The organism is Pseudomonas sp. WS 5410 (genome assembly GCF_012985645.1).
GTDB lineage: Bacteria > Pseudomonadota > Gammaproteobacteria > Pseudomonadales > Pseudomonadaceae > Aquipseudomonas > Aquipseudomonas shahriarae.
In genome coordinates this window covers 1-53,632 of the sequence record NZ_JAAQWS010000007.1, presented here as the reverse complement: position 1 = coordinate 53,632, position 53,632 = coordinate 1, and the positions used below count along the sequence as shown (strand labels likewise).

Sequence of the window (53,632 nt, the reverse complement as noted above, 5' to 3'; positions counted from 1 at the left end):
GCGGAGTTTACCGTATTGGCTCAGGATTTGGCTTGAAGCTACTTTCTTAAGTGCAACACAAGACCTCTATGGGAGCAGGCACGCCAGCTCCCATAGAGGATCGGGTTACCACTTCAAAAAGGCGCAGGGCACTCGAAGCGCAGGCGCTCGCCGCTTTGCGGGTGGGTAAAGCTCAACATGCTCGCGTGCAGGCACAGGCGCGGCCAGGCGGCCAGGGCCTGTTCATGGGCATACAGGCCATCACCGAGCAGCGGGTGCCCGATGGACAGCATGTGTACCCGCAGTTGGTGCGAACGCCCGGTAATCGGCGTCAGCTCGACCCGGCACCAATCCCCGCAACGCTCCAGGACTTTCCAGAAGGTCAGCGCATGCTTGCCGAACTCATGGTCCACCACATGCCGCGGCTTGGTCGGCGGGTCATAGCGCAGCGGCAGGTCGATGCTGCCGCTGTCCAGTTCCGGCTGGCCCCAGCACAAGGCGGTGTAGGCCTTTTCTGTTTCGCGGTCGTGAAACTGGCGGGACAGTTCGCGGTGGGTGTCGGCATCCCTGGCCAGCAGGATGATTCCCGACGTTTCCCAGTCCAGGCGATGGACGATACGCGCCTCTGGGTAACCGTTTTCCTGCAGGCGGGTGATCAGGCAGTCCTTGTTGTCGTCGGCGCGGCCTGGCACCGACAGCAGCAGGGTAGGCTTGTTCACCACCAGGACAGCGTCATCCTGGTGAAGGATATGGATATTGGACAACGGCATTAAACAGCCTCGTAACAAACGCCAACGGCGGCTCGGCCACCCGGTTCCCCAAAGGGGATCAAGGTGACGGAGCCGCCGTGGCGACCGCCTGTTCGATCAACGATCAGGCAGGGTGATATTGAGTTCCAGAATCGAGCAGCTGCCGTCGTTTTCCAGGGCGACATGCACGTCATCGTTGCCGATATTGACGTACTTGCGGATCACCTCGACCAGTTCCTTCTGCAAGGCTGGCAGGTAGTCCGGCGTGCTGCGTTGGCCGCGTTCGTGCGCCACGATGATCTGTAGACGCTCTTTCGCTACCGATGCGGTGCTTGGCTTTTTGTTGGCGCGAAAGAAGTCGAGAAATTTCATTGTTTAGTTGCCTCCAAACAGGCGCTCGAAGAATCCCTTCTTCGCGACATCGAGGAAGCGGTGTTCCACGGTTTTTCCCAACAGGCGGTCAACGGCATCGCTGTACGCCTGGCCGGCGTCGCTCTGGTCGTCGAGGATGACCGGTACGCCCTGGTTGGATGCTTTCAGCACCGCCTGGGATTCCGGGATCACACCCAGCAGAGCCACGGCCAGGATTTCTTTGACGTCTTCAACGCCGAGCATTTCGCCCTTGCTGACACGGTCAGGGTTGTAGCGGGTCAGCAGCAGGTGTTCCTTGATCGGGTCTTCGCCCTTCTCGGCGCGCCGGGATTTGCTGGCCAGCAGGCCCAGCATACGGTCCGAGTCACGTACCGAGGACACTTCCGGGTTGGTCACGACGATGGCTTCATCGGCGAAATACATCGCCAGGTGAGCACCGGTCTCGATACCAGCCGGGGAGTCGCAGACCACGTACTCAAAGGTTTCCTTGAGTTCCATCAGGACTTTTTCCACGCCTTCTTTGGTCAGCGCGTCTTTGTCGCGGGTCTGGCTGGCGGCCAGTACATACAGGTTCTCAAGGCGCTTGTCCTTGATCAGGGCCTGTTGCAGGTTGGCTTCGCCGTTGACCACGTTGACGAAGTCATACACCACGCGGCGTTCGCAGCCCATGATCAGGTCGAGGTTACGCAAACCGACGTCGAAGTCGACGATGACTGTCTTGTGGCCGCGCAGAGCGAGACCGGTACCGATAGCGGCGCTGGTGGTGGTCTTACCCACACCACCCTTGCCGGATGTAACCACGAGAATCTTGGCCAAGGTGTTTCACCCCTAAGGAAAAAGGACCTCTCAGTCCCTGAAAAACATCTCTTGAAACTCGCTGCAGGCGGACAGCCTTCGTAGGAAAAAGTTGTGCCTCCCGTAAGGGAAACGCCAGCTTTCAATTATTCCTACACAAGTCTTGCCGGTTTCGCTGTGCTATCAGAGTCCAGAGATGCTTGGAAAATGCGGCAGTATCCGTTAAAGACGGATGATGTTCAACACATCGCCCGACAGGCTGACTTGGACCCCGGCCCCCCACAGCGGATCACGGCGCAAATCTTCCGAAACCTTGTACTGGCCGGCGATCGACACCAGCTCAGCGCTCAATTGCTGGCAGAAAATCCGTGCCTTGGTATCGCCCTTGACCCCAGCCAGTGCCCGACCGCGCATTGGGCCGTATACATGGATGTTGCCATCGGCGAGAAGTTCCGCGCCGGGACTGACCGGAGCGACCACCACCAGGTCGCCGCCCTGGGCGTAAATCTGCTGCCCACCGCGTACGGGAGAGGTGATAATCCTTGTAGGCTTGACCGTCGGCTCTGCCGGTTTTTCCGGTTTTTTCTTCACTTCAGCTTCTACCGGGTCGAGCACGCGCTCGCGGGCACCGGATGGTGGCAATACTGGCAATTCAATAGCGATGGCCGCCGCGATGTCTTCAATACGGTTGGCACGGATGGCCAGGGTGCGCAGGCCATGTTGGCGGCAAACGCGCATCAGCCCGGGCAGGTCAACCGCGCCCTGGCCGGCCGGCAATTTATCCAGGGCCAGCACCAGCGGCGCATTGTTGAAGAAATTCGGCGCCAGGGCGACCTTGGCGGCGAGCTGGCGGTCCAGGGCGTCAAGGTCGTTACGGGCCAGTTCCAGCACAGTAATGGCGAGCATGCTGCCCTTGAGCTGGAATACGGGATCTTGGTCTAGCGATTCAGTTTGGCTCATGGTCGGCAAAGCGGCTTGTCACGAAAAGTGTCGAGACTTATAACGAGAACAACCGCTAGCCGCAAGCCGGGTCGAACCGTTGTAGAATGCGCGGCCCTGTCTTTACCGGAATCTGTAATGGATCGCCCGCGTTTTCGAGCTGTATTTTTTCACCCGCGTTTCTGGCTGCTATGGCTGGGGCTCGGCCTGTTGTGGCTGATTACCCAACTGCCATACCGGGCGCTGCTGGGCATTGGTCGTGTATTGGGTGCGTTTATGTACCGGGTGGCCGGCGAACGTCGGCGCATTGCCGCGCGAAACCTGGAACTGTGCTTCCCGCAGATGTCCGCGCAAGAGCGTAAACATTTGCTCAAGGAAAACTTTGCCTCCACCGGCATCGCCTTTTTCGAGATGGCCATGAGCTGGTGGTGGTCCAAACAGCGTCTGGCGCGCCTGGCCCATGTTGAAGGGCTGGAGCACCTCAAGCAGGCACAACTGGAAGGCAAGGGCGTGATCCTCATGGCCCTGCATTTCACCACCCTGGAGATCGGCGCGGCTTTGCTCGGCCAGAAGCACACCATCGACGGCATGTACCGCGAGCACGGCAACCCGTTGTTCGATTTTATCCAGCGCCGTGGCCGCGAGCGCCACAACCTCGACTCCCTGGCGGTAGAGCGTGAAGACGTGCGCGGCATGCTCAAGCTGCTGCGCGCCGGCCGGGCGATCTGGTACGCGCCGGACCAGGACTATGGCGCCAAGCAAAGCATTTTCGTGCCGTTGTTCGGCATCCAGGCCGCCACTGTCACCGCTACCAGCAAGTTTGCGCGCCTGGGCAAGGCGTTGGTGGTGCCCTTTACCCAGCAGCGCCTGGCCGATGGTAGCGGCTACCGCATGGTGATTCATCCGCCGTTGCGCGACTTCCCCGGTGAATCCGACGAAGTCGATTGCCTGCGCATCAACCAATGGGTGGAAACTGCGGTGCGCGAGTGCCCCGAGCAATACCTGTGGGCCCATCGCCGCTTCAAGAGCCGGCCACCGGGCGAACCCAAGTTGTACGAAAAGCGCCGCTGAACAAACGGATTGTCCCTCGCCCATGGAGTTATGCAATGCGCCCCACTGAACCGGTCACAGGCTTGATTCTTTCCGGCGGCGGGGCGCGTGCGGCGTATCAGGTCGGGGTGCTGGCGGCGATTGCCGAGTTGTTGCCTCCGGGGGCCGCCAATCCCTTCCCGGTGATTGTCGGCACCTCGGCCGGGGCGATCAACGCGGTGAGCCTGGCCAGTGGCGCCATGGACTTTACTGCCGCCATCGCGCGCCTCACCGCATTCTGGCAGGGCTTTCGCAGCCATCTGGTGCTGCGCAGCGACTGGCCGGGGGTGATTCACCAGGCCAGCCGTTTCCTCTCCCGCAGCCTGCTGGGCCTGGGCTCGCCGGTGCCAGTGGCGCTGCTCGACAGCTCGCCGTTGCGGGAGTTGCTGCAAGACAAGCTGCATTTTGAAGGTATCAATGAGGCGATCCGCCACAAGCACCTGCATGCCGTAGCGGTGACGGCGTTCGGCTATGAGTCGGGGCAGGCGGTGACGTTCTATCAGGGCGGCGGCACCATCGACGCCTGGCTGCGCCACCGGCGCATCGGCCTGCCCACGCAGTTGACGGTGGAGCACCTGCTGGCCAGTTCGGCGATCCCATTGCTGTTTGCGCCGGTCAAACTGGACCAGGAATATTTTGGCGATGGTGCCGTCCGGCAATCAGCGCCCATCAGTCCTGCGCTGCACCTGGGGGGCACCCGGGTGCTGGTAGTGGGGGTCAGTGGCAACCCGCGTTCCCCTGAACCTTCGGCGCCGCAGGAGCGCAGCTACACCGGCCAGCAGCCCACCCTGGCGCAGATTGGTGGGCATATGCTCAACAGTACTTTTATTGACAGCCTTGAGAGTGACATCGAGTTGCTGGAGCGTCTTAACCAGTTCAGCCATCTGCAACCGGCCAACAGCGCCGCGCGGGGGCTTTCACCGGTCGATGTGTTGGTGATTGCGCCCAGCCAGCCGATCGACGAGATAGCGGCCCGCCATCGCCAGGAACTGCCGGCGGCATTGCGGTTGTTCTTGCGTGGGCCAGGGGCGACCAAGACCAGCGGGGCAGGGGTGCTCAGCTATCTGTTGTTCGAGGCAGGGTATTGCAGCGAGTTGATCGAGTTGGGGCGCCGCGATGCATTGGCCAAGCGCGAGGAGTTGCAGCGGTTCCTGGGCCTGACCCCGAACTGAATCGGGGCGCGGGCTTGTGTGGGAGCGGGCTTGCCCGCGATGGCGGTGAATCAGCCAATACTTGGGCTGGCTGACACTCCGCTATCGCGGGCAAGCCCGCTCCCACAGGGGAGGCCTTAGAAGTGGTACTTGACCAACAGGCTGGCCGTGTCCTGGTTGGTCTCGAACGAGCCGCTGTCCTGGATCCCGTACTTGTTCTTCCAGTAGTCGTATTCAAAACCGACATACAACTGCTTGGCGCCCCAGTTCATGGCTTTGCCCAGGTCATACTTGACCTGCGGGTTGAAGTGCAAGTTGGCGTGGTAAGTACCACGGGCGTTCTTGTCGTTATCCACCACCCAGTCCATGAAGCCGTCGATCAGCACGTCGGAGTTGCCCACGGGAATGGTGTAAGACCATACCGGCGTGATCTGCCATACACCATCACCCGGGCGATTGCCTTCGGTCTGGCGCTGGTAGAAGTTCAACTGGAAGTAGTCGAAGCCGGGGATGTTCAGGTCGAATGCCGGGCCTACCAGGTAGGACTCGTTGTCGCCTTCGCCGAACTCGTAAGTGAACGCCAGCAATACATCTTTGATCGGGCCGAAGGACAAGTCCTTATCCAGGATCTTGCCAAACGACAGCCGTGGGCTGAACTCGCCGTAGTAAGTATTGGGGCCGACGTTGCCGTCTTCCTTGCCGTTGTAAAAGATACGGTCGAGGAAGAAGAAGTTGTCGCCGTACTTCCACGCATCGGCGTGTTCAAAGGTGACGGTTTGCTGGATCTCTGGGTTGACCTTGAAGTTCTTGCCCCACAGGTAAGTCAGGCTGTTGTTCTGCCACTGCAGTAAGTCACCCGCCATTGCCTGGCCCCCGGCCAGCAGGGATCCGGCCAACATCAGGCTGTTCACGGTACGTTTCATTCGGTTGCTCCCGAGCTAAAGTTTTGTGGTTTTTCTTCTACGCAGGCGCTCTGGTGTGGCGCCTTTTGGTTCGCTGCAAAAATCGTCTGTTCGGTCAGCTTTAATGCTTTTAGCAAGAGCTGCGCCAAAGTGTTTGAAAAGCCAAAAAATCCCCGCCGGCTACATGGGATGCAGTCGGATACAGAGGACTTTTGCGCACTTTGGCAGCCAACATAAGGCCGGGATAAGTTGGCCTTTAAGTCAGCTTTTACATTCGCTGTTTTTTTTTGAGTCGATTCGAGCGGGCGCGGAGAATACTGGCTCCAGAGCCTGTGCTCAAGTGCGCTGTAAAAGAGCGCGGGGGGCGAGAATGGGGCACGGCGTGTGGCCGGCCCCAGGTCTAGGGTGTGCATGTGGATGTTCCCTGTTCGTTGTTATTTTTGTCGTAACGAAGGAATCAATGCGTATGGGCAACTGCGGGGCGTTCTGAGCCGCCCAGGATGTTGAACAGCACGTTCAGCGACAACGCGCTAAGCGTGGCCATGGCAATGCCGCTATGGGTAATCGGGCTCATCCACAACGGTAACTGGGCAAAGAACTCCGGGCGTACCACCGGGATCAGGCCCATGCCGATGCTGACCGCCACCAGCAACTGGTTGCGCCGGTCGGCAATGTCGGCTTCCTGGAGGATCTTGATCCCGGTTGCGGCCACCATGCCGAACATCGCGATGGCCGCGCCGCCCAGCACCGCAGGAGGAATCGAAGCCACCAAAAACGCCGCCTTGGGCAGCAGGCTGAGGACAATCAAAAAGGCCCCGGCCATGATCGTCACCGAGCGGCAACGCACCCCGGTCATCTGCACCAGGCCGATGTTCTGGGCGAAAGAAGAATGGGTGAAGGTATTGAAGAACCCGGCAAAGAACGATGCGCCGGCATCGCACAGCAGGCCGCGTCGCAGCATTTTCGGGGTGACTTCCTGGCCGGTGATCTTGCCCAGCGCGAGGAACATGCCGGTGGATTCGACGAAGATAATCACCACCACCAGGCACATCGACAGGATCGGTGCCAATTCGAATGTGGGCATGCCGAAGTGCAAGGGCGTGACCACTTGCACCCACGGCGCCTGCTCCAGGCCGCCGAGGTCGACCATGCCGAGCAGTCCGCACAAGGCGTAGCCCAGGGCCATGCCGATCAGTACCGAGATATTGACCCAGAAGCCACGCATGAAACGGTTGATCAACAGAATGGTGGCCAGCACCAGGCCTGCGATGGCCAGGTAGATCGGCGAGCCGAACTGCACGGCGGTAGCACCACCGCCAGCCCAGTTCACCGCCACTGGAAACAACGAAAGACCGATGGCCGTGATCACCGTGCCGGTCACCAGCGGTGGGAAGAAGCGCACCACCTTGGACATGAATGGCGCGATGAGCATGCCAAAGAACCCGGCGGCGATGGTTGCGCCGAAGATCCCTTGCAGGCCGATGCCCGGCATGCCCGCCATGGCGACCATGCTGCCGACAGCGGCGAAACTGGCGCCCATCATCACCGGCATACGGATGCCCAGCGGGCCGATCCCGAAGGATTGGACCATGGTCGCGATCCCCGCCACCAGCAGGTCGGCGTTGATCAAAAAGGCGATTTCTTCACGACTCAAGCCCGCGGCTTGTCCGATGATCAGCGGCACGGCCACTGCGCCGCCGTACATCAGCAGTACATGTTGCAGGCCTACCAGGATCAGTTGCAAAAGGGGCAGCCGCACCATGGCGGGTGCGGCAGGAATCTGCGGCTCGGCTAACTCGGACATGCAACACCTCGGATCTTTTTTATTTTTGTGTTGTTTGGCAGTCAATTGCCAGGTGAAACCCAATCTTCAAAACACAGCACCTCTCAACTGTAGGAGCGGGCTTGCCAGCTCCTACAGTGTGATCTGCGCTAATCAGTTAATTGGTGCGCGCTCCTTGATTGATCCAACTACCAATCAACTCCCGCTCCTGCTGGGTCATCTGGGTGATGTTGCCCAGTGGCATGATCTGGCTGGCAACCGCCTGCGCCTGGATGCGCGCCGCCTGCTGCTGGATCTGCGCCGGGGTATCGAACATCACCCCGGCCGGCGCGGCACTGAACAGCGGGCTGGTGGGCTTGGCCGAATGGCACACGGTGCAGCGTTGTTCAATCACGCTGTGGACCTTGCCAAAGTCCGTCGAAGCCTGCGCCGGAGCCGGTTCGGCGGCCGGGGCTGGAGCGGCAGGGGCGGCTGGCTTGAGACCACCGCCCACTGCGGTTTCCGGCAACGGCTGATACTCGATGGCCGCTGGCGCCTTGGCCACATCCGGTGCAGTCGCCACAGGTTTTGGCCCGGTGACATAGGCTAGGCAGATCATCGCCAGGGCGCCGACCGGCAGGGTCCATGCGTATTTCTGGCTGTCATGACGGGTGTTGAAGTAGTGGCGCACCAACACCGCCGCCACCGCGATCCCGGCCAGGATCAACCAGTTGTACTGGCTGCCGTAGGTGCTCGGGAAGTGGTTGCTGATCATGATGAACAGCACGGGCAGGGTGAAGTAGTTGTTGTGTCGCGAACGCAGCAGGCCCTTGGCCGGCAGTGCCGGGTCTGGCGTGCGGTTTTCTGCAATCGCTGCCACCAGCGCACGCTGGGCCGGCATGATGATGCGGAACACGTTGCCGACCATGATGGTGCCGATGATCGCACCCACATGCAGGTATGCACCGCGACCGCTGAACACCTTGCTGAAGCCGTAGGCCGCGCCGATCAACAGGACGAACAGGATAAAACCGAGCAGGGCAGGGCGTTTGCCCAGGGCCGAGTCGCAAAGAAAGGAGTATATGAACCAGCCAGCGAACAGTGAGCCAATGCCCAGCAACACGCCTTCGGTACCACTGAGGCTGCTGCCGGGGGCGAGCAGGTACAGCGTCGGGTTGAGGTAGAACACCACGCACAGCAGCGCGACGCCCGACATCCAGGTGAAATAGGCTTCCCATTTAAACCAGTGCAGGTTGTCCGGCATGGTCGGTGGGGCCAGTTTGTATTTTTCCAGGTGGTAGATACCGCCACCGTGGATCGCCCATAAATCGCCAGCCAGGCCGCTTTTTGGGTTGACGCGGTTAAGGTTGTTTTCCAGCCATACAAAATAGAAAGACGCACCGATCCAGGCCACGCCAGTGATCATATGAACCCAGCGCACGCTCAGGTTCAACCATTCCAACAGATGTGCTTCCACAGTCTTTACCTCTCGCCCGTCACCCTTGTTGTCGGGTGATCGGACCTTCTCTTATTGGTGGGGGGCAAGGATCAACCGCTCATCCTCTTTGAAAAAATGCTCATCGCAGTTATTGCCTGTGCCACTGCGATCAACCACCAGGAAGTCATCCCGCTTTTCGATCGTCAGCACCGGGTGGTGCCAGACGCCGCGATGGTAATTAATGCCCTGCCTGCCGTTGGTGACGAAGGCGCGGACCAAGCCTGATACAGGTGCATCGCCAATGGGCGCGACCACGATCAGAAAGGGGTTGCCGAGCAGCGGAATAAAGGCCTGGCTGCCCAGCGGGTGTCTTTCCAGCATGCACACGGTCAGCGGCATGTCCTGCGCGTCGGCGCGGAAGATGCTGATGATGGCGTGATCTTCTGGCGTGGCGGTTTCAACCGTCGCCAGTTTATGAAAGCGCATGGTCGAGCCGTTGTTGATCATGAAGTGATCGCTGCCATCGGTTTCGATAACGTCTCCGAAAGGGGCGAAGGCTTCTTTGGTCAAGGGTTCGATCATCAGTGTGCGCATGGCTGTCTTCTTATCCGAATGCTGTGTTGGATCGTTCCCACGCTCTGCGTGGGAACGCTGCCATGGACGCTCTGCGTCCGTTGTTTGTGACGCGTAGCGTCACGGGATGCATTCCCACGCGGAGCGTGGGAACGATCATCGGGTGTTACTTAGCGACCTTGCCGAACACCCGCAGGCGGCTTACACCACCGTCCGGGAACACGTTGAGGCGGATGTGGGTGATCGGGCCCAGTGCCTTGATCTGCTCGGCGAAGGTGTGTTCGGCGTGCATTTCCAGCTTCTGTGCTGGCAGCAGTTCACGCCAGAACAGCGATTGGGTTTCGATCTGGCTGTCGGTACCGCCCTTGACGAACGCGCCCTGGATCGAGCACGTGTCCGGGTAGTTGCCCTTGAAGTGCAGGGTGTCGACCACTACTTTGTCGATCTCGCCGGCATGCCCCAGCGCGACGATTACCCAGTCATTGCCTGGCGTGCGACGGCGCGCGGTTTCCCAGCCATCGCCCATGTTGATGCCACGGCCCGGGTTGAGGATGTTGCCCATGCGCCCGAAGTGCTCGTCGGAACACGCCAGGGCACGCCCGCCATTGAGGGAGGAGGCCAGGTCCACTTGTTCGTTGTCGCCCACGGCCGACCAGTCGCGGAACGGAATGCCGTACACGCGCAGACGGGCCACGCCACCATCCGGGTAGATGTTGAAGCGCAGGTGGCTGAACGCCTGGTCGTTGTTGATCTCGTGGAAGTGATGGCTGTTGCCCTGCAACTCCACGGCAGACAGCACTTCGACCCACTGGGTGTTGTCATCGGGCTCGCCGGTAGCCAGGAAGCAGCCTTCCAGGGACGCCGATGGCGGGAAGTTGCCGGTGAAGAATGAAGTGTCGATGTCCACGCCCTTGATCGAACCCGGTACGCCCAGGCGGATCACTGCGCTGTCGAAGCCTTCGAAGCGCTTGCGGCGTGACTCCCAGCCGTCCATCCACTTGCCGTTATCATCGAAAACGCCCTCCTTCCATACGGCCGGGGTCGGCTGGAACAGTCGGTTGGCGTCGGCGAACCAGTCATCGGTCACCGAGATGATCTTGGTGCCCAGGCGGGCGTCGGCCAGGTTGACGAACTTTTCGAAAGGTACGGCGTAAGCTTTCATTCTTCTTGTCTGCCTTAGATAGAGTGGCTGGGGATGGTCGTTTAGAGGGTCAATAAACGGAACAACGCGATCTTGTTGATCTCTGCCAGCGCGCACTTGAACTCGGTGTCGACCGGGTTGTGGATGCGCGTTTCAAACGCGGCGAGGATCTGATGCCGGTTGCTGCCTTTTACCGCCATGATGAAGGGAAACTTGAACTTGGCCTTGTAGGCGTCGTTCAGCTCGGTGAAGCGAGAAAACTCTTCGGCCGTGCATTGGTGGATACCGGCGCCAGCTTGTTCATTCGTGCTGGCTTCGGTCAGTTGGCCCTGGACGGCAGCTTTGCCCGCCAGGTCCGGGTGAGCGTTGATCAGGGCCAGTTGCCTGGTGTGATCGGCGCTCAATAGGATATCGCTCATGCGCTGGTGCAGGGTTTCGATCTCGTCGATCGAGGCGTCCTGGCCCAGGTCGAAGGCCTTTTCGGCCACCCATGGCGAGTGTTCGTAGATATCGGCAAAGGCTGCGACGAATGCGTCGCGGCCGAGGGTCGATGGTTTCAAGGTCTGGAAAGCAGTCATTTGGCGGCTCCCTGGAAAGGGTGGACGTCATGCCAGTGGCGGGCAATATCGACGCGGCGGGCGAACCACACCTGGTCATGGCCCTTGGCGTATTCGATAAAGCGCTTGAGTGCAGCCAGGCGCGCCGGGCGGCCGATCAGGCGGCAATGCAGGCCGATGGACAGCATCTTCGGCGCCTCTGCCCCTTCGGCATACAGCACGTCGAACGCGTCTTTGAGGTACTCGAAAAAGTCATCGCCCTTGTTGAACCCCTGGACCTGGGTAAAGCGCATGTCGTTGGTGTCCAGGGTGTAGGGGATCACCAGGTGCGGCTTGCCGGTGGGGTTGTTGGGTTCCCAGTAGGGCAGGTCGTCGTCATAGGTGTCGCAGTCATACAGAAAGCCACCTTCCTCCATCACCAGCCGCCGCGTATTGGGGCCAGTGCGCCCGGTGTACCAGCCCAGCGGGCGCTCGCCGGTCAGCTCGGTGAGGATGCGGATGGCCTCGAGCATGTGCTCACGCTCCTGGGCCTCGTCCATGTACTGGTAGTCGATCCAGCGGTAGCCGTGGCTGCAGATCTCGTGGCCGGCGGCGACCATCGCGCGGATCACCTCGGGGTGGCGCTGGGCGGCCATGGCCACGGCGAAGATGGTCAGCGGAATGTCGAATTCCTTGAACAGCTTGAGGATGCGCCACACGCCGGCACGGCTGCCGTATTCGTACAGCGACTCCATGCTCATGTTGCGCGCGCCTTGCAGCGGTTGGGCCGAGACCATTTCCGAGAGGAAGGCTTCGGACTCTTTGTCGCCATGCAGGATATTGCGCTCACCGCCTTCTTCGTAATTGAGTACGAACGACAGGGCGATACGCGCCTTGCCAGGCCAGTGTGGGTGCGCAGGGTTACTGCCGTAACCGATCAGGTCGCGTGGGTAGTCAGCGCTCACTGCAGTCTTCCTTCTTGTTCGTGATCAAGGGTGTGGCGGCTGTTGCGTCACAGCGATGGACTGATTGTATACAACTTAATGCTCACTTTGTAAGCCTGTATTTTTGCATTTTTTCCAGGCGGTCGCCTCGACCTATCCTTGCAAGAAACTTGCCCGACTGGTCAACTAAAATATGCAAACCTACGACGCAGCTTTACTGTAGGCCCTGGCTTGCCGACGATGGCCAACGTCGAGTGACGGCATTGCTGAGGGATACACCGGCACGGTCGACAAGCCTGCTGCTGCAGGGGGGAAGGGGGTTTGTTGAATTTATTGTGTACAATTTTTTTGAAAAGTGTCTTAATCAGCCATCGCCGGCTTTTCAGTGCCCCGCAAAGGTGCGGCCGCTTATTAACTGATGACTTGGGAGCTCCGATCCATGGGACGACTGACCACACACGTACTGGACGCCGCGCACGGCTGCCCAGGCAGCGCCATCAAGGTTGAACTGTATCGCGTCGAAGGCGCCCAGCTGGAACTGGTCGCCAGCACCCTGACCAACAGCGATGGCCGTTGCGACGCCCCGCTGCTGCAAGGTGATGACTACCGCAGTGGTGTCTACCAGTTGCAGTTCAGTGCCGGGGATTACTACCGCGCCCGTGGTGTGCAATTACCCCAGCCGGCGTTTCTCGATGTGGTGGTGCTGCGCTTTGGCATCAGCGCCGAACAGGATCACTACCATGTGCCCCTGCTGATTTCGCCCTACAGCTACTCCACCTATCGCGGTAGCTGAGTCGTCACCTGGCTTCACACCCCCAAATGCTCTTCGTTGGTTTCGCCCGCGCACACTGCGGGCTTTTTTTTGCCCGCAAAAAGGCGGGTCATGAGCCAATGCCAGCGAACCAGAGGGACCCTTGTGGGAGCTGTCGAGCCCCACAGGGTTGTGTGTTAGCCCCTGAGCAGCGACGCCGCCCCAGCGCTGCCAAACAGCCCGGCACTGAAGCGATTGAACCAGCTCTGGCCCTTGCCGGTGCGCAGGTAGCGCGCGGCGCCGTGGGCACCCAGGCCATAGGCCAGTTTGCACAGCAGGTCCAGCACGGTCCAGGTGGCGATCATGATCAGCAGTTGTGGCAGGAACGGTTGCTGGCTGCTGAGAAACTGCGGCAGGAAGGCGGCGAAAAACAGAATGTCCTTGGGGTTGCTGGCGCCCAGCACAAACGCCCGGCCAAACAGTGCACGAAAACGCGGCACAGGCGCTGCGTCCGGTACCACGGCGCCCTTGGACGGCAGGCGCGATTGCTGCCAGCTCTGCCAGGCGAGGTAGAACAAGTACAGCGCACCGACGATCTTCAGGGCGCTGAACAACTGCTCCGACGCCAGCAACAGCGCGCCCAGGCCCAGGGCCGAGGCGCTCAACAGGCAGATCGAGGCGAACACCCCGCCCAGAAACGCCGGATACGAACGGCGCAGGCCGTAGTTCAGGCTGTTGCTGATCATCAGCAGCGACAGCGGCCCCGGAATCAGGATCACGATCAAAGCAGCGCCGCTGAACAGCAGCCAGGTTTCCACGCTCATTACATTCCTCCATACATGCAAAAGCCCCACCCGGAGGTGAGGCGGTTTTCGCCAGCTTTCGCGTTACAGGAACACAAACTTGGCGATGAAAATCGCGCACAGCACCCACAGGCTGATGGAAATCTGTTTGTACTTGCCCGTGCCGGCCTTGAGCGCCACGTAGGTGATAAAGCCCAGAGCGATGCCGTCGGCAACCGAGAAGGTCAGGGGCATCATGATTGCCGTGACAATCGCCGGAATGCTGTCGGTGGCGTCGTCCCATTCGATATGGGCCATGCCGCTCATCATCAGCATCGCTACATAAATCAGCGCACCGGCCGTGGCATACGCAGGAATCATGCCTGCCAGCGGGGCGAAAAACATCGCCGCCACAAACAGCACACCCACGGTCACGGCCGTCAGCCCGGTGCGCCCACCGGCCGCCACACCCGCAGCGCTTTCCACGTAACTGGTGACCGGCGGCACACCGACCACCGCGCCAAACACGCTGGAGGCACTGTCGGCTTTCAAGGCCCGCGAGAGGTTTTCGATCTTGCCATCGGCCTTCACCAGGCCTGCACGCTGGGCGACGCCCATCAAGGTGCCAGCGGTGTCGAACATGTGTACAAACAGGAAGGCGAATACCACGCTGATCATGCTCACGTTGAACACGCCCATCACGTCCATCGCCATCCAGGTGGGCGCCAGGCTCGGCGGTGCGGCAACGATACCCTGGTACTGCACCAGGCCCAGGCCCCAGCCGGCGAGGGTGACGGCGATGATGCTGATCAGGATCGCGCCGAACACCCGGTGATAGCTGAGGATCGCGATCAGCAGGAAGCACACGGCCGCCAGCAGCGGCGCCGGCTCATGCAGGGAACCGAGCTTGATCAGGGTGGCGGGGCTGGCCACGATGATGCCGGCGGTTTTCAGGCCGGTCACCCCCAGGAACAGACCCACCCCGGCGCCCATGGCGTGGCGCAGGCTCACCGGGATGCTGTTGAGCAGCCATTCGCGGATGCGCGACAGCGTCAGGATCATGAACAGCACGCCGGAGATAAACACCGCACCCAGCGCGGTCTCCCAGGTGTAGCCCATGGTGCCGACCACGGTGTAGGTAAAAAACGCATTCAAGCCCATGCCCGGCGCCAGGCCGACCGGCCAGTTGGCGTACAGGCCCATCAACAGGCAACCGAGCGCGGCGGCGATACAGGTCGCGACAAAGGCGGCGCCGTGGTCGATGCCGGCGTCGGCCATGATGTTGGGGTTGACGAAAATGATGTAGGCCATGGTGATAAACGTGGTGAGGCCGGCGATCAGTTCGGTCTTCACTGTGGTGCCATGCAGGCTGAGTTTGAACAGGCGTTCCAGCCAACCCTGCTTTGTGGTCGCAAGATGCGGCGGACTGAGGTCCAGGGTCGGGGCGTCGGATTTATGGCTTTCCACAGCAAGTACTCCTCAAGAGTTTTATTGTTATTTCCAGCGCCGGACACATGAGTGGGGCAGCGGCGCTTTGAGGTACCAGCGGGCTTTGTTGACCAGTAGGTCAGGAACTCGCACGAAGCGAATTATGCTTTTGTATACAAATAAAGCAAATAATGTTTGCGATTATGTGTGCAAAAAAGATGAAAGGCCAATTTCAAGGCAGGGTCAGCGCCTTGTTCACCGCCAGCCAACCATTCACCGCGTCCTCGCCGGCTTCGGCAAAGGCGCGCTGCAGCAACTTGACTTGCTCGCGGCGCAGGGCGTGTTCGAAGCGCTGGCCTTCCTCGGTCAAGTGCAGCAGGCGCTTACGTTTGTCGGTGTCCGAGGCCACGCTGTCGACCAGGTGCATTTCCTGCAATTGGCGCAACGGCATATTCAGCGCCTGCTTGCTCACCCCCAGCAGTTCCAGCAGTTGTTTGACGCTCAAGGCCGGGTAGCGGGCGATAAAAAACACAATGCGCTGATGCACCCGGCTCAAGCCTCGGCGCTCCAGCATTTCATCGGCCTTGGCGGTAAAGGCCTGGTAGCCGAAGAAGAACGCTTCCATGGCGGCTTGCTGCGAGGTCTGGTTTTTAAGGTCAAGCATATTGACGTATCTACCTGGGTCGTCGTAATTTTGGTCAACCAGTTTGACGTATTTTCCCCAGGCTTTGCTACCGGTGACCCCATGGCTTTCTCAGAACGTGTTTCGCGCCTTAAAAGCTCCTTGATCCGTGAAATCCTCGCGGCGGCCCAGCGCCCGCAGGTCATGTCATTTGCCGGTGGCCTGCCAGCCGAAGCCATGCTGCCGGCGCTGGATTGGCAAGCTATGCCACCGGCCATGGGCCAGTACGGCATGAGTGAAGGCGAGCCGCAATTGCGCGAGTTGCTGGCGGCCGAAGCGCGGGCGCTGGGGGTGGCCTGCGATGCCAGCCAGGTCCTGGTGGTCAGCGGCTCGCAGCAAACCCTGGACCTGGCGGCCAAGCTGTATATCGACCAAGGCACGCAGATCCTGCTGGAGGGCCCGACCTACCTGGCGGCCCTGCAGATCTTCCAACTGTTCGGCGCCGATTGCCTGACCGTGGAACTGGAAGCCGATGGCCCGGACCTGACGGCACTGCGCAGCCGCCTGGAACGCCATCGCCCGGCGTTCATCTACCTGATCCCGACCTTCCAGAACCCCTCGGCGGTGCGCTACAGCGAAGCCAAGCGCGATGCGGTAGCGGCGCTGCTGGATGAGTTCGGCGTGACCCTGATCGAAGACGAGCCCTACCGCGAGCTGACCTTCGACGGCGGCAGTGCGCGGCCGATTGTCAGCCGGTTACGCAAGGCCAGTTGGATCTACACTAGCACCGTATCCAAGACCTTGCTCCCCGGTTTACGGGTCGGCTACCTGATCGCCAGCCCCGACCTGTTTCCCCACCTGCTCAAGCTCAAGCAGTCGGCGGACCTGCACACCAACCGCGTCGGCCAGTGGCAGGCCATGCAGTGGATCGGCACCGAGCGCTACCAGCAACACCTCGGGCAATTGCGCAGTTTCTACCGTGAGCGGCGCGATGGATTCCAGCTGGCACTGACGCGACATTTCGAGGAACTGGCGGACTGGCAAGTGCCCCAGGGTGGATTATTCTTCTGGCTGACCTTGAAACAGCCCCTCGATACCCGCACTTTATTGGCACCAGCGCTCGACCAGGACGTGGCGTTCATGCCGGGTGAACCGTTCTTTTCCGAGCCGGACCAGCACCACGGGCACCTGCGGCTCAATTTCAGCCACATCGACCCGACGCGCCTGGACGAAGGTCTCAAGCGTCTCGCGGCGGTGATCCGTCAAGCACAGCTCGCGCAAGCGGCATAAGGGGAGCTTCATGTACAAGGTTTATGGCGATTACCGCTCGGGCAACTGCTACAAGGTCAAGTTGATGCTCAACCTGCTCGGCATCGCATACGAGTGGGTGAATGTCGATATTTTGAACGGCGACACCCAGACCGCCGAGTTCCTGGCGAAGAACCCCAACGGCAAGATCCCGGTCCTGGAGCTCGAAGACGGCACCTGCCTGTGGGAATCCAACGCCATCCTCAACTTCCTCGCCGACGGCAGCGAGTTCCTGCCCAGCGAACCGCGCCTGCGCACCCAGGTGTTGCAGTGGCAGTTTTTCGAGCAGTACAGCCATGAACCGTACATTGCCGTGGCGCGGTTTATCCAGCTTTACCTGGGGCTGCCGGAGGATCGGCTGGAGGAGTACAAGACCACCCATAAAGGCGGCTACAAGGCGCTGAGGGTCATGGAAAAACAGCTGCAAGCCACGCCATACCTGGTGGGCGACCAGTACTCGATCGCTGACATTGCGCTGTATGCCTACACCCATGTGGCCCATGAGGGTGGTTTTGACCTGAGCCCTTATCCGGCCGTACAAGCCTGGCTTGCGCGCGTGGCCAGCCATCCCCGGCATGTGCCGATGCTCGACTGATAGGCGTGACCTAAATGTGGGAGCGGGCTTGCTCGCGATGGCGGAGGGTCAGTTGTCGAATATTGACTGACACACCGCCATCGCGAGCAAGCCCGTTCCCACATTTGCACTGCGTTTTCTGTCAGATCGCGGCGAAGCGCTTGTCCAGGTAGTCGATGATCACCTTGGAGTCATACATCCAGGTGGTCTGGCCATTTTCTTCGATGCGCAGGCATGGCACCTTGATCTTGCCGCCTTGGGTAAGCAAAGCCTGGCGGTCTTGCTCGTTGTTCTTCGCGTCCTTGAGCGCCACCGGCACATTCAGGCGGTGCAGGGTGCGGCGGGTTTTCACGCAGAACGGGCAGGCGTGGAATTGGTACAGGGTCAGGCCCTTGGCCGCTTCATTGACCTGTGCCTGTTGCTCGGCGGGGCGCTGCTTTTTACGCGGGCGGGTAAGTAAGTCGCCCGCGATGATGACGTGGCCGAGGCCCACTCGAAGTGCTTTGACGAACATGGCTGAAACCTCTTGCCCAGGACAGAAGGGGCCGCAGCTTACCTGATTTTTACAGGCGAAAAAAAACCGGCGATGAATGCCGGTTTTTTCTGACGCAGCCTGTTACTTGATCAGGCTGAGGAACTCGCTGCGGGTCGCCGCGTTTTCGCGGAACTCACCCAGCATCACCGAGGTGATCATCGACGAATTCTGTTTCTCCACACCGCGCATCATCATGCACATGTGCTTGGCCTCGATCACCACGGCAACGCCCAGGGCACCGGTCACCTGCTGGACCGCTTCGGCGATCTGGCGGCTGAGGTTTTCCTGGATCTGCAGGCGACGGGCATACATATCGACAATCCGCGCGACCTTCGACAGGCCCAGGACCTTGCCGCTAGGGATATAGGCGACATGGGCCTTGCCGATGAACGGCAGCAGGTGGTGTTCGCACAGCGAGTACAACTCGATGTCCTTGACCAGCACCATTTCGCTGTTATCGGAGCTGAACAGGGCACCGTTGGTGACCTCTTCCAGGGTTTGCTCGTAGCCGCGGCAAAGGTACTGCATGGCCTTGGCGGCACGTTTTGGCGTGTCGAGCAGGCCCTCGCGGGAAACGTCCTCGCCGATTTGGCCGAGGATCGCTGTGTAATTCTGTTCCAAAGTCACAGGGCGGTATTCCGTATGGGTTTCAGAGCGGTACGGTTTCTGCCTGTACCAATTTTGTACCATTCAGGCTTTGTTCAAGCTTCCCGAGCTCGCTCCAATCTTCGCTGGAGTTTATCCATCGGGCGTAAGTGGACAGCAGCATTTGCACGCTGTGACCAAGCTGATTTGCTATGAACCCGAGGTTCATGCCTGCCATTAGGCACATAGTAGCGTACGTGTGCCGACAGTTGTATTGCCGACGGCTTCGGATCTTCAATTCTACCAGAGCCGCCTGGAAGTGTTTGTCGGTCACGCTGGCCTGCTGGATGTACTCAAAGTTCCTGGTCGGCGGGAACACATACGGCGATTTCTTGTGCTGCCGGCGGCTCTGTTTGGCTCGCAGCGCGGCGACTTTCTCCGCTTCTTCTATAGCATTCAGGGCTCGGCTGTTGAGCATCACCCGGCGGGACTCCCGGGTCTTGGTCCGCTCTTCGATCTTGTAGTCAGCAACAATTCTGCAGATATTGGCCACTCTGGCCTCTCTATCTACCTCACCCCAGCGCAACGCCGCTATCTCACCAGGCCGCATGCCGGTGTAAAACGCAAACTCAAAGTAGGCTGCGTACACCCGCATTGAACCGGTCAGCACCTGATACAGGTGCCCAATAACCCGATCTGCTTCCTCGACCGTAAACGGATCCACAGCCTTTTTTGCCTTTGTCGGCAGTTCAATTGAGTTTGCAGGGTTGCGCGTGAGTAGCTCATCCTTCACGGCCGTCTCAAGCAGCGTGGTAAGCCGCTGAATTGCCGATCGCTTGACGGTTGGCGACTTCCATTCTGTTTCGCTTACGATCTTTCTGAGCATCGGCGACGTGATTTGATCCATAGGGATCAGCGCCAGGTGGGGCATCCAGTAGAGGTTCAGCGAAATTCGGTAGTTTTTCCGGGTTCCGGTTACCACTTCCCGTCCATTTAGCCACGCCTGGGCATACTCCCCGAACAGTGGAGTGGCTGAATAAGTGGAGTATGTCGAGTTTGGGAACAGCTCGGCGTAACGCTGCTCGTCCATCACGCCGTGCTTAATCAGGCTGGTTACTGTAGCGCGAAGATCTGCGGCCGCTTTAATGCCCTTTGGCGTTTGGGGATAGGGGAGGGTTTCGCAGCGACGAAACTTCCAGGTGAAGCGAATCCGGACGGACTGTCCGGCAAGCTCAACGCCGGCGGGCATTCCCATTGGCTTTCTAGCCATTTCTCATATCTCCAAAAGCTATAGTAAATCTTCCCGTCATACTCATTCCAAACGCCCCTGGGGATAACTCCCCGCTGACGCTTCCCTTCCAGGGCGCGCTTCGTGGTGCCGACGAGTAAGGCGAATTCCTTTTCCGGGATCTTGTCCGACCTGAGCGGTTCGTCCAGCTGTTCGGCTGCTGCCATGTCTACCTCCCGCCGCCCGCTGTAGGCCGCGCTGTCTTGATGATGTGGATGATGAAACCGAAGGTGAGCAGCATCCAGGCGACGGTGCCGGCGAATGCTGTGATCAGGTGTTGGTCGGTACCGGTGGAGAGCAGCTCCGGCACCTGCCAGAAAAACCAGAAGGTGGACCCCGCCACGTACAGCACGATGGCCGTCAGGAGCAGGGTGAGTTTCGTTGCGTACATGGGGTGTCCTTGCCGCTCTGGGCAGCAGAAGTTGATAGCGAAGTGCCTCGATGGCGAAGGGTGCGAAAAAGAGCTACAAATACTGTTCAACTTGCTCATGTGTCAGGGAGGGCGCGTGTCACACAATCTCGATGTTCCAGTCGTTCACGCCTATCGGGGGCATACGTTGTTTCTCAAGTTCGAATGGAGGCGACCAAACGATGACGTACCCGCATTTGCGAGAATCATCGAGCCGGCCGCCGTTGCTGGGTTGGGCGAAGTCGCCGCCGAGCTGACGGGTCCATGGCCTGACTATCCGGCGGCACTGGGTGACGCGATGGCAGCTGCGGAGCGATGGATCGACAGCCAGTTACCGTGAGTTCGCTCACCGGCAGGCATGTAGGGGGCTTGGGGTTAGTCGCCGCAGAAGCAGTCGATGTCTTCGGAGTAGCCAAACGCATCCATTTGGCCTTTGTAGTTTTCGGCGTACCACGCCAAGTGGGAGTACTTCGGCCGGTCCATGCGGAACACCTGGTTGAATTTCTCTTCCAAGCCGGACCAGAAAATTACGCGTTCTGGCTCGGCCTGGATGGCCTTAAATAGCTTGTCCTCCCCCTTCTTCCAGCAGAGATCACAGTTGCCCAGATCGGAGTCCATTCCCAGGTCGAAGTCTTGGGCTAGCCAGAAATCAGCCACATCCTCTTTGGTGATGCCAGCGGTGTAGGAGGGGCAAACGCTTTCCCAGCGGGCGCCGCCCCTGGCATTGGCTGCCATCATTCTGTGGTAACGGCCGGGCTCATCCTTTCTAATGCCAATTACGCAATCCCACTGGTCGTACCCCAGAGATCGCATGTGCTTTTCGCCTACTTTGATCTTCAAATAGGCAGTGCACGCGTTGTTAGAGAAGTTCGGGAGCCACATCGGGAGGCCTTTTTCCTGCGCTCGGTACGCGGCAAAGTAGTCGAGCATCATGGTGAATGGCTCACCGCTGCGGCTTGCGGTTTCGAAGTCCACCAGCTTGAACCAGGGGGCGTCATCCGGCTGCCCGTATACACGGCACCACTCCATCCAGGTAACGTGCACGCCCCAGCGCTTGGCCATCTGGTCGATGAACAACAATGTTTCCTCGCGCTCCTTGCCGGTGTTCTGGAAGCACAGATGCACGTCCGGCGGAAGCACACCGCCGTGGGCCTCAAGGATCTTGCTGACCATATGTCCGCTAGTTCGGCCGCCGCTGATGCCGATCTGGGCCGGCCCCGTTATCAGGTAGGGGTTCATGGCCTCGGCCCCTTGTAGATGAAGACGTAGGCGAACCATAGGGGGGCGATCATCAATAGTCCTCCCAGTTCAAGCCTTGGATGTATTCGTTCGGGATGGTGACGGCCGCATCTGGTATCGCGCTTTCGACTTGAGCGTTGCCGAAATACCCGATAGCCGTCTTGGCGCGCTCCAGGGACAACTGGGCATGCTTCATCTGCCAGGACTTGCGAGCCTTGTAGGAGCGCAACGCCAGCGCCTTGTCGGTGTAGGCGAAGCGCCGGCCCCCCTCGGCACCCTCTTTCAGCACGCGCTTACGACGTTTCTTGACTGCATCAGCAGTCCAGCTGTATTGCGGGCCTTTGACCAGGTTGCAGGTGTGGGTGTCGCCGATGTAGTAGCACTGCTCGGTTTCGCCAATCACCTGATAAGTGATGCAGTGGACCTCAAGACCATCCGGGCCGATGGTGTCGATGTAGCGGAAGTGATCCGGCCAGGCTTTTTGAGTTTCTTCAGGCATGACTTCGTCCTTGCCGCTATAGCGGCTGACTTTGAAGGGGGAGGAGTTACAGGTTTTGCGGGTGGAGTACGGATGTACTCCTATCTGGATTTGGCGTTCTGCCGTGATAACTCAAGCGCGTCTTCGCCTTGCTGGGTCATTTCCCAAAGTGCAGGGCTGCGCTGTACCCGATTCAACAGGCCGAGTTGGGTCAGCAGATCAAACCAGTGTCGACCAATATCCGCGCCCTGGCCGTCGTCCGCACACTCCTGAAAGCGTTCCAGCTTACGAACCACCTTTTCTGCAAATGGATGCATCGCCGGCGCTGCGTTCAGTCGAACCTGCAGAGCGTCACGCTCGCGGATTGCCTGAGCATGCTTGGCGCGCCAGTGCAACACTGCATCGAGTTCTTCGGCGGTTACCGGTGGTTGTCCGGTCATGCGGCGCTCGATCATCTGCCAGCCAGGCTCGTATTCGGGCCAATCGCTTTCGATAACTAGGGCGTCGACAAGGCATTCTTGAAAAACCGTGCGCGTCGTGTCGATGAGTAGACCGCGATGAAAAGTTTGTAGCTTGCTCAACTTGATCACGACGTATCGCTCTTCCCGTTCGAAGGGCGTGGTTTTGTTTTCTGTAGGCATGGGGAGTCCTTGCCGGGCCATTCCCGGGCGGTGTGGTGCTACGATGGCCCCTTCCTACAAATGGGCAGGACCATGACCAAGCACGATATTTACGATGAGATCGAAGGCTTTCAGGTTTGGAACTACATGGAGTGCGACAAGGACGAGGAAGGCCGGGAGACCTGGCGAATCAACGTCGAGGTGAAGCGCGATAGTGAAGTGGTGGTGCCGGTTGTTGCTGGTGACCGAACCTATGTTGACCGTGGCCTGGCGCAGGTAGCTGGGCGTGAAGTTGGGGCCAGAATGATCGCTGAGCGAGCTTAAAGCTGCAGCAGTAGGCGCTGGCCGATCCAGCGGACCACGGTGACGGCCTTGCTGTTGCCGATCGCCTTGTAGCGGGGCCCGTCCGGGCATTCACTGGCAGGCTTGCCGCGCCAAGGGGTCTGAGTGTAGTTGTCGGGAAAGCCTTGGCAACGCTCCCACTCGATCACACTGGTTCGGCGGACGCCTCCGGGCTCCAGCACATATGCCTCTCTATCATCGAGAGAGCCTCCCCCTTGTGCCGTGAGAGTAGGGTGAAGTGCAAGCTTCGCCGGCCATCTCGGCGGGCTATCCCGGCGAGCGCCTTCGCGCTCAAAAAGTACCTCGGTGGGATCGAACTCGTCTCTAGCACTTGCGACAACGAACACACGACGGCGTCGTTGGGCCAGGCCGAAATATTGGGCGTCCAGGACCCGCCACGCGATTGTTCTTTTGGGTCCATACACACAACCAGCGTCCTTCCATTTTTTCCCTGGAGGCTGCAGCTCGCAGTCTTCCCCAGCAAGCGCGCCAAGAAAGCATCCGAAGGCGTTCCCTTTGTCGCTGAGGACGCCGGGGACGTTCTCCCAGACGATAACGCTGGCGGGCTTTCGCTGGCCTGCTCGAACATAGTCAACTGCATCTGCAAGCTCCACGTATTTGATGGTGAGGGCGCCGCGAGGGTCGGTGAGGCCTTCCTGGAACGCGGTGTGGATGGTCTGCACCGGTTCTTCTTCACTGTACAGCAGGCCTACAGGCTCGCTGTTTGGGTTGTCGCCATTGCGCGAATTCGCCCAGTTCTCTTCGGTGGTCGGCTTGAAGTGGCGGTACTGCAGCTCCTGCACATCGCGCGCCGGGATCGCCCAGTCGCTGTAACCGCCAATGCTCAGGGCCTGCATCTTCGCTGCAAGCTCGCTGCCCGCCGCCGCCATTGCCTGGGTGTTGGCCAGGCTATCGGTGAAGCTGTCGGCACCTTCGATCTTGACGCCGTACTCGCCCCACTTGCCGACCAGTTCATGTTCGGCGCCGGCGGTGATGTGAAGAGAGCGCTTGCCGGTGGCCGGGTCGCGGGTAATGCCGGTGACGAAGCCGCCGCCGTAGGCCTGACCGATTGCGGGGGTGGTTACTGCTGGTGCTGCTTTCTCAACTGCGGACATGATGCTTCCTCTTTTCGAAGGCAACAAAAAAGGCGCTGTGCGCCCTGGTGTGCCGGATCAAGAACGAATGGATGAAGGATTAAATAAAGAATCTGCGGACGGGGCGGACACGGAGCTCGTGGCTCTTGCCGATGAGGCCCTGATAGCCATCACCGAAGTGCATGAAGAATGCGTGGTTGGCTGAGCGCTGCGAACTCGACCAGTAGGCACCCTTGGCGATCAAGTCGTGAGCCCAAGCCTGATGCAGCTGGGTGGCCGCTGGCAGGTCGAAGTCAGAATGACCGTCAGCGGTGTGCGCCCGCGCCGCTTCGGCTGCTGGGTGACTACCTGCAGCGATCAGTGCGTCAGTGTTGGCCTTGCCGTCCCACTTGCTGGTGGCTGCCGACTCTTCTTGATAGCGACCCCACTTGAATTCGCCCAGGTCTTTGTCGCCGAAGATCAGGTAGTGGGCAGGAACATCGCCACGGGCAGCGACGTAGCCGGCGTTGATGCCGCCTTGGCCGGGCCAGTACTCGCCGATGGCTGGCATATCACCACCTGGCTGCAGAATGTGGATCTGCCCGGCCGCCGCTTCCGCCGCGAAAAAGTTGTAGGTGATGTTTACGTTCTTCGCTTCAAACGCTGGTAGGTTTTTCATTTGAAACCTCTGTATCTGAGATGGGGGGTTGGGCGTGGCTTTCGATTTCGTCGTCCGGCTCTGGCGGATCGTCGGCGAGCGACCTCAATCCTGCCTCCCGGATGAGGCGTGACACCTTTTCAGTAACAACAAAAGGTGTCGTGACACACTTAAGCATCTGCGCCGCCGTTTCGAAGTCGGCGGCGATCACGTTGCGCAGCAGGGTCTGGTGAACCTCCTGCTGGTTGTTGAAGCCGTGCTGCCTCATCAGGCGCTTGAGGTCGGCCTTGAAGATGCCGGCTACCTCAATCGTAAATTTCTCGACACCCAATGCAGCATCCTTCGCTGCTGCCTTCTCGCGCTTGCGGCGCTGCTTCAGGGCTTCCGCCGTCGGCTCTTGCTGTTCCTTGGCCATGGCCTACCTCTTCGATTTCATGTGCTGGCAAATCAAGCCATGCCTGCCGCCGGCGCTGTCGCACCTGGTTGTTGATCCGCTTCACAGGCTGCCGGCGAACTTGAAGCCGTTTTCCTGAGCGATCAGCCTGGCCCGCTTGCTGTCGGTGCCGAACTCTTTGGCGGCCTCGATAGCAGTCAGGCCTGCCTCAGCCAGTTCCTTCAGCCTGGGCGCATCCTTGTCGCGGGCAGCCTTCAGCTTGATGCTGCGGGTGCTTTTGATTGGGCCGCCGACCTCACCGCTGACGCCGCTGGCAATCTGCTCCGCCTTGTTGCCGGGGCCGAAGAATGCGTCCATCTGGCGATGCAGATCGGCGATCACTGCGTCTTTCGGGTTGGCCATTGGGACGCCGATCATTGCGCACCACCAGCAAGGCGATTCGCCTTTTCTTCAAACTGCATGGCGATGTCGTAGGCCTCTTTAAACGTCTCACGGAAGGCGCGAGTCTTACCGCTGCTCAGCTCGACAACGCGGTACATGCCACCGCTTTTGCTCGACACCTGGAAGCGAACCTTCTTGGTAGGCATGACTCGCTCCAGGCGGTCGAAGAAGTCAGCGCGTGCGGCGTAGGTTTTGCGAAGCAGTGCACCGAGCTCATCGATGCGGTCTTGAAATGATGGATGCATGTCTGATCCTCGGTGTGGGTTGCGTGTATTCGTCAGCACCCTGACCGCCTGGCGGGTGCCGGTGGGCCCAGGGGAGGGTGCTGACGGGTAAACGCGAGATGTGAAAAAGCCCGAGGATTCCCCGGGCTTTTTTGGTTGGCATCACGAAGACCTCCCTACGTGACAGCCTCCCAGGCCCGCTACTGGCGACGGCCTGGGTTTGAATCATCAACGGTGTTTTTGAGCTTGGGGTGGCCTACCGATTGTTCGGCCAGTGCGCGGTGACACCGACGGCCCAGATGCCCGCTGCCTGTCAGGTGGTGTGGCGCAGCCTTCAGGCTTTCTGCGCTACCAGGGTGAAGCCGTTAATGCTGCATTGGTGCAAACCCTCCGTGCTGAGTTGTTCGGTCGGCCGGCACCGCCCGGCATGTATCTGGCTTGGTTGCCCGTACCGTGGGCATCCCCTGGATTCGACCGATTGAAGAAAGGGGTTATGCCAGCAGCACTGGCTGCTCGGCCCGGCGCACCATCCGCACCTGGGCGGTACGGCGCTCCGGTGTTCGGCGATCACGGCGCATTGCGTCGTCACCGATCATTGCGTGCATGGCGATCAGGCTGGCCAGGACAAAGCACATCGGCGAGATGATCTGCCGGCGCATGGCCTCGGCCACCATCGCGGTCTGACGAGTCACGCCAAGCTTGAACATGGCGCAGGAAAGGCGCTTGGCCACGGTGCAGGCCGCCACGTCGTACTGCCTGGCAATTTCCTTTGCCGTCTTGCCCTGGGCAGCGGACAGCAAGTACTGAAGTTCTCGCGGCGCAAGACCACGGCCGAGATGACCCTTCCATGCGCCGTTAACGATTGTTGCTTCCATCGTTGTGACTCCCGGTTGTTTTCCCGCTGCACCCGACCGAACTGCAGCTGGGTGCATCAGTGAAAATTTCCGTATTTCCAGCAAACCTTGCGTGCCGAATTACCGTGCACGGAAGCAGGCTGTGTTGCGTAATGTTCCCCGAACTCAAACGCCATCTGGCGTCGGGGTGCGTCTACAGGTTGTTAAAGAGCGGTTCGCATAAGACGTGTGTCGCTGCGTTGAGATAAGTTAACCATCGGTATAATTATACGTCAATACCGATGGTTAATTTATTTTCCGTGGGTGTGGTATATCATTCCCGCATTACTGGATGGATATACAGTTTTTGGGGGCGAGAATGGCGAAGCGGAAGACGTCTGAAGTAAAGGAGCGGCAAGCAATGCCGGCTGTCGAACGCCTAGCGCTGCGCGTGGCCTCGATGATCAACTCACCGCGCGCTCAGGAGCGGTGTTCGGCGCTAATTCATCGACTTGACTCTGATCAGGACGCGGAGTGGGATGAGGTCATGAGTCAGATCGCTGAAACGGACGGTGTAGCAATGATCTTTCAGGATGATGGAGGGGTTTTGATAGAGTGGGACGCACCGAGTGATGATGACCTGGTGCTGGATGTAGGTGAGGTTGCGCCAGTTGAAGACGAAGTTTTTGCCTGATTCATTTATACAAAAAAGCCCGGCTTAGCCTGGCTTTTTAGATCGCGTGCCTGCACCGGATAAACCTCAGGCCTTGCGCGCATTCCAGATCATCAGAACCTTTGCGTGGATTGTTACATCCTCAATCCTAGCTTCCTGGTCCTTATGTTTGGCATTGTCTGAGATCAACCAGAATCGCTCCGCATCCATGACCTGAACGCGCTTGATGTACAGGTGCTCATGCCACGTCAGAACATAGATGCCATCGCCGGCGAACTCATTGACTCCCTTATCGACGATAAGCGGGTCTTTGTCATTAATCGTCCCTTCCATACTTTGACCCCAGCCTGTGATCATCGCCAGGGAGTTGGGAGAAGTGTAGGAGACGCCTTTCTCGCGAAGCACATCCTCGCGGATGATCAGGTTTCTGATGACTTCGTTGTAATCAGCAGGAACTTGGCCGTGGCCCATTGCTGCGCGAACGTCGTATTGCCGAATGACTATTTCCTCGGGTCTCGCCTTCAGCCCCGAAAAGTCAGCATGAATCACCTTTCCTTGAGCTTCTCCGGCCGCAGCCAGCGCCGCTGCAGCAATTTTCTCCTGCGCGTCGGCATCAAGGTTTCTGCCTGCGTGCTTGCGGATCATCGCCATCACTTTCTCTGCAGCGCTTGACCCCGGAACAGCAACATCTTTGGTCGGCATGCTGGTCAGGGCCGCTATCTCATTAGCAAGGCGAGGACTGAACGCCGAAACCGGCTCATCAAGCATACGCGCGAGGACTGCGGCGAACTTGGAGTTCAGGGGATTAATACCCTTGAAGTAAAGGTTCACTGCTGCAGGCGTCATTCCCGCTTCATCTGCGATTTTTTTCTGGCTGAGCTTCAACTCGTTCTTTTTTGAGAGGAATAGGTCGTGCGCGGCCGAGCACTCTGCGAGCAGCTCTGGGGGAAGGATTCGTTTCTTGGTCATCTCGCGAATGTATACCAATGGTTAAATAATAGAAGAAACCATCGGTATTGATTAAAAATTAACAGATGGTTAATATCGGCCTCATCTACAACCGAGGCCAAATCATGAACGAAACCCCCCTCGACGACTTTGTTGCTGAAAAAGGGCAATCCGAGGCAGCGCGGCTTCTTCGCGTCACGGCCCCAGCAATCCATAAGGCACTTACCGCTAAACGGGACATCCGCGTTCTTGAGCTTCCTGATGGAAGTTTTCAAGCGAAAGAGCAGCGTCCGTTTCCATCTCAACGATCAGTAGTTTGATCGTTCGATGGCGCCATTTTCCGCCATGGCGGGAAGGCCGGATAGAGATTTTGGGTTAGCTGTTAATTCATACAGTGCATAGGAAGGGAATAGAGATGGCAGGTGAGAGCGTTGAATTAGTGATTCGAAGCGCAGCTACCAATGAGGCGGGATTGCCACATTGGGAGCTGATCAAGGACGGAAGCTTTCGGATTAATTCCGGGTTTTCGCCTGGTTCAAAAGCATCTGAAGCTCGCTCAGGTCCCTTTTCAAGATTGTCAGCGGCCATTCATAGGCTTGTTTTGCTGCTTCTGAATCGCAGCCGGGGGCAGGGTGAGCAATGAAGTATTCGGCGGCAGCGGTGAGCGCGTCCCCGTCGAATCCTGGCGTTGATCTCAGAGTTGCTACTAGCGAGACAAGAGAGGTGATCACCCCTCGCTCAAACGGTGAAAGGTTTTCCATGTCCGGCCTCCAATGGCCTTTTCGAGTGGAATCAAAAAGCTACCACAGATGCGCCGGACACCCATAACGCCTGAATCGCAGGCATAAAAAAACCGCCTGGCAGGGCGGCTTAGTACAGCGTTTAACGGGGTTAATAATGATCAATCAAGACAGAACAGTCAACACCTCCAGGAACGTCGCGACACCTTCAGCCCATCTTAAATATGTGTCGCGACACCTCACTTCATCCCCTGCGGTCAATCAAATCATCAAAGGGAGCTCGCTGTGAGCGTCCAAGCAATGTCATGGGCGCTTTCTCTGCCCATCCAATCACTAAAAGACTCCAGCGCTCGGCACGTACTGCTGTGCCTGGCCAACTACGCCGGCTCAAATGGTGCTGGCGCGTTCCCGTCGGCAAAAACCCTTACCGATGACACCGGTCTTTCCGAGCGAACAGTACGTATCAAGCTTGATCTGCTGGAAGAGTGCGGACTGATCGTTCGCGGAAATCAGGCATTGGCTGCGGTGTACATCGACCGTCATGACCGCCGCCCGGTTGTGTATGACCTCATGATCAAGCGGGGTGCAGCACCTGCACCCCGTCCAGATGTAACGGGGTGCAGCCTTGGTCAGAACGGGGTGCAGCCTGCGACAGAACGGGGTGCAGCCACTGCACCCAATACATCATCTAACCATCAATTAACCGAAGAGCAGCAGCAGCGCGAGCTTGCGGAATTGATTGCCGAGCAAGATCGTCAGGCCCTGGAGTCGCAAGATGATCGCCAGCGCTTCGCTATGTTCGCCGAATTCGTTCCGCCCGAAGACGCGCTGCAGACTCAACTGAAAATCGCGGGCCTGCCAGTCGACTCGATGACCGACGAACTGCTGGCCGGCTTCAAGGGTTTCTTCGTCGCCAAAACCTCCGTACTCGATACCGCTGCTGGCTGGTGTTTCAAGCTGGTGGGCTGGATCAAGCGAGAGCGCGCCCAGACCGCCGGATCCGCCTCGGTGGAAGAGGGCGCTGCCGGTGAAGACTGGGCATCGAAAGGGGTACGGCTATGAACCGAGCTAACAAACCTGTCGTGGCAAGCCAACTGGTTGCTCGCCGTCAATGCGATCCGGCCTACCAGGGCCCTGATCAGGCTCAGGCCGTTGTTCCTGTCGACCCCTCCACCCAGGCTGTCATCGACGACCTGTTCCTCCGGTTGCGCGGGGCATGTGGTGCCTGGCGACAGTCCTGGCCCACCGAGGCTGTCATGAACGCCTCTAAGCTTGAGTGGCTCGGCGAGTTCATGCGCTCGGGCATCAGCCGTATGGAGCAGATCGACCACGGCATGCGGGTAGTGAGTGCGAGCAAGTCAGCTTTTGTGCCGGCCCCTGGCGTTTTTGTCGGTTGGTGCTTTGCCCCTGAAGGCCTGGGCCTTCCGAGCGTCGAGTCTGCTTACGCACAGGCGCTCCGCAACTGCCATCCAGCCATGCGCAACTGTTCGAAGTGGTATCACCCAGCCGTCTACCACGCAACGGCTGCCGCCGGCTTCCACAGTCTGCCGCTGCTCTCCCGTGAGCTGGGCATGGCGAGCTTCGAAAAGCAGTACCTAAACCAATGCCGTCGAATCTGGCAGGGCGAGAATCTTGAGCCCGTTCCGGTCGCCGAGCTTGCTGCACCTAAACCAAAAATTACCCCCGATGTAGGCAATAGGGCCTTGGCAGAACTGCGCGCATGCCGCGCCGGAGGTTCCCGTGGTTGATCGTCTCCTGGCAACGCCCGACCCTCACCTGTACCCATACGCGGTCTTTTGCTGCTCGTTCAAGTTCGACCTTGGCGATACCCCAGACCACGCCATGGCGCTTTTTGCTGACCGCAACATGGCTGCTCGATACGGCTGCGGGATGTGGCCTGAGACGTACCAAGTGATTGATTTGCGTACCTCCCAGAGGGTTGCCCCATGACCCGCCAGACCAAGCTGACCAAGGCAGCGCGCGGGCGAGATTGCCAGGTCCGCCTGCCGGGTTGTCCTGGCGATACCGAGACCGTGGTGCTGGCCCATTACCGCCTGGCGGGGATTTGCGGAACGGGCATGAAGCCGCCTGACCTGATTGGGGCCTGGGCCTGCGAGTACTGCCACAGCCTGAGCGATGGCCGCACCAACCGAAACACCCTGGGCATGAGTTACGACGAGATCCGCCTCTATCACGCCGAGGCCGTCCTGCGGACTCAGGCCATTTTGATCAAAGAAGGAAAGGTGAGCGCTTGAGCACCAAAATCAAAACCCTGACGGTGAAGCTGTCGGATGCCGAGATCGCCCGCAATGCCAAGCTTGTTCATGTGCGCGACCTGCGGGACGCCGGACACCCGGCGCTGCACTTTCGTTTCGCCAAGAATCGCACGCGCGGCTCCTGGTACCTGCTCAACAAGCGCAAATGGCATCGAATCGGCGGCTTTCCCGACCTGAATACCAAGCAGGTGATCGCCGCACTGCCGGCGGTGCGCCTACGGGTCGCTGCCGACGGCGCGGCCAGCGTTTCGGGCTGGGTGACTGTGGGCGAGCTGCTCGATTGGTTCGGTGATCGCATGGCCAAGTCGCGCTCGCTGTCCGACAAGCGCCGAGCTGCGGGCAAATCGGCTATCAGTTGCCAACTCAAGCCGCGTTTGGACGATCTACTGCTGCGCGACGTGAGTGCCCAGACCCTCGACAAACTGCTGATGTGGCCGGCCCAGGCCGAACTATCGCTGTCCTACGTGCAGCAGCTGTACCGGCTGCTCGCGGTGGCCTTCCGTCAGGCCCGCAAGCTGGACCTGATCCCGGTCAACCCGATGGCGGAAATGAAGTTCGTCAACTTCACCACTGCGCGGATCCTGCCCAAGCCGGCGCGGTTGCGTGACGTGCAGTTGCAGGACCTGGTTACCCTGCTGGCCGAGCGCTTCGACAGTGCACCAGGTGACGCCATGCTGGCCTTGATGATGCTGTGCCACGGCACCCGGATCGGTGAGACCCGTCAGTCCCGCTGGGCTGATATCGCGCTGCCAGAGCGTGAGTGGTTCATCCCGGCAGAACATACGAAGACCAAGACCGAGCTGCGGGTGCCGCTGACCGATCAGGTGTGTTCGCTCCTACAGCTATACCGCATCCGGCAAAACGCCCAGGGTTACGAGGGGCCGCTCCTGTTCCCGTCCCGCCGTGGCAAGGCGCTCAGCGACCACCAAGCGAGCGCGGTGTTCACGCGGCTAGGGCAGGGTGCCTGGACCAGTCACGACTTGCGCAAGGTGGCCCGTACCGCATGGACCGACCTCGGCGTCGACGGCCACATCGGTGAGATGCTGCTCAACCACTCCCTGGGCAAGATCGCCTCCACCTACATCAACACCCAGGCCAAGGAGCAGCGCCGCCTGGCCCTGGTGAAGTGGCACAACTGGTTAGATCAGCGTGGCTTCAAGGCGATCCACATGCAGACAGGCGTTAGATATGAAGATTCGCAAAACCTCGTAGACGCCTTGAACGGCGGGGCCTGCGAGCCAGAACCACAATTTGTTAAGGGCGAGGTTTAAAAATGGCGAATCAAGACCTTTTCAAGCCGAGCATCAGCCTCTGGCAGCACTACGTCACCATCATCAGCGTCGGCGGATCCGCCCTGGCTTACTCGTTTGGTTCGGGCTGGATAGGGCTCGGGGTCGCGGTCACGTTCTTTGTCGGTGCTGCGGTGGAGGGCATTGTCGATGCTCGCCAGACTGGTGAGCGCCCATGAAGAAGTCGCGCGGATCACTCCAAAAGCGAGAGTTGAAGTTCATCGTCGAGTGCAACCTCTGTCTCGGGAAGGGCGAATGGCTCGGGCTTTTCCACTACCTCGAGTGCGATCACTGCCTGGGCTCTGGCTGGGTCTGTGGCCACACGCTCCAGACTCTACCGTTGAGCGATGTGGTGCCGGTGCTGAATGCGCGCTTGAAAGACGCACTGACTGAGATCGCCAAGGCTCGCCACGTTGTCGGCGGTGCCCACGAGCAATACGAACAGAACAACCGCCGCGGTGCCGGCGGCACCAACTACACAGGGGATTGAGCCATGGCCTTCACACCGAGCTTTAAAGAACGCACCGCCGAGGATCTGCTCGAGCATTGGGGTCGCTGGGTCGTCCTGGGCTCTGGTGTGTCGTGCTGCGCGTCCCGCGAGAACACCATCCTGTCGCCGATGATCACCGACGACGATGCCCTCCTGATCGACGGGCTCATGGGGCGTTTGCTCAAGCGCTACCCTGAGTGTGGCCAGGTGCTGATGAAGTACTACACCACCCGCGACAGCTCGCTGATGGAAGTCGGCAAGAAGATGGGCTTCGGCGAAGAGAAGACGCGCGGGCTTTGGAAGGCCGGCATTGCCTGGATTGATGGAGCCTTAGATATTCGTCGTCAGGCTGCTTGACAGCCCCGGTCCCGACATATAGATTTCTCGTTACTTTGCGGTTTTTCCGCGAGCAAAGCCCGACCCTGAGTTGGGCTTTTTGCTTTCTACAGTTCACTGAGCCTCGGCATTTGCCGGGGCTTTTTCGTTTTCGGCTCCACCACGCCCATTGCTCCGAGCTGGGAGTGCTGCTGGAGCCGGACCTAATCGCCCCCCAGATCGGGGAGGACAGCGGATGCCCAACATGCCCGATAAGCCAGACACCTGGGTTCTTGTACTCGCGTGGCTGAGTCAGCACGCCCCGGCCTTTTACGCCGCAGGCTTTGCGATATCGATCTCTGCGCTTCGGATCATCTACGGCGGCGGCACACGCAAGGCTGCGTTCTTCGAGAGCCTGCTTTGTGGCTGTATCACGCTGTCGATGTTGTCGGGCCTTGAGCTGATTGGTATCCCGCAGTCGGCAGCCAGCTTGATCGGCGGCATGGTCGGCTTGCTGGGTGTTGATAAGGTTCGCGCCTTTGCTGACCGGGTCACTGGATTCAAGCTCCCCGGCAGGAGTCCTGATTGATGGCCAAGATACCCAGCCTAAAGTCCAGGTTGACCCCTGTAGACAGTCGCAAGGTTTCAACGCTCGTGGAGTCATCGGGCGGTGAGTCGTGGGGTTCTGGTCGTGGCGGTCGCCCATGGCGCCGTAAGCGCGAGTCGATCCTGATCCGCGACAACTACACCTGCCGGGTGTGCGGACTGACCACCAAAGACCTTGAGGTGGACCACATCGTCAACGTTGCCCAAGGCGGTACTGACGATGACGGCAACCTCCAGGCAATCTGCATCCCATGCCACAAGGCCAAGACTGCTCGCGAATCGGCGGCGCACCGAGGCTGACGCGGTTCTTATAGATCTATAAGAATCTTATTTTTTTAAGAAAAATTTGACGGAGACGGCTCTGGCCGAGGGGGAGGGGTGGGGTAAGAGTTCACGCCCTTTTGTCTCGGACACCACTCCCCCTCTCACGCGCAGATTTTCTCCCTCTTTTGAAAAAAGGAATTCAGCAAATGGCAGGCGTTAAAGGCAAGAGTGGGGGCGCTCGCCCCAACTCTGGCGGCGCTCGGCCGGGTGCTGGCAGGAAAAAGAAGGTCGAGCCGGAATCAGCAAATTCCTCGGCAGTCTCTGTGGAGTTCGAGGCGCAGCCGCACGGCGGCGCATTGAAGCGCGAGAGGGCGGTGCCGGTGCCAGCGCCTGAGATGGATATGTTGGCCCTGCTGACCAAGATCGCACTCGGTCAACTTGACGCGAGCCCCATCCAGGTCAGAGCGGCCATCGCAGCAGTTCAGTACACGCACGTCAAAAAGGCGGATGGCGGCAAAAAGGATGGGAAGCAAAAAGCTGCCGAGGACGCCGCCGGGAAATTCAACCGGCAGCCTCCGCCCAAATTAGTCGCAGCGAACGGTAAGCAGGTTTAACTATGCAGTGGTCGACCGCATGCCCCGACTGGGAGCAACGCCTGATAGACCATGAGTCGATCATCCCACCGCCGATTTTTGTAGAGGAGGCGGAGCGTGCGCTCCAGATATTCAAGGAGCTCCGCGTTCCAGATCTGCCTGGCAAGCCAAGGATGGCCGACTGTTGCGATGAGTGGGTCTTCGACTACGTCCGCTGCATCTTTGGAGCCTACGATGCGGACACTGGTAAGCAACTGATCCGCGAGTTCGGCTTGCTGATCAGCAAGAAGAACACGAAGAGCACCATCGCAGCCGGAATCATGCTCACCGCTCTGATTCTCTGCTGGCGAGAGGAAGAGGAACATCTGATTCTGGCGCCGACCAAGGAGGTAGCAGACAACGCGTTCAAGCCTGCTGCGGGTATGGTTCGCGCTGATGAAGAACTGTCAGCGATGTTTCACATACAGGAACACACCAGGACTATCACGGACCGAACCACCCTGAACTCATTGAAGGTCGTTGCGGCCGACACTGACACCGTTTCCGGCAAGAAGTCGGGCAAGGTGCTGGTCGATGAGCTTTGGGTGTTTGGCAAGCGAGCAAATGCCGAGTCGATGTTCATGGAGGCACTTGGCGGTCAGATCTCCCGCGAAGAGGGGTGGGTCATCTACCTGACCACTCAAAGTGATGAGCCGCCGGCAGGGGTTTTCAAAGAGCGCTTGAGTTACTGGCGCGATGTTCGTGACGGAAAGGTGGTGGACTGCAAGACGCTGGGGGTTCTTTACGAATTTCCAGCTCGGATGGTCACTAACAAGCAATATCTGAACCCAGAGAACTTTTACATCACCAACCCGAACATCGGGCGCTCTGTGAGTGCGGAGTGGCTAGAAGACCAACTGAAGAAGCGATTGGGCACTTCAGATGGATCCTTGCAGAAGTTCCTGGCCAAGCACTTGAATATCGAAATAGGTCTGAACTTACGGACTGACCGGTGGGCGGGGGCTGATCACTGGGAGGCCGCCGGCGACAAGTCGCTCACCTTTGATGAGCTGCTCCGGCGTTCCGAGGTGATAGTGGTGGGCATCGATGGCGGCGGGCTTGACGACCTGCTGGGACTGAGTCTGATTGGCCGCGAGCGTGAAACGCGGCGCTGGCTGCACTGGGCGCACGCCTGGGCTCACAAAATCGCACTGGACCGGCGCAAGGACATCGTTTCTAACCTGCGTGACTTCGAAGCAGATGGGGACCTGACCATTGTTGAACGGCCTGGCGACGATGTGCTGCAGGTGGCTGACATCATCTGTGAAGTTCGTGACGCAGGCCTTCTGCCCGACAAACAGGCAATTGGCGTCGACTCAGCTGGCATCGGCGACATAGTTGACGAGCTGACCACCGAAGAGCGCGGCATCACCATGGAGCAGATCGTTTCGATCTCCCAGGGCTGGCGTCTCAATGGCGCAATCAAGACCACCGAGCGCAAGGTGGCCGGCGGCGAGTTCATTCACGGTGGCACACGGCTTATGGCCTGGTGTGTCGGCAACGCCAGAACGGTCGCGGTAGGTAACGCAATCGCAATCAACAAGCAGGTAAGTGGGTCAGCAAAGATTGACCCGCTGATGGCGACCTTCGACGCAACGACGCTCATAGCGCTCAACCCTGTGGGGTGTGGCGATATCCAGGGCTTTTTCGATAATCCAATTATGGTGGGGCTTTGATGGCGCGCGAAAAGAAACCCGGGCGAATCAAAGCCGCTCTTCAAGATTGGCTTGGTGTGCCCATCGGCTTGAAGGATGGTTCGTTCTGGAAGGAATGGTTTGGGAGTTCGGTCAGTGGTCAGCACGTAACGGTCGACAAGGCCATGCAGCTGTCAACTGTCTGGGCCTGCGTTCGTTTGCTTTCGGAATCGGTGTCGACTTTGCCGTTGAAGCTTTATCGGCGCCTGCCGGATGGCTCAAGGGCTCCGGCCACTGACCACCCTCTGTACCGGCTGCTATGTCGGGTGCCGAACTCGGAAATGACCCCTCAGCGCTTCATGCTGCTGGTGGTGGCCAGCATCTGCCTTCGCGGCAACGCCTTCGTCGAAAAGAAGATGATCGGCAATCGGATCGTTGCGCTGGTACCGCTTCTGCCCCAGTGCATGCGGGTCAAGCGACAGGACGATGGCCGACTCAAGTACACCTACACCGAAAACGGAGTCGAGCGCGACATACCTGAAAAGACTTTGATGCACATCCGAGGCTTTGGCCTGGATGGCGTCTGCGGAATGCTTCCAGTAACAACCGGCAAAGAAATCTTCGGATCGGCCATGGCGGTGGAGGAGGCGGCGGCCAAGGTCTTCGCCCAGGGCATGCAAGCTTCGGGCATTCTGACCAGCGACAAGGTGCTCACCCCGGCGCAGCGCGAGCAGCTCCGGAGCAGCCTCGGTTCGTTCATGGGCTCCAAGAACGCCGGCAAGATCATGGTTGCTGAGGCGGGTCTCAAGTACCAGGGGATCACCATGAACCCCGAAGCCTCGCAAATGCTGGAGTCACGCTCGTTCAGCATTGAAGAAATGTGTCGGTGGTTCCGGGTGCCACCCTTCATGGTCGGTCACATGGACAAGCAGTCTAGCTGGGCCAGCTCAGTAGAAGCGCAAAACCTGCACTTCCTTACCAACAGTCTGCGCCCGCTACTGGTGAACATCGAACAGGAAATCACCCGATGCTTGATCGGTGAGGCTGATGCTGACGAGTTCTTCGCTGAGTTCGCGGTAGAAGGCCTGCTGCGCGCTGACAGTGCAGGTCGCGGCGCCTGGTACAACACCGCCCTGCAGAACGGCTGGATGTGCCGCAACGAAGTGCGTCGTCTGGAAAACATGGCACCAATCCCAGGTGGCGATACGTTCACTGTTCAGTCGGCGCTTGTGCCGCTTGACCAGCTCGGCAAACAGTCGGCTGGTATGTCGCCGGCGGCTACCGCTTTCATGTTGCGCATCACGGCCGCAAATCAGAGCGGCGACAAAGAGGCGATCAAGGAAGCCTTCGAGTTGGCATCCAAGGCGCTCGACACTGGAAATCCTGACGGGCCAATGATGGCCCATGCGCTGATATCGCTACCACGGCTTCTGGCCGCTTGATCCTGGAGTAACCAATGACCCTAAAGACCATTCCGGCGGCGCCGGAGGCTCGGCCGCGCGCGCAGGTTCACTGCGACCTGACGCCGAAGGCCTTGGAGCGGTGGAATCCATCGATCAAGGCAGCCAGCACCGATGACAATACGATCACTATTTACGACCCAATCGGTTTTGATTGGTGGACGGGCGAAGGGGTGACCGCAAAGCGGATCAGCTCTGCACTGCGGTCTATTGGCGACAGCGATGTGACTGTGAAGATCAACAGCCCCGGCGGCGACGTATTTGAAGGCCTGGCCATTTACAACTTGCTACGCGAGCACAAGGGCAAGGTAACGGTACAGATCCTTGGGCTTGCAGCCTCGGCCGCTTCGTTCATCGCAATGGCGGCGGATGAAATCCAGATCGCTCGCGCTGGCTTCCTGATGATCCACAACAGCTGGACCATGGCCGCCGGCGACCGCAACGACATTCGGGAGGTCGCCGACTTCCTCGAACAGATCGACGGCACCCTGGCCGATATCTATGCCGTCCGCACCGGTGACCCCATCGAAGGCATGCGCAAGCTTATGGATGTCGAGACCTGGATGGGCGGCGCAGCGGCAATCGACGCGGGGTTTGCAGACAGCCTTCTGGCATCTGACGCCGCCGTCGAGGACGCCAGCGCATCGGCGCCGCATCAGGTTGCTGCCCGCCGTATGGATCTGATCCTGGCAAAACAGGGCATGCCGCGCTCCGAGCGCCGCGCCCTTATTCAAGAACTCAAGGCTGGTACGCCTGGCGCTACCACCTCCGGCAAGCAGAACGCTGCCGCAACCACGGCCGATCTGGCCGACCCCATTGCCGAACTACAGGCCGCGCTTTCGCGGTTTTCGGCAGCAGCTACCCAAACCGGAGAAAAACCATGAGCGACACTACTGCTGATCTGTTGAAGAACGTCTCCAACGAGCTCAAGAAGGCCACTGACGAATTCAGCAAGCAGGCCGAAAATGCTTTGTCTGAGGCCAAGAAGGCCGGCTCCTTGTCGGCAGAAACCAAAAGCGCAGTCGACGAGCTGGCGACCAAATTTAACAGCCTGACCGAAGCCGAGAAGCAGTTGAAGGCGCAGCTCGGCGAGCTTGAGCAAGAATTTGCACGCACTCCAGCCAGCACGGCCGCTGCCTCCCGTGACACTGTCGGCGGCGTTGTCATCAAAAGCGAAGCGCTGAAGCAGTTCTCTGCCCACGTCGAAGGTAACCGTCGTGTCAGCATCCCTGTTCATGCGGCCCTGCTCAGCACCAACGTGCCCGCTGGCGTGGTTGAGCCGCAACGCCTTCCGGGCATTGATGTCGCGCCCAAGCAGCGCTTGTTCATTCGCGACCTGATTGCACCTGGCCGCACCACCCAGCCCACGATTTTCTGGGTGCAACAAACTGGCTTCACCAATGCTGCGCGCGTCGTGGCTGAGGGCACCAAGAAGCCGTATAGCGATATCCAGTTCGCTACCAAGATGACCGCCGTGAGCACGCTGGCGCACATGTTCAAGGCGTCGAAGCAAATCCTCGATGACTTCGCTCAGTTGCAATCAACCATCGATGTCGAAATGCGCTACGGGCTGAAATATGTAGAAGAGGCAGAGATCCTTTTCGGCGACGGCACCGGTGTTCATTTGCACGGTATCGTTCCTCAGGCCACTGCTTTCGACGCTGCATTTGACGTGGACAAGCAGTCTGGCATTGATGATCTTCGCCTGGCGATGCTGCAGGCGCAGTTGGCTCGACTCCCAGCCTCGGGCCATGTCCTCCACTTCATTGACTGGGCCAAGATTGAGCTGACCAAGGACAGCCTTGGCCGCTACATCCTCGCCAACCCACTCGGCCTGAGCGGTCCGCTGCTGTGGGGCTTGCCTGTTGTTGCGACCGAGATCGCCGCTTTCCAGGGCAAGTTCTTGACCGGCGCGTTCCAGACCGGTGCGCAGTTGTTCGACCGTGAAGATGCCAACGTGGTGATCTCGACTGAGAACGCTGACGACTTCGAGAACAACATGATTTCGATCCGTTGCGAAGAGCGTGTGGCACTGGCCGTTAAGCGTCCCGAAGCCTTTATCTATGGCTCGTTCACCGCGCCCCCTGCATCGGGCGGCTAACCCTAGATAGGCCGTTCTCGGACGGCCTTTGGAGTCAACCATGAAAATGATCACCCGCAAGCCGCTGTACCTGGGCGGTAAGACGCTGACAGAGGGCTCGCCGTTCATCACCGATGATCAGCACGCCCGACAGTTGATCCAAATGGGCTACGCCGAGGAGTGCGATGACGACGGCGACCCACTGGTGGATCTGACTGAACAGGATAGTTCACCCGATCCTCTGACCAGTGACAAGGCAGCAGGCAAGCCGGGCGGCAAGAAGAAAGGCGCCTGACATGACAGTTATCCCGATTGAGGTAGCAATGCAGCACCTGCGGGCCGAGAGCGAGGATCAAGGGTATGTTGAGCTCGTGCTGGAGGCTGCCGAGGACAGTGCGGCGCAGTTTTTGAACCGCCGCTTCTACGCTGATGCTGATGCGCTTGCTTCCGGCGTGCTGGCTGGAGACGCCGGTACCGATCCGATACTGGTAAATCCGTCTATTCGGGCCGCCTGCCTGCTGATCGCTGGCAAGCTTTACAACTCGCGAGAGGACGCGGTCACTGGCGTATCGGTCACCGAGCTTCCTTCGGGATCTCAGTCGATGCTGATGCCGTACCGCATCAGTTTGGGGGTTTAGATGAGGGCTGGCGATCTGCGTCACCGCTGCATGCGGCGCGGCTACATCGAAGGCAAGGATGCCCTCGGCCAACCCTCGAAGGTCTGGGGCGACCTGGGCAAGCTCTGGGCGGAGATCAACATTCCCTCCGGGCGCATGTACGAGGCGGCGTCACAGATGCAGGTCACGGTCACCGCCGAGATCAACATCCGCTACCGCAAGGACGTGGTGGCGGGCCAGCACCTGGTACATGACGGCACCACTTACGAAATCATCGCACCTCTGGCCACCAACCAGCGGGACATGCTGAAACTAATGTGCAAAACGGTGAAGCCCAAATGAGCAATGGATCGCTCACAGTTCTGGGGCTTGGCGAGTTGCAGGTCGACTTCGAGCGGCTGGCCAAGTCCGTCGGTAATAAGGTAGTTCGGGATGCTGTCATGGCCGGCGCCCGAGTTGCCCGGGACAAGGTTCGTGGCACCGCTCCAGTTCGCACCGGCAAACTGAAGAAGAACATCGCGGCGGTACGTCTCAAGCAGGCCGATACGCCGGGCGGCGCGACCGCCGGCATCCGTGTCAAGAAGCCAGCCGGCAAACAATCCAAGGCGCTCAAGCGCCCTGGTAAGAAAGGCCGCACCAGCAAAACCGAGTGGGACGCCCCGTTCTACTGGAAATTCCTGGAGCTTGGCACTTCGAAGATGCAGGCCCACCCCTTCATCCGGCCGGCCTGGGACGGCAGCCTTCCTGAGATTGAGAGGGCTGTCGCTGATAAGTTGGCCGAAGGCATCGACAACGCCATCACCCGGTAAACCCAATGATCGAGAAATCCCTCATCGACAGGCTCACGCCTCTGGTCGACGGGCGCGTGTACTTCGGCGTTGCGCCAGAGGATGCCGCCCAGCCTCGCCTGGTTATTCAAACGGTAGGCGCCACCACCGGTTTCACGCTCGCCGGCTGGGACGGCTCCAGCGACCTGACAATCCAGCTCGACGCATGGGGTGAAAGTTTTCTCCAGGCGCTGACCCTTGCAGGCGAAGCCTTCACCGCGATGACCACGGATGGCGCCGACTTCACTACCGGCAGCGCTGACCGCCTGGCGGACGTATTTGAAAGCGACACCAAACTTTTCAGCGTGAGCTGGGAATACACCCTGCAACCATAGGAGGCCACATGGCCGCTCAAAACCCAACGAAAGCGAAGTTCGTCAAAACGCAGGGCACGGCTCTCAGCGTTTCTAAAACCACCACCCTGGACCCCAAGGATGAGGCCCTGACCTGGGCCGACCTGTCCGTCACCATTAAGCAGCCTCAGTTCCAGGGCGGCCAGTCGGACGAAATTGAAACCACGGTGCTCGCCAGTGTGGCCAAGGAGTTCACCACGGGCCTGGCTGACAACGGCACCTTCAGCATGTCCGGCAACTGGAAGGCAGACGACGAAGCACAGACCGTCCTGCGTACCGCGCGCGACGACGCCGAGCCTCGCGCCTTCAAGTCGGTGTTCAAGGATGGCACCTCCTCGACGTTCCTTGGCCTGGTCACCCAGTTCACCTGGGACGCTGCGCCGAACGGTACCGTGAACGGCACGTTTAACGTGCGTATCACTGGCGCCGTGTCCTTCGATCTGCCGGGGGCTCCGTAATGGCTCGGGCAAAGGCCGCCGAGGGCGGAATTCGCGGGTTCGCGCTTGATCCGCTGCGCAATTTCAAGCGAGAGGAAGTGGTGGTGCCGGAGTGGGACGGCGCCAAAGTGATAGTCCGGGCGCTGAGTGCCGGTGACTGGGTGGAGTATCGCAAGCGTGCGACCGAGCTGATTCTGGTCGCGCGCCAGTCGGCAGGCCTGAGCGAGACCCCAACAGAAGGCGAGGAGGTCGCCAAGGAGGAATCTGTTGAGGTGTCGTCCGCGCCGCTGTATGCGTTTGTGCTGACCCGGACGCTGTTCGATGATTCGGGCGCTCGGGTGTTCGGTGATGGCGATGTCGAGGAAGTGGCCGAGGCGTTCAGTCCGGTCCACGATCTGCTGGTCTCGAAAGCGTTCGAGCTGAGCGGCATTGCGGCAGATGCTGATGCCCCTGATCCGGTGGAGGCAGCGGGAAACGCCTGACGGCGGAGCCGGCGCTGACATTCATGTTGGCGCTTGCGCTTCGCCTGGGCATGACATTGCAGGATCTGCGCGAACGGATGAGCGCCGAGGAGTTGCTACTGTGGATGGCCTACGACCAAGGGTCACCAATCAGCGATTCGCGGGGAGACATTCTCGCAGCCGTTACTGCCGCTGCCGCCTTTCAGGCGCAGGGCGCGAAGGTGTCAGCGTTGGACTTGATACCGAAGTGGAAGCCAGAGGTCGTCACGCAGCTGGATGAGGACCAGGAGGCTGAGCAGGGTGAGGAGTTGTTCAGGACTTTCTTGTTGGCGAAGGCTGGAGATGGATCTGAGTAGCATCATGGAAGGTGCCACCTATCAGGTGTTAAAGTTGCGTTTTTACTAATGCGAGGATGCAGCGGATGGGCAGGGATAAGTGGGATGGATGGATTTTTTTCTGCTGGATTGTTCTTTTTGTGGCGATTGTACTCTCGGTGATGTTTGTTTTTAAATTCGGCACCTTCAAGCTGGATACTGGGTACGGCCTCTACGAAACTCAGTTTAACTGGCCGCTGATCGTTGGTGGAATGCTAAGTCTTGGCTTTACGATTGTGCTGGGTGTTGTTGTTGCGATGCTCAGGGATGTTTACAAGATGAGTGCAGCCCAATATTTGGCTAATCCTGCAGAGGGGCCGGGCGCCTTGGTAAAGGAAGTGGCCGAGGACTCCGCTATTGCTCCTTACATTGGCCCAGGTTATTACATCATGTCGGTGAATGGCATGAGCGCTGGCGGACCTCTGAGTGTTAAGCAGGGCTTGCTCGCGGCAAGACCAGATAACGGCGACCACAAGATCGTCGTTAGGTCACCAAGTGGTGATGTTAGAGAGGTTTTCTTGAGTGCTTCAGTTGAAGATTTGAAACTAGTCTTCTAAAAATCATTTGTGCATCAAAGCCCGGCCAAGCGCCGGGCTTTTTTTTGCTCGGAGAAAGGTATGGCGGGACAAACCCTACGCTCGCTGGTTGTAAGCGTGTCTGCCGAAACCAGTGCGTATCAGCGTGAAATGGCTCGCGCCGGGCGCATGGGGCAAAGCTACTTGCGCACCATCACAAATGGAAACCGCGAGGCTGTAAGTTCGTGGAGATCGCAAGAGGCAGCAATCGCAGCGCAAGAGCGCGCCTTAGGCTCGCTGACGGGCGCGGTGGGTGGTTACGCCAAGGCCATGGTTGGAGCCTTAGCAGTCGGCAGCCTGATTCACATGGCGGATGAGTGGGGGCAAATTTCCTCACGCCTAAAAATAGCCACTGGCTCTCAGAACGAGTTCACTGACGCGCAAACCCGACTCATGGATATCGGCAAGGTCACTTACAAGTCATTTGCCGAGAACGCTGAGCTATTTATCCGCATTACTGGGGTGCTCAAGGATTATGGCGGCACTGCCAACGACGCATTGAACGTCACTGAGGCACTCTCTCTCGGCTTGGCGGTGAGCGGAACAAAGGGTCAAGCCACTGCGGCGGTAATTGATCAGGTCAGCAAGTCTCTTGAGGGCGGAAAGCTGCAGGGTGACGGCTTTAACGCAGTTGTGACGCAGGCCCCTCGACTGCTACAGGCATTACAGGACTCGCTTGGCAAAAACCGAGATGAGTTGCGCAAGATGTCAACCGATGGGAAGTTGACCATTGATGTTGTGGCCAAGGCCTGGATTAGCCAGGTCGGTAAAATGCGTAAAGAGACAGAGGGTATGACCACCTCTGTAGCTGATGCCGGCATTCGCATGAAGGATGCGTTGCTGGAGTATGTCGGCACTGTAGATGATGGCGTCCAGGTAACCACAAAGCTCGCCGCCGCCATCAACTTTGCAGCTGACAACCTCTCAACCCTCGCGTCTGTCGCTGCTGCAGGAGGTATCGCTTTAATAGCCAAGCGCGGTTCCGAGGCTACCCGCACGCTCGTAGTCTCCACGCGAGAGGCGATTTCCGCATCCGTCGGGCGTGCAGCGGCGCAAGTGGATGCGGCTGCCGCCTCGCTCAGGATGGCCCAGGCGGATGTCATTGCTGCCGGCCGGCAGGTTGCATTTGCCACCACTACCGCTGAAGCGTCCGTCGCCCAGCGCGCTTTGACGGCTGCAAAGATTGCAGACCTTGAGGCCACCAGGGCGCTCGCAGTAGCGCAGCGCTCCCAGGCTGCCGCAGGCTCTTTGATCGGTCGTTCTGCGTCCGGAATTATGGGGCTTCTGGGCGGCCCCGTTGGTCTTGCGGCGCTTGCGGCCGGCACCGCGGCAAGCTTCTGGCTTTTCCGCGACGGCGCAGCCGCAGCCAACGGCGCGGCGATTGACCTCAAGCGTCCGATATCTGAACTCAGAAAAGAGTGGGAAGGCCTGGGTAACGCTCAGCGTCGACCGGTTCTCGATAAGCTCATTCAAGAGCAGGAAGATGCCAAGAAAAAAGCAGCCGAAATCGTTAAGGAAATGCAGGCGGTCGCTCAAGGACCGTCTGGCGATTACACGGGGGGGCAGCGGTTTTCTGCCAATCAATACCAGCGTACCGCCGCATCCGGAAACTTTCGACGTGGCATCGCTGGTGGTGTCGATATTGACCAGTCGACCCAAAACCTTGTCAAAAACACCGGCGCAAACAAAGAAGTCCAGGGCACGCTGGAGGCGCTGGCGGCGCAGTATCAGGAGAACATTCAAAAAGTTGGTGTGCTAGGCGACCAGATCGGCGCCTTGAACGGAGTCATGGTCGACGCGAAGGGCGCCGCCGAGGGCGTGAGCGCCGGGCTGCAAAGCATAAAACCGCCCAGTGCTGAGCTTGTTACTGCCTGGGAAAAACGTATTGCCTCTCTCACCGAGAAGGGCGCGAAGCTCAAAGACGCCACATCACTTGGCGAGGTAAATCGCCAGGGCGCCCTCGATAACCTCGATCAGACACCCGAGGGCAAAGCAATCCTGGCTAAGGCCCAGGCAGCCGCGAAGCAAGCTGACGCCGAGGAGAAGGCCAAGAAGTCCCGCGAAGAGTCTGCCAGGGTGGCAAAGCAGGCATCGGACAAAGCAAAGCAGGATGCAAAGCAGCTTGAGGATAGCTATGGCCGAACGCTGAGGGCCTTGAATGAGCAGACTGAGGTTCATGGCAGGAAAACTGAACTCGCTAAAATTGAGTTTGAGACCACTAAAGGCACGCTGAGCAAGCTCGATGCAGCAAAGAAGGTCGAGCTTGAGCGGGCAGCCATTGCCCTGGACCACCTGAACACTCAAAAGTCATTCAAGGACCTGATGAGTGACGTGCAGAAGCAGGAGAACAGCCTGCTAGTTACAACCAGAAAGCGTTACGCCGAGCTTGAGCGAATCAAGCAGCAGGGGGGGCTTTCGTCGGATCAGTACCGAGATGCCACCACAGCGATTTCTAAGGCCTCTACCGAGAAAGCCCCGAAGTTCTCAGGACTTGACTCTGCCGTAACTGGCGCCTCCGGCGAACTGGTGAAAACCGCAGACGCGGAAGTTCAGCTCCGGAAGTGGCATGGCCGCCAGCTTCAAATGCAGTCCGAGCTTCTCGCCGATGTATTGGCGAATCAAGAGTCAACCAACGACCAGCGACTTGCGGCTGAACAGCGTTACCTGGATAGAGTCACGGAACTCAACAAGACCAACCAATCAAGGCTGTCTGATATCCAGGGCGCCTACAAAGTTGCGGTGATCGGCACCTTCAGCGAGCTTTCGGGCCAGGCCGCTGACATGGTCGGCAAGATCGCTGGCGAGCAGTCCGGCGCCTACAAGGCTCTGTTCGTGGCGCAAAAGGCGTTTGCAGTTGCGTCGATCATCATGAACGCCCAGATCGCTGCAGCGAAGGCGCCGGCGGAACTGACCATTCTGGGCGGCATCCCTGTCGGCGCGGCGCTGCTTGCGGCCGGCTATGCCAATGCGGGCATGGTTGCCGGCATGGCCTTGGCCGGTTTCTCGGAGGGCGGCTACACGGGGCCTGGCGGCAAGTTCGAGCCCAAGGGGGTCGTTCACGGCGGAGAGGTGGTGATCCGCAAGGAAGTGGTCGACCAGCCCGGAATGAAGGATTACCTGATAGGCCTGAACCGTAGCGGTAAGCCTGGCTATGCCAGCGGCGGGTTCGTTGGTAGTCCGGGCATCTCGCCTGCGTTCACCGCGCCCTCTGTTACTGCCGGTGCAGGCTCTGGTGCTGCGCCGGAGATCCACCTGCATATCAATGGCGATGGCTCTGGCGGTGCTGTCAACGCGCCAGAGGGCTATGAGCAGATGGGCCTGGCGCTGTTGGCCACTGCCAGATCAGAAATGCCGAAGATCGCCCGGCAGGTGATACAGCAGGAGAAGGGCCAAAACGGCCTGCTCGATCCAAACAATCGGAGAAACAGCTGATGGCAGAGGTATTCACCTGGTCGCCAAGGGTAGGTGCGTCTGGTGATGAGCAGACCGACAACCTCGAATCGAAGTTTGGCAACGGCTACAGCCAGCGCCTGTCGGTCGGCATCAACAATGTCGCCGGAGCCTATGCGGTGTCTTTCACTGGTGGTGAGGCCTACATCAAGCCGATTCGGGAATTTTTCAAGCGGCACAAGGGTGCAAATCACTTTCTGTGGACGCCACCCATGGAGGTGCAGGGCGCCTACATCACCACTGGAGGCTGGCAGCTGCAAACCCACGGCAAGAAGAAATACACCCTGAGCACCACCTTCCAGCAGGTATTCAACCCATGATCACCTTGGACAACCAGAAGCTCGAACCGGGCGCGATTATCCAACTGATCGAGTTGGATGGTGAGGCGCGGGGTATGGGCATCTTGCGCTACCACGCTCACCAGCAGTCGACCCCGATCATCTGGAAGGGGGAGGCATACCTGCCCAGGCCTTACGAAACGGGCGGCTTTGGGCGCAGCGTTGAGGGCAACAACTCAACGCCGATGCTGAAAATCAGCAACATCGACGGCACCATCACTGCGCTGTGTCGCCAGTTCCAGGGGATGAGCGGGGTCAAGCTGACGGTGCGGCAGACCTATGCCAAGTACCTGGACGCTGCGAACTTCCCCGAAGGAAATCCCACGGCCAGCGCCATGGAGAAGCTGGATATCTCCTACATCAACCAGGTGACCAGCCTGGGGCGGCAGGAAGTGGTTTTCACCCTGGCGCCACCGACGGCGGTTAAGGGCCAGCGCCTGCCTGGCGGCCTGATCATGAACCGCTGTGAGTGGTGCCTGTGGGGCGAGTATCGCGGCCCCGACTGCAACTACACCGGCATCAAGATGTTCGACCTCGACGGCAACCCCGTTGAAGATCCGGCGCTGGACCGCTGCGGCGGGCGGGTGAGCGATTGTGAAATACGCCATGGCCGTGGCAACCCTCTGCCATTTGGTGGTGCGCCGGGCGCTTCGCTTATTGGATAGGCAACCATGAATAAAACGATGCTGAAACAGATCCAGGCCCACGCCGCCGCTGAGTTTCCCAAGGAGAGCTGCGGTGTGGTGATCCGCGAGGCGGGGCGCCTGAAGTACGTCCCGTGCCGCAATGATGCCAAGACCCCGAGCGAGCACTTCATCATCAACCCTGGCGACAAGTGCGATGCAGAGGATCGCGGCGAAGTGACAATGATCATTCACAGCCACCCCGACGTGCCGCCCGTGCCGAGCATGGCCGACCGCGTGAGTTGTGAGTTGCACGAAAAGCCCTGGGGCATTGTGAGCTGGCCGTCTGGGGAGTACTTCGAGTTCAAACCCAGCGGGTACCAGGCGCCCTTGGTCGGTCGAGAGTTCGGCCATGGTCTGCTGGACTGCTACGCCCTGTGCCGCGACTACTACGAGCGCGAGCATGGGATTGAACTGCCGAACTACCCGCGCCGGGATGGCTGGTGGAACGACGGTGAAAGCCTCTACGAAAAGTACTACGAGGATGCCGGGTTCTATCCGGTCTCGATGCCGCGCAAGGGCGACATGATTGTCATGCAGATCAACGCTGCTGCACCGAACCACGCCGGCATCTATCTGGGCGACGGCCTGCTGGCCAGTGCCCCTGACCTGCACCCGGCCCCGGGCACCTTCTTGCATCACCGCTACAACAAGAAATCCACACGCGACGTTTACGGCGGCATGTGGGCCGATTACACCGTGCTGATTCTTCGGCACCAACGAGTGCCGGAGGTTGACTGATGGCCATGAGAACAACGGTTCGCCCGCAGCCTCTGGTGGTGCTGGTGATGCTTTACGGCGTGCTGGGTGCCCGGTTCGGGCGTGTGCATCACTTGGCGGTTGCCTCTTGTGCTGAGGCCGTCCACGCATTGTGCGTGAAAATTCCAGGCTTCAAGCGCTTTCTGAGGTTTTCCGAAGAGCGCGGCCTGACCTATGCGGTGTTTCGCGGCAAGCAGAACCTCGGAGAAAGCGAAATCGAGATGCGCCAGGACACCGTCGAGCCCATCCGTATCGCGCCCATCGTGATCGGCAGCAAGGGCGGTGGCCTGTTCGCCACCATTGCCGGCCTGGCTCTTGTGGTGATTGGGGCGATTACCCAGCAGTACTACCTGGTGGCAGCAGGCGCCGGCCTGATGATTGGCGGTATCGCCATGAGCATGTCGCCCTCACCGATGGGCGTGCTGGATAAGGAGGGCGACGGCAACAGGCCCTCCTATGCATTCGGCGGCGCCGTCACAACGATGGCGCAGGGCCGTTGCAAACCACTGCTCTACGGTGAGCGTGACATCGGCGGCGCTCTCATCTCGGCCGGCATCTTCTCGGAAGACCAGCAGTAAGGAAAAACCATGTCTAAGACCGCAACAGCGCTCGCTACCAAGCGCCGGCGCCGGCCTGCTGCTGCCCGCGTTATGGGCGGCAAGGGTGGCGAGAAGAAGCCTTACACCCCTTACAAGGCGCCAGACAGCGCGCTGTCGGTCGCAACGGTCAAGCTACTGTACGCCTTGAGCGAGGGGCCGATTGTTGGCCCGGTCAACGACAGGCAATCGATCAAGCTCAACGGCACGCCCCTGATCTCGCCGGACGGTAGCGAAAACTTCCCTGGCACGATTTGGGATTTTCGCCCGGGCACCGTGGATCAAGAGCATATTGCGGGCTTCCCGGCTATCGAAAACGAGGCCTCTCAAGGGCTGCCGGTTGAGCTGAAGTCGGACAATGCATGGACTCGCGCCATTACCGATCAGCAGTTGTCGGCGGTTCGTATCCGTCTGTCCTGGCCACAGATCTGGCAGGTCAAGACCAACGGTGACCAGATTGGCTATCGCATTGACTACGCCATTGACCTATCCGTTGATGGCGGCAGTTATCAGACCGTTGTGTCAGCCACGCTGGACGATAAGGGCACCACGGAATACGAGCGCACCCATCGGATTGACTTGCCGGAAGGGTTCACCAGTGCGCTTGTGCGTGTTCGCCGGCTCACGCCGAACCGCAATGACTCAAACTTTGCCGACCTCATGCGGGTCAAGGGCCTGACCGAGGTCATCGACAAAAAGCTGCGTTATCCAAACCTAGCCCTGGGCGGCCTACAGTTTGACGCCAAGCAGTTTCAGGACACGCCAAAGTTCAGCGCGCTGATGCGCGGACGGATCGTTCAGGTTCCTACCAACTACGACCCGCAAAGCCGGACCTACACTGGGGATTGGAACGGCACGTTCAAGCTGGCCTACACCAACAACCCTGTTTGGGTTTGGCGCGACCTGCTGTTGCACCGCCGTTACGGCCTGGGCCGTCGCATCACCGCTGACATGGTCGATCACTGGACTCTCTACGAGATTGGCCGTTACTGCGATGTGATGGTGTCCGATGGCAAGGGCGGCTTGCAGCCCCGCATGACGACCAACGTTTACATCCAGGATTCGATAGAGGGCTACGCGCTGCTGTCGGACTTGGCCAGCGTGTTTCGTGGCAGCAGCTGCTGGAACGGATCCAAGGTCACCATGGTGGCTGACATCCCGGGCAATGAAGACGGCTACGTCTTCACCCGTTCGAACATCATCGGTGAATTTGAATACGTCGCTGCTGCATACCCTGACCGGCACACCCGGGCCAAGGTGGCCTGGGACAACCCAGAGAACGAATTCAAGACTCAGCCGGCCCCAGTTACCAATGACGAACTGATCGGTTCACTTGGCCACCGGATGCTCGATATCTCCCGCTTCGGTTGCACCGTCGAGGGCGAGGCGATCCGTCACGGGGTCTGGGCGCTGAAGTCCGAGCAGTACGAAGAGTGGTCTGTCAGCTTCACCACCGGTATGGAAGGCCAGAACGTTGAGCCTGGGCAAATCATCTGTGTGGCTGATGAGATGTTCTCAGGGCGGCCGAACGGTGGGCGCATTAGTGCGGCCACCAGGCGCGTCATCACGCTGGATATCGACGCGGAGGTACATGAAGAAGACCGGTTGATCTTGAACCTGCCAAGCGGCAAGTCAGAGGGTCGGATCGTCAAATCGGTATCTGGCCGCCTGGTCACCGTGATGGCTGACTATTCGGAACTGCCTGAGCCTGAGTGCAGTTGGTCCGTGGAAAGCGCTGACCTGGCTGTGATGCGCTTTCGAGTGCAGACCATCGAGCCTCAAGGCCTGCACCAGTTCAAGATCGCAGCTACTCAGCATGAACCGCTGAAGTTTCCGGCCATCGACACGGGCGCCCGGATTGATCCACAGCCCACCAGCGTTCTGCCACCGGGTGTTATGTCGCCGCCGGCGAACATCACCCTGGAGGCGCGCAGCGTCGTGTCGCAGGGCATTGCTGTCACCGGCATGCGCATAACCTGGGATTCTGTACCAGGTGCCACTGCCTACAACGTTGAGTGGCGCAAGGACAGTGGCAATTGGATCCGCTTGCCTCGCACTGGCAACCTCGGCGCGGAGGTGGAGGGCATCTACAGCGGTCGATACATCGCCCGCGTGAGCTCGGTCAACGCCATGGACGTGACTTCGATCTGGGGTAACAGTCCTGAGGTAGTTCTGGCTGGCAAGGTAGGCCTACCTCCGGCGGTGGCGTTCCTGACCACCACCAGCGAACTGTTCGGGATCAGCATCAAGTGGGGTTTCCCACCAGGTGCAGAAGACACCCAGCGTACCGAGATTTGGTATGGCCCTGCGAACGACCTGGGCGCATCGACCAAGCTGGCCGACCTGGCATATCCGCAGGCTGACTACCGCATGCAATCGCTGCTGGCTGGTGCAACCCTGTTCTTCTGGGCGCGCCTGGTGGATCGTACCGGCAACGTGGGGCCGCTCTATCCGATCGGTAATGGCGTGATGGGCCAGGCCAGTTCTGATGCCGGACCGATTCTTGAGCAGATCAAAGGGAAAGTTGACGAGAGCGCTATCAGCAAAGAGCTCAACGACCGAATCGACTTGATCGACGGTAGTGGCCCCGGATCCGTCAACGCGAGGATCGATCAGGCTGTTCAAGACTTCGCCGACGCTCTGGCATACGACCCTGAGAAGCCCTACGTTAAAGGCGATATGGTCCGCCAAGGACAGCGGATTTATCAGGCAGAAGGGCCTGTAGCTGTGGGGATCGCTCCTCCGACAGCCCCGTGGAAGGACATCGGTTCAACTCTTGAAGAGGCCAATGCGCTTGCGGGCGAGGTTCACCAGAACACCCTGGATATCGCCGAGGTGGATGGCAAGCTGGTTGCAACATCTGAAAAGGTTGATGGGGTTTACGCTCAGGTCAATCCAACCTATGCAGGCGACACGACCACCAACGCCGGCGACAACACTGTCAGCGCGGGCGTGTGGTCCGTATGGTCTGCGATTGCCGAAGGTGATTACGCTCAAAGCAAACGAACCGACTTGGTTGAGGCAAAGGTCAACGGTAACGCGGTTGCGATTGCTGCTGAGACCACTGCGCGAGTTAATGCTGAAGGGGTAATGGGTCAGCAAATTGAGACCGTAGAAACCAATCTCAGCGGAGCCAATGCTTCTATTGCGCAAAACACCCAGGCTATCCAAACAATCGACGGCAAAGTCTCGTTAGGCTGGTCGGTGCGCCTGCAGTACACCTCGGCTACAGGTGAATACAAATATGCTGGTGTTGGGCTCGGCCTAGAAAACGGCCCTGGCGGCTTACAGTCCAAGTTCATTATCGACGCGGACATGTTCGCCATTGGGCAGGGCGGCACAATTCCGTTTGCCGTAACGGGCGGTCAGACGTTCATTAAAGCCGGGTTTATCGAAGATGGCACGATCACCAATGCAAAAATCGGGGCTTACATCCAGTCTGATGATTATGTTGCGGGTTCGGTTGGATGGCGACTTAGCAAGACCGGTGTTTTTGAAATCAACGGATCTGTTCCAGGGCAAGGACGGATGACCATGACCAACAGATCTTTGCGTGTATACGACGCCGCTGGACAAAAAAGGGTACAGCTAGGAGACCTATCGGAATGAGTTTCGGTATGCGGATATGGGGGGCTGACGGAGCCCTCCAGCTGGATGAAACATCCTTTACTGTTAGGGTTATTTATTCGGCGCTCGTACCAAAAACGGCTGGGCGCTTTGTTGATATACCCATATCCGGGGTTACGCCAAGCAAGGATTCTTGCGTGTGCATCCCTGTGGTCCCTTACCTGACTACTGGGC

Annotated in this window: 68 protein-coding genes and 1 pseudogene; 39 read left to right on the top strand and 30 right to left on the bottom strand. The window is 59.3% G+C overall.

Annotated features, from left to right (window positions below):
• Positions 1–113: 113 nt before the first annotated feature.
• The 4 genes from HBO24_RS12340 to minC all read right to left on the bottom strand — a co-directional run bounded on the left by HBO24_RS12340 (position 114) and on the right by minC (position 2,855).
• Complete coding sequence (locus tag HBO24_RS12340; protein ID WP_057440687.1) at positions 114–749, bottom strand: RluA family pseudouridine synthase; 636 nt, start codon at positions 747–749, stop codon at positions 114–116.
• A 96-nt stretch (positions 750–845) separates the two neighbouring features.
• Positions 846–1,100 (bottom strand): cell division topological specificity factor MinE, encoded by a 255-nt coding sequence (minE, locus tag HBO24_RS12335; RefSeq protein WP_003175252.1) that lies wholly within the window; start codon positions 1,098–1,100, stop codon positions 846–848.
• Between the two features lie 3 nt (positions 1,101–1,103).
• Complete coding sequence (minD, locus tag HBO24_RS12330) at positions 1,104–1,916, bottom strand: septum site-determining protein MinD (RefSeq protein ID WP_057440689.1); 813 nt, start codon at positions 1,914–1,916, stop codon at positions 1,104–1,106.
• 201 nt (positions 1,917–2,117) lie between these two features.
• Positions 2,118–2,855: a septum site-determining protein MinC gene (gene minC / locus HBO24_RS12325; protein WP_115127724.1), complete on the bottom strand. Its 738-nt coding sequence runs from the start codon at positions 2,853–2,855 to the stop codon at positions 2,118–2,120.
• A 117-nt stretch (positions 2,856–2,972) separates the two neighbouring features.
• Here minC and HBO24_RS12320 point away from each other — a divergent pair, with 117 nt between their 5' ends.
• Positions 2,973–3,905: a lipid A biosynthesis lauroyl acyltransferase gene (locus tag HBO24_RS12320; RefSeq protein ID WP_057440694.1), complete on the top strand. Its 933-nt coding sequence runs from the start codon at positions 2,973–2,975 to the stop codon at positions 3,903–3,905.
• A gap of 35 nt (positions 3,906–3,940) precedes the next feature.
• Positions 3,941–5,095 (top strand): patatin-like phospholipase family protein, encoded by a 1,155-nt coding sequence (locus HBO24_RS12315; RefSeq protein ID WP_170059799.1) that lies wholly within the window; start codon positions 3,941–3,943, stop codon positions 5,093–5,095.
• 116 nt (positions 5,096–5,211) lie between these two features.
• Here HBO24_RS12315 and HBO24_RS12310 read toward each other — a convergent pair whose 3' ends face one another.
• The 8 genes from HBO24_RS12310 to puuE form a co-directional block, all read right to left on the bottom strand.
• Positions 5,212–5,997, bottom strand: coding sequence for an outer membrane protein OmpK (locus HBO24_RS12310; RefSeq protein ID WP_170059798.1), 786 nt, complete (start codon positions 5,995–5,997; stop codon positions 5,212–5,214).
• On the bottom strand, positions 5,994–6,389 hold the full coding sequence (locus HBO24_RS12305) for a hypothetical protein (RefSeq protein ID WP_147283328.1): 396 nt from the start codon (positions 6,387–6,389) through the stop codon (positions 5,994–5,996). The genes HBO24_RS12310 and HBO24_RS12305 overlap by 4 nt, the downstream gene beginning before the upstream one ends.
• 44 nt (positions 6,390–6,433) lie before the next feature.
• Positions 6,434–7,780, bottom strand: a complete 1,347-nt coding sequence (locus tag HBO24_RS12300; RefSeq protein WP_057440700.1) for a nucleobase:cation symporter-2 family protein — start codon at positions 7,778–7,780, stop codon at positions 6,434–6,436.
• A gap of 136 nt (positions 7,781–7,916) precedes the next feature.
• Positions 7,917–9,215: a urate hydroxylase PuuD gene (locus HBO24_RS12295; RefSeq protein WP_057959037.1), complete on the bottom strand. Its 1,299-nt coding sequence runs from the start codon at positions 9,213–9,215 to the stop codon at positions 7,917–7,919.
• A gap of 51 nt (positions 9,216–9,266) precedes the next feature.
• Positions 9,267–9,770, bottom strand: a complete 504-nt coding sequence (locus HBO24_RS12290) for an ureidoglycolate lyase (RefSeq protein ID WP_057440701.1) — start codon at positions 9,768–9,770, stop codon at positions 9,267–9,269.
• A gap of 145 nt (positions 9,771–9,915) precedes the next feature.
• Positions 9,916–10,911 (bottom strand): allantoicase, encoded by a 996-nt coding sequence (gene alc, locus HBO24_RS12285; RefSeq protein ID WP_057440703.1) that lies wholly within the window; start codon positions 10,909–10,911, stop codon positions 9,916–9,918.
• A 41-nt stretch (positions 10,912–10,952) separates the two neighbouring features.
• Complete coding sequence (uraD, locus tag HBO24_RS12280) at positions 10,953–11,468, bottom strand: 2-oxo-4-hydroxy-4-carboxy-5-ureidoimidazoline decarboxylase (protein ID WP_170059797.1); 516 nt, start codon at positions 11,466–11,468, stop codon at positions 10,953–10,955.
• The gene (gene puuE / locus HBO24_RS12275) at positions 11,465–12,391 is read right to left on the bottom strand and encodes an allantoinase PuuE (RefSeq protein WP_057440707.1); all 927 of its coding nucleotides are present in this window, start codon (positions 12,389–12,391) and stop codon (positions 11,465–11,467) included. The genes uraD and puuE overlap by 4 nt, the downstream gene beginning before the upstream one ends.
• A gap of 418 nt (positions 12,392–12,809) precedes the next feature.
• Between puuE and uraH the strand changes: the two genes are divergently transcribed.
• Complete coding sequence (uraH, locus tag HBO24_RS12270; protein WP_057440709.1) at positions 12,810–13,163, top strand: hydroxyisourate hydrolase; 354 nt, start codon at positions 12,810–12,812, stop codon at positions 13,161–13,163.
• A 155-nt stretch (positions 13,164–13,318) separates the two neighbouring features.
• On the opposite strand, the gene HBO24_RS12265 is transcribed toward uraH, so the two are convergent.
• The 3 genes from HBO24_RS12265 to HBO24_RS12255 form a co-directional block, all read right to left on the bottom strand.
• Positions 13,319–13,945, bottom strand: a complete 627-nt coding sequence (locus tag HBO24_RS12265; RefSeq protein ID WP_057440711.1) for a LysE family translocator — start codon at positions 13,943–13,945, stop codon at positions 13,319–13,321.
• A 63-nt stretch (positions 13,946–14,008) separates the two neighbouring features.
• Positions 14,009–15,340, bottom strand: a complete 1,332-nt coding sequence (locus HBO24_RS12260; protein WP_178124557.1) for an NCS2 family permease — start codon at positions 15,338–15,340, stop codon at positions 14,009–14,011.
• 223 nt (positions 15,341–15,563) lie between these two features.
• Entirely contained in the window at positions 15,564–15,995 is a 432-nt protein-coding gene (locus HBO24_RS12255) for a MarR family transcriptional regulator (protein WP_115127729.1), read from the bottom strand.
• Positions 15,996–16,076: 81 nt separating this feature from the next.
• Here HBO24_RS12255 and HBO24_RS12250 point away from each other — a divergent pair, with 81 nt between their 5' ends.
• Together HBO24_RS12250 and HBO24_RS12245 are read left to right on the top strand one after the other, a co-directional pair.
• Entirely contained in the window at positions 16,077–17,243 is a 1,167-nt protein-coding gene (locus HBO24_RS12250) for a PLP-dependent aminotransferase family protein (RefSeq protein ID WP_170059795.1), read from the top strand.
• 10 nt (positions 17,244–17,253) lie between these two features.
• A complete protein-coding gene (locus HBO24_RS12245) occupies positions 17,254–17,856 on the top strand; it encodes a glutathione S-transferase family protein (RefSeq protein WP_057440718.1) in 603 nt (200 codons plus the stop codon).
• Between the two features lie 121 nt (positions 17,857–17,977).
• Here the strand turns inward: HBO24_RS12245 and HBO24_RS12240 are convergent, their stop codons facing one another.
• From HBO24_RS12240 to HBO24_RS12225, 4 genes are all read right to left on the bottom strand, one after another.
• Positions 17,978–18,349, bottom strand: a complete 372-nt coding sequence (locus HBO24_RS12240; protein ID WP_057440721.1) for a glutathione S-transferase N-terminal domain-containing protein — start codon at positions 18,347–18,349, stop codon at positions 17,978–17,980.
• Positions 18,350–18,451: 102 nt separating this feature from the next.
• Complete coding sequence (folE, locus tag HBO24_RS12235) at positions 18,452–18,997, bottom strand: GTP cyclohydrolase I FolE (RefSeq protein ID WP_029300367.1); 546 nt, start codon at positions 18,995–18,997, stop codon at positions 18,452–18,454.
• Positions 18,998–19,019: 22 nt separating this feature from the next.
• Complete coding sequence (locus HBO24_RS12230) at positions 19,020–20,225, bottom strand: tyrosine-type recombinase/integrase (RefSeq protein ID WP_115127733.1); 1,206 nt, start codon at positions 20,223–20,225, stop codon at positions 19,020–19,022.
• A 187-nt stretch (positions 20,226–20,412) separates the two neighbouring features.
• Entirely contained in the window at positions 20,413–20,634 is a 222-nt protein-coding gene (locus HBO24_RS12225; RefSeq protein ID WP_115127734.1) for a hypothetical protein, read from the bottom strand.
• A 115-nt stretch (positions 20,635–20,749) separates the two neighbouring features.
• On the opposite strand from HBO24_RS12225, the gene HBO24_RS12220 reads away from it, so the two are divergent.
• On the top strand, positions 20,750–20,992 hold the full coding sequence (locus tag HBO24_RS12220) for a hypothetical protein (protein ID WP_060772936.1): 243 nt from the start codon (positions 20,750–20,752) through the stop codon (positions 20,990–20,992).
• 35 nt (positions 20,993–21,027) lie between these two features.
• Here HBO24_RS12220 and HBO24_RS12215 read toward each other — a convergent pair whose 3' ends face one another.
• From HBO24_RS12215 to HBO24_RS12205, 3 genes are all read right to left on the bottom strand, one after another.
• Positions 21,028–21,891: a hypothetical protein gene (locus HBO24_RS12215; RefSeq protein ID WP_115129369.1), complete on the bottom strand. Its 864-nt coding sequence runs from the start codon at positions 21,889–21,891 to the stop codon at positions 21,028–21,030.
• A 52-nt stretch (positions 21,892–21,943) separates the two neighbouring features.
• Positions 21,944–22,390 (bottom strand): hypothetical protein, encoded by a 447-nt coding sequence (locus HBO24_RS12210; protein WP_115127735.1) that lies wholly within the window; start codon positions 22,388–22,390, stop codon positions 21,944–21,946.
• Between the two features lie 80 nt (positions 22,391–22,470).
• The gene (locus HBO24_RS12205) at positions 22,471–23,010 is read right to left on the bottom strand and encodes a hypothetical protein (protein ID WP_115127736.1); all 540 of its coding nucleotides are present in this window, start codon (positions 23,008–23,010) and stop codon (positions 22,471–22,473) included.
• Positions 23,011–23,082: 72 nt separating this feature from the next.
• Between HBO24_RS12205 and HBO24_RS12200 the strand changes: the two genes are divergently transcribed.
• Positions 23,083–23,313, top strand: coding sequence for a hypothetical protein (locus HBO24_RS12200; RefSeq protein ID WP_115129370.1), 231 nt, complete (start codon positions 23,083–23,085; stop codon positions 23,311–23,313).
• Here the strand turns inward: HBO24_RS12200 and HBO24_RS29575 are convergent.
• The 6 genes from HBO24_RS29575 to HBO24_RS12170 all read right to left on the bottom strand — a co-directional run bounded on the left by HBO24_RS29575 (position 23,310) and on the right by HBO24_RS12170 (position 26,996).
• On the bottom strand, positions 23,310–24,446 hold the full coding sequence (locus HBO24_RS29575; RefSeq protein ID WP_170059794.1) for a DNA cytosine methyltransferase: 1,137 nt from the start codon (positions 24,444–24,446) through the stop codon (positions 23,310–23,312). The genes HBO24_RS12200 and HBO24_RS29575 overlap by 4 nt on opposite strands.
• A gap of 79 nt (positions 24,447–24,525) precedes the next feature.
• The gene (locus HBO24_RS12190) at positions 24,526–24,975 is read right to left on the bottom strand and encodes a DUF1566 domain-containing protein (protein WP_170059868.1); all 450 of its coding nucleotides are present in this window, start codon (positions 24,973–24,975) and stop codon (positions 24,526–24,528) included.
• Positions 24,976–25,060: 85 nt separating this feature from the next.
• Positions 25,061–25,477, bottom strand: a complete 417-nt coding sequence (locus HBO24_RS12185) for a hypothetical protein (protein WP_262153072.1) — start codon at positions 25,475–25,477, stop codon at positions 25,061–25,063.
• An 81-nt stretch (positions 25,478–25,558) separates the two neighbouring features.
• On the bottom strand, positions 25,559–25,873 hold the full coding sequence (locus HBO24_RS12180) for a hypothetical protein (protein ID WP_170059793.1): 315 nt from the start codon (positions 25,871–25,873) through the stop codon (positions 25,559–25,561).
• Complete coding sequence (locus tag HBO24_RS12175) at positions 25,870–26,142, bottom strand: hypothetical protein (RefSeq protein WP_170059792.1); 273 nt, start codon at positions 26,140–26,142, stop codon at positions 25,870–25,872. The genes HBO24_RS12180 and HBO24_RS12175 overlap by 4 nt, the downstream gene beginning before the upstream one ends.
• Before the next feature lie 470 nt (positions 26,143–26,612).
• Positions 26,613–26,996 carry a LuxR C-terminal-related transcriptional regulator gene (locus HBO24_RS12170; protein WP_170059791.1) on the bottom strand — a complete coding sequence of 128 codons (384 nt, stop codon included), beginning with the start codon at positions 26,994–26,996 and terminating at the stop codon, positions 26,613–26,615.
• A 379-nt stretch (positions 26,997–27,375) separates the two neighbouring features.
• Between HBO24_RS12170 and HBO24_RS12165 the strand changes: the two genes are divergently transcribed.
• Positions 27,376–27,648: a DUF1654 domain-containing protein gene (locus HBO24_RS12165; protein ID WP_262153071.1), complete on the top strand. Its 273-nt coding sequence runs from the start codon at positions 27,376–27,378 to the stop codon at positions 27,646–27,648.
• A gap of 66 nt (positions 27,649–27,714) precedes the next feature.
• Here HBO24_RS12165 and HBO24_RS12160 read toward each other — a convergent pair whose 3' ends face one another.
• Positions 27,715–28,596: an XRE family transcriptional regulator gene (locus HBO24_RS12160; protein WP_170059789.1), complete on the bottom strand. Its 882-nt coding sequence runs from the start codon at positions 28,594–28,596 to the stop codon at positions 27,715–27,717.
• A 104-nt stretch (positions 28,597–28,700) separates the two neighbouring features.
• Here HBO24_RS12160 and HBO24_RS12155 point away from each other — a divergent pair, with 104 nt between their 5' ends.
• Positions 28,701–28,895, top strand: a complete 195-nt coding sequence (locus tag HBO24_RS12155; RefSeq protein WP_034117916.1) for a Cro/CI family transcriptional regulator — start codon at positions 28,701–28,703, stop codon at positions 28,893–28,895.
• A gap of 192 nt (positions 28,896–29,087) precedes the next feature.
• On the opposite strand, the gene HBO24_RS12150 is transcribed toward HBO24_RS12155, so the two are convergent.
• A complete protein-coding gene (locus HBO24_RS12150; protein ID WP_170059788.1) occupies positions 29,088–29,336 on the bottom strand; it encodes a hypothetical protein in 249 nt (82 codons plus the stop codon).
• Between the two features lie 279 nt (positions 29,337–29,615).
• Here HBO24_RS12150 and HBO24_RS12145 point away from each other — a divergent pair, with 279 nt between their 5' ends.
• The 30 genes and pseudogenes from HBO24_RS12145 to HBO24_RS29570 all read left to right on the top strand — a co-directional run.
• The gene (locus HBO24_RS12145; protein ID WP_170059866.1) at positions 29,616–30,377 is read left to right on the top strand and encodes a helix-turn-helix domain-containing protein; all 762 of its coding nucleotides are present in this window, start codon (positions 29,616–29,618) and stop codon (positions 30,375–30,377) included.
• Complete coding sequence (locus tag HBO24_RS12140; protein ID WP_170059787.1) at positions 30,374–31,063, top strand: replication protein P; 690 nt, start codon at positions 30,374–30,376, stop codon at positions 31,061–31,063. The genes HBO24_RS12145 and HBO24_RS12140 overlap by 4 nt, the downstream gene beginning before the upstream one ends.
• Positions 31,064–31,261: 198 nt before the next feature.
• Positions 31,262–31,570: a DUF1364 domain-containing protein gene (locus HBO24_RS12135; protein WP_034127829.1), complete on the top strand. Its 309-nt coding sequence runs from the start codon at positions 31,262–31,264 to the stop codon at positions 31,568–31,570.
• Entirely contained in the window at positions 31,567–32,862 is a 1,296-nt protein-coding gene (locus tag HBO24_RS12130; protein ID WP_170059786.1) for a site-specific integrase, read from the top strand. Before HBO24_RS12135 ends, HBO24_RS12130 begins: the two co-directional genes overlap by 4 nt.
• Positions 32,863–32,864: 2 nt before the next feature.
• Entirely contained in the window at positions 32,865–33,059 is a 195-nt protein-coding gene (locus tag HBO24_RS12125) for a hypothetical protein (protein WP_170059770.1), read from the top strand.
• Complete coding sequence (locus tag HBO24_RS12120) at positions 33,056–33,370, top strand: hypothetical protein (protein ID WP_170059785.1); 315 nt, start codon at positions 33,056–33,058, stop codon at positions 33,368–33,370. Before HBO24_RS12125 ends, HBO24_RS12120 begins: the two co-directional genes overlap by 4 nt.
• A 3-nt stretch (positions 33,371–33,373) precedes the next feature.
• A complete protein-coding gene (locus HBO24_RS12115; RefSeq protein ID WP_169905282.1) occupies positions 33,374–33,727 on the top strand; it encodes an antiterminator Q family protein in 354 nt (117 codons plus the stop codon).
• A gap of 214 nt (positions 33,728–33,941) precedes the next feature.
• Entirely contained in the window at positions 33,942–34,274 is a 333-nt protein-coding gene (locus HBO24_RS12110) for a phage holin, lambda family (protein ID WP_170059784.1), read from the top strand.
• Entirely contained in the window at positions 34,274–34,591 is a 318-nt protein-coding gene (locus HBO24_RS12105; protein ID WP_170043597.1) for an HNH endonuclease, read from the top strand. The genes HBO24_RS12110 and HBO24_RS12105 overlap by 1 nt, the downstream gene beginning before the upstream one ends.
• A gap of 170 nt (positions 34,592–34,761) precedes the next feature.
• Positions 34,762–35,169 (top strand): hypothetical protein, encoded by a 408-nt coding sequence (locus HBO24_RS12100; protein WP_170059783.1) that lies wholly within the window; start codon positions 34,762–34,764, stop codon positions 35,167–35,169.
• A 2-nt stretch (positions 35,170–35,171) separates the two neighbouring features.
• Positions 35,172–36,863, top strand: a complete 1,692-nt coding sequence (locus tag HBO24_RS12095) for a terminase large subunit (RefSeq protein ID WP_170059782.1) — start codon at positions 35,172–35,174, stop codon at positions 36,861–36,863.
• Positions 36,863–38,263, top strand: coding sequence for a phage portal protein (locus tag HBO24_RS12090; protein WP_170059781.1), 1,401 nt, complete (start codon positions 36,863–36,865; stop codon positions 38,261–38,263). The genes HBO24_RS12095 and HBO24_RS12090 overlap by 1 nt, the downstream gene beginning before the upstream one ends.
• A 14-nt stretch (positions 38,264–38,277) precedes the next feature.
• Positions 38,278–39,165 carry a head maturation protease, ClpP-related gene (locus tag HBO24_RS12085; protein ID WP_170059780.1) on the top strand — a complete coding sequence of 296 codons (888 nt, stop codon included), beginning with the start codon at positions 38,278–38,280 and terminating at the stop codon, positions 39,163–39,165.
• Positions 39,162–40,382 (top strand): phage major capsid protein, encoded by a 1,221-nt coding sequence (locus HBO24_RS12080; RefSeq protein WP_170059779.1) that lies wholly within the window; start codon positions 39,162–39,164, stop codon positions 40,380–40,382. The genes HBO24_RS12085 and HBO24_RS12080 overlap by 4 nt, the downstream gene beginning before the upstream one ends.
• Before the next feature lie 40 nt (positions 40,383–40,422).
• The gene (locus tag HBO24_RS12075) at positions 40,423–40,656 is read left to right on the top strand and encodes a hypothetical protein (protein ID WP_170059778.1); all 234 of its coding nucleotides are present in this window, start codon (positions 40,423–40,425) and stop codon (positions 40,654–40,656) included.
• 1 nt (position 40,657) lies between these two features.
• Positions 40,658–40,999 carry a head-tail connector protein gene (locus HBO24_RS12070; protein ID WP_170059777.1) on the top strand — a complete coding sequence of 114 codons (342 nt, stop codon included), beginning with the start codon at positions 40,658–40,660 and terminating at the stop codon, positions 40,997–40,999.
• Complete coding sequence (locus HBO24_RS12065; RefSeq protein ID WP_262153070.1) at positions 41,000–41,320, top strand: phage head closure protein; 321 nt, start codon at positions 41,000–41,002, stop codon at positions 41,318–41,320.
• The gene (locus HBO24_RS12060) at positions 41,317–41,787 is read left to right on the top strand and encodes an HK97-gp10 family putative phage morphogenesis protein (protein WP_170059776.1); all 471 of its coding nucleotides are present in this window, start codon (positions 41,317–41,319) and stop codon (positions 41,785–41,787) included. Before HBO24_RS12065 ends, HBO24_RS12060 begins: the two co-directional genes overlap by 4 nt.
• A 5-nt stretch (positions 41,788–41,792) precedes the next feature.
• Positions 41,793–42,140, top strand: coding sequence for a DUF3168 domain-containing protein (locus HBO24_RS12055; RefSeq protein WP_169872132.1), 348 nt, complete (start codon positions 41,793–41,795; stop codon positions 42,138–42,140).
• An 8-nt stretch (positions 42,141–42,148) separates the two neighbouring features.
• Entirely contained in the window at positions 42,149–42,616 is a 468-nt protein-coding gene (locus HBO24_RS12050) for a phage tail tube protein (RefSeq protein WP_092239178.1), read from the top strand.
• Complete coding sequence (locus HBO24_RS12045; RefSeq protein WP_170059775.1) at positions 42,616–43,077, top strand: phage tail assembly chaperone; 462 nt, start codon at positions 42,616–42,618, stop codon at positions 43,075–43,077. Before HBO24_RS12050 ends, HBO24_RS12045 begins: the two co-directional genes overlap by 1 nt.
• A gap of 23 nt (positions 43,078–43,100) precedes the next feature.
• Positions 43,101–43,412 (top strand): hypothetical protein, encoded by a 312-nt coding sequence (locus HBO24_RS12040; RefSeq protein WP_222933243.1) that lies wholly within the window; start codon positions 43,101–43,103, stop codon positions 43,410–43,412.
• Positions 43,413–43,477: 65 nt separating this feature from the next.
• Positions 43,478–43,987: a hypothetical protein gene (locus HBO24_RS12035; protein WP_170059774.1), complete on the top strand. Its 510-nt coding sequence runs from the start codon at positions 43,478–43,480 to the stop codon at positions 43,985–43,987.
• Between the two features lie 96 nt (positions 43,988–44,083).
• Positions 44,084–47,437 carry a tape measure protein gene (locus tag HBO24_RS12030; RefSeq protein WP_170059773.1) on the top strand — a complete coding sequence of 1,118 codons (3,354 nt, stop codon included), beginning with the start codon at positions 44,084–44,086 and terminating at the stop codon, positions 47,435–47,437.
• Positions 47,437–47,775 carry a phage tail protein gene (locus tag HBO24_RS12025; RefSeq protein WP_170043583.1) on the top strand — a complete coding sequence of 113 codons (339 nt, stop codon included), beginning with the start codon at positions 47,437–47,439 and terminating at the stop codon, positions 47,773–47,775. The genes HBO24_RS12030 and HBO24_RS12025 overlap by 1 nt, the downstream gene beginning before the upstream one ends.
• Positions 47,772–48,458, top strand: coding sequence for a phage minor tail protein L (locus HBO24_RS12020; protein WP_170059772.1), 687 nt, complete (start codon positions 47,772–47,774; stop codon positions 48,456–48,458). Before HBO24_RS12025 ends, HBO24_RS12020 begins: the two co-directional genes overlap by 4 nt.
• A 6-nt stretch (positions 48,459–48,464) precedes the next feature.
• Complete coding sequence (locus tag HBO24_RS12015; protein WP_170043581.1) at positions 48,465–49,217, top strand: C40 family peptidase; 753 nt, start codon at positions 48,465–48,467, stop codon at positions 49,215–49,217.
• Positions 49,217–49,813, top strand: coding sequence for a tail assembly protein (locus HBO24_RS12010; RefSeq protein WP_234451243.1), 597 nt, complete (start codon positions 49,217–49,219; stop codon positions 49,811–49,813). Before HBO24_RS12015 ends, HBO24_RS12010 begins: the two co-directional genes overlap by 1 nt.
• A 9-nt stretch (positions 49,814–49,822) precedes the next feature.
• Complete coding sequence (locus HBO24_RS12005; RefSeq protein ID WP_170059771.1) at positions 49,823–53,440, top strand: phage tail protein; 3,618 nt, start codon at positions 49,823–49,825, stop codon at positions 53,438–53,440.
• An 8-nt stretch (positions 53,441–53,448) separates the two neighbouring features.
• Positions 53,449–53,632 (top strand): annotated as a pseudogene (locus tag HBO24_RS29570) (hypothetical protein); the annotation flags it as partial.

Bases quoted from the DNA above. Each gene is read 5' to 3' on its own strand.
- HBO24_RS29575 (WP_170059794.1), bottom strand. From the start codon at position 24,446: ATGTCCGCAGTTGAGAAAGCAGCACCAGCAGTAACCACCCCCGCAATC.
- HBO24_RS12045 (WP_170059775.1), top strand. From the start codon at position 42,616: ATGGCTCGGGCAAAGGCCGCCGAGGGCGGAATTCGCGGGTTCGCGCTT.
- HBO24_RS12020 (WP_170059772.1), top strand. From the start codon at position 47,772: ATGATCACCTTGGACAACCAGAAGCTCGAACCGGGCGCGATTATCCAA.
- HBO24_RS12100 (WP_170059783.1), top strand. From the start codon at position 34,762: ATGGCAGGCGTTAAAGGCAAGAGTGGGGGCGCTCGCCCCAACTCTGGC.
- HBO24_RS12125 (WP_170059770.1), top strand. From the start codon at position 32,865: ATGGCGAATCAAGACCTTTTCAAGCCGAGCATCAGCCTCTGGCAGCAC.
- HBO24_RS12200 (WP_115129370.1), top strand. From the start codon at position 23,083: ATGACCAAGCACGATATTTACGATGAGATCGAAGGCTTTCAGGTTTGG.
- minC (WP_115127724.1), bottom strand. From the start codon at position 2,855: ATGAGCCAAACTGAATCGCTAGACCAAGATCCCGTATTCCAGCTCAAG.
- minE (WP_003175252.1), bottom strand. From the start codon at position 1,100: ATGAAATTTCTCGACTTCTTTCGCGCCAACAAAAAGCCAAGCACCGCA.
- HBO24_RS12305 (WP_147283328.1), bottom strand. From the start codon at position 6,389: ATGCACACCCTAGACCTGGGGCCGGCCACACGCCGTGCCCCATTCTCG.
- HBO24_RS12215 (WP_115129369.1), bottom strand. From the start codon at position 21,891: ATGAACCCCTACCTGATAACGGGGCCGGCCCAGATCGGCATCAGCGGC.
- HBO24_RS12185 (WP_262153072.1), bottom strand. From the start codon at position 25,477: ATGGCCAAGGAACAGCAAGAGCCGACGGCGGAAGCCCTGAAGCAGCGC.
- uraD (WP_170059797.1), bottom strand. From the start codon at position 11,468: ATGACTGCTTTCCAGACCTTGAAACCATCGACCCTCGGCCGCGACGCA.
- HBO24_RS12120 (WP_170059785.1), top strand. From the start codon at position 33,056: ATGAAGAAGTCGCGCGGATCACTCCAAAAGCGAGAGTTGAAGTTCATC.
- HBO24_RS12340 (WP_057440687.1), bottom strand. From the start codon at position 749: ATGCCGTTGTCCAATATCCATATCCTTCACCAGGATGACGCTGTCCTG.
- HBO24_RS12300 (WP_057440700.1), bottom strand. From the start codon at position 7,780: ATGTCCGAGTTAGCCGAGCCGCAGATTCCTGCCGCACCCGCCATGGTG.
- HBO24_RS12015 (WP_170043581.1), top strand. From the start codon at position 48,465: ATGAATAAAACGATGCTGAAACAGATCCAGGCCCACGCCGCCGCTGAG.
- HBO24_RS12225 (WP_115127734.1), bottom strand. From the start codon at position 20,634: ATGTACGCAACGAAACTCACCCTGCTCCTGACGGCCATCGTGCTGTAC.
- HBO24_RS12110 (WP_170059784.1), top strand. From the start codon at position 33,942: ATGCCCAACATGCCCGATAAGCCAGACACCTGGGTTCTTGTACTCGCG.
- HBO24_RS12155 (WP_034117916.1), top strand. From the start codon at position 28,701: ATGAACGAAACCCCCCTCGACGACTTTGTTGCTGAAAAAGGGCAATCC.
- HBO24_RS12095 (WP_170059782.1), top strand. From the start codon at position 35,172: ATGCAGTGGTCGACCGCATGCCCCGACTGGGAGCAACGCCTGATAGAC.
- HBO24_RS12065 (WP_262153070.1), top strand. From the start codon at position 41,000: ATGAGGGCTGGCGATCTGCGTCACCGCTGCATGCGGCGCGGCTACATC.
- HBO24_RS12250 (WP_170059795.1), top strand. From the start codon at position 16,077: ATGGCTTTCTCAGAACGTGTTTCGCGCCTTAAAAGCTCCTTGATCCGT.
- HBO24_RS12210 (WP_115127735.1), bottom strand. From the start codon at position 22,390: ATGCCTGAAGAAACTCAAAAAGCCTGGCCGGATCACTTCCGCTACATC.
- HBO24_RS12135 (WP_034127829.1), top strand. From the start codon at position 31,262: ATGACCCGCCAGACCAAGCTGACCAAGGCAGCGCGCGGGCGAGATTGC.
- HBO24_RS12245 (WP_057440718.1), top strand. From the start codon at position 17,254: ATGTACAAGGTTTATGGCGATTACCGCTCGGGCAACTGCTACAAGGTC.
- HBO24_RS12170 (WP_170059791.1), bottom strand. From the start codon at position 26,996: ATGGAAGCAACAATCGTTAACGGCGCATGGAAGGGTCATCTCGGCCGT.
- HBO24_RS12055 (WP_169872132.1), top strand. From the start codon at position 41,793: ATGATCGAGAAATCCCTCATCGACAGGCTCACGCCTCTGGTCGACGGG.
- HBO24_RS12145 (WP_170059866.1), top strand. From the start codon at position 29,616: ATGTCATGGGCGCTTTCTCTGCCCATCCAATCACTAAAAGACTCCAGC.
- HBO24_RS12080 (WP_170059779.1), top strand. From the start codon at position 39,162: ATGAGCGACACTACTGCTGATCTGTTGAAGAACGTCTCCAACGAGCTC.
- HBO24_RS12180 (WP_170059793.1), bottom strand. From the start codon at position 25,873: ATGATCGGCGTCCCAATGGCCAACCCGAAAGACGCAGTGATCGCCGAT.
- HBO24_RS12320 (WP_057440694.1), top strand. From the start codon at position 2,973: ATGGATCGCCCGCGTTTTCGAGCTGTATTTTTTCACCCGCGTTTCTGG.
- HBO24_RS12290 (WP_057440701.1), bottom strand. From the start codon at position 9,770: ATGCGCACACTGATGATCGAACCCTTGACCAAAGAAGCCTTCGCCCCT.
- HBO24_RS12205 (WP_115127736.1), bottom strand. From the start codon at position 23,010: ATGCCTACAGAAAACAAAACCACGCCCTTCGAACGGGAAGAGCGATAC.
- HBO24_RS12165 (WP_262153071.1), top strand. From the start codon at position 27,376: ATGCCGGCTGTCGAACGCCTAGCGCTGCGCGTGGCCTCGATGATCAAC.
- HBO24_RS12035 (WP_170059774.1), top strand. From the start codon at position 43,478: ATGGGCAGGGATAAGTGGGATGGATGGATTTTTTTCTGCTGGATTGTT.
- alc (WP_057440703.1), bottom strand. From the start codon at position 10,911: ATGAAAGCTTACGCCGTACCTTTCGAAAAGTTCGTCAACCTGGCCGAC.
- uraH (WP_057440709.1), top strand. From the start codon at position 12,810: ATGGGACGACTGACCACACACGTACTGGACGCCGCGCACGGCTGCCCA.
- HBO24_RS12315 (WP_170059799.1), top strand. From the start codon at position 3,941: ATGCGCCCCACTGAACCGGTCACAGGCTTGATTCTTTCCGGCGGCGGG.
- HBO24_RS12040 (WP_222933243.1), top strand. From the start codon at position 43,101: ATGTTGGCGCTTGCGCTTCGCCTGGGCATGACATTGCAGGATCTGCGC.
- HBO24_RS12115 (WP_169905282.1), top strand. From the start codon at position 33,374: ATGGCCTTCACACCGAGCTTTAAAGAACGCACCGCCGAGGATCTGCTC.
- HBO24_RS12255 (WP_115127729.1), bottom strand. From the start codon at position 15,995: ATGCTTGACCTTAAAAACCAGACCTCGCAGCAAGCCGCCATGGAAGCG.
- HBO24_RS12010 (WP_234451243.1), top strand. From the start codon at position 49,217: ATGGCCATGAGAACAACGGTTCGCCCGCAGCCTCTGGTGGTGCTGGTG.
- HBO24_RS12240 (WP_057440721.1), bottom strand. From the start codon at position 18,349: ATGTTCGTCAAAGCACTTCGAGTGGGCCTCGGCCACGTCATCATCGCG.
- HBO24_RS12050 (WP_092239178.1), top strand. From the start codon at position 42,149: ATGGCCGCTCAAAACCCAACGAAAGCGAAGTTCGTCAAAACGCAGGGC.
- HBO24_RS12230 (WP_115127733.1), bottom strand. From the start codon at position 20,225: ATGGCTAGAAAGCCAATGGGAATGCCCGCCGGCGTTGAGCTTGCCGGA.
- HBO24_RS12140 (WP_170059787.1), top strand. From the start codon at position 30,374: ATGAACCGAGCTAACAAACCTGTCGTGGCAAGCCAACTGGTTGCTCGC.
- HBO24_RS12060 (WP_170059776.1), top strand. From the start codon at position 41,317: ATGAGCAATGGATCGCTCACAGTTCTGGGGCTTGGCGAGTTGCAGGTC.
- HBO24_RS12265 (WP_057440711.1), bottom strand. From the start codon at position 13,945: ATGAGCGTGGAAACCTGGCTGCTGTTCAGCGGCGCTGCTTTGATCGTG.
- HBO24_RS12175 (WP_170059792.1), bottom strand. From the start codon at position 26,142: ATGCATCCATCATTTCAAGACCGCATCGATGAGCTCGGTGCACTGCTT.
- HBO24_RS12105 (WP_170043597.1), top strand. From the start codon at position 34,274: ATGGCCAAGATACCCAGCCTAAAGTCCAGGTTGACCCCTGTAGACAGT.
- HBO24_RS12075 (WP_170059778.1), top strand. From the start codon at position 40,423: ATGAAAATGATCACCCGCAAGCCGCTGTACCTGGGCGGTAAGACGCTG.
- HBO24_RS12025 (WP_170043583.1), top strand. From the start codon at position 47,437: ATGGCAGAGGTATTCACCTGGTCGCCAAGGGTAGGTGCGTCTGGTGAT.
- HBO24_RS12085 (WP_170059780.1), top strand. From the start codon at position 38,278: ATGACCCTAAAGACCATTCCGGCGGCGCCGGAGGCTCGGCCGCGCGCG.
- HBO24_RS12310 (WP_170059798.1), bottom strand. From the start codon at position 5,997: ATGAAACGTACCGTGAACAGCCTGATGTTGGCCGGATCCCTGCTGGCC.
- HBO24_RS12190 (WP_170059868.1), bottom strand. From the start codon at position 24,975: ATGCCAGCCATCGGCGAGTACTGGCCCGGCCAAGGCGGCATCAACGCC.
- HBO24_RS12005 (WP_170059771.1), top strand. From the start codon at position 49,823: ATGTCTAAGACCGCAACAGCGCTCGCTACCAAGCGCCGGCGCCGGCCT.
- HBO24_RS12090 (WP_170059781.1), top strand. From the start codon at position 36,863: ATGGCGCGCGAAAAGAAACCCGGGCGAATCAAAGCCGCTCTTCAAGAT.
- HBO24_RS12160 (WP_170059789.1), bottom strand. From the start codon at position 28,596: ATGACCAAGAAACGAATCCTTCCCCCAGAGCTGCTCGCAGAGTGCTCG.
- HBO24_RS12070 (WP_170059777.1), top strand. From the start codon at position 40,658: ATGACAGTTATCCCGATTGAGGTAGCAATGCAGCACCTGCGGGCCGAG.
- HBO24_RS12150 (WP_170059788.1), bottom strand. From the start codon at position 29,336: ATGGAAAACCTTTCACCGTTTGAGCGAGGGGTGATCACCTCTCTTGTC.